The 57671-nt window shown below is 36.6% G+C and carries 63 protein-coding genes and 1 other annotated feature (2 of these 64 cut by a window edge); of the genes, 37 read left to right on the top strand and 26 right to left on the bottom strand.

The window, feature by feature from the left end:
* A protein-coding gene (locus B5P40_RS07380; protein WP_002125914.1) for a YitT family protein crosses the window boundary here: on the top strand, positions 1 to 146 show its 3' portion. 712 nt of this gene lie to the left of the window's left edge; 146 of the gene's 858 nt are visible here — the last part of the coding sequence; its start codon lies beyond the left edge, outside the window; it ends in the stop codon at positions 144 to 146.
* A 26-nt stretch (positions 147 to 172) separates the two neighbouring features.
* Here the strand turns inward: B5P40_RS07380 and B5P40_RS07375 are convergent, their stop codons facing one another.
* The 3 genes from B5P40_RS07375 to B5P40_RS07365 all read right to left on the bottom strand — a co-directional run bounded on the left by B5P40_RS07375 (position 173) and on the right by B5P40_RS07365 (position 1426).
* Positions 173 to 370: a DUF3813 domain-containing protein gene (locus tag B5P40_RS07375; protein ID WP_002011309.1), complete on the bottom strand. Its 198-nt coding sequence runs from the start codon at positions 368 to 370 to the stop codon at positions 173 to 175.
* Positions 371 to 511 carry a hypothetical protein gene (locus tag B5P40_RS07370; RefSeq protein ID WP_000516816.1) on the bottom strand — a complete coding sequence of 47 codons (141 nt, stop codon included), beginning with the start codon at positions 509 to 511 and terminating at the stop codon, positions 371 to 373.
* 105 nt (positions 512 to 616) lie between these two features.
* On the bottom strand, positions 617 to 1426 hold the full coding sequence (locus B5P40_RS07365) for a Cof-type HAD-IIB family hydrolase (RefSeq protein ID WP_113709033.1): 810 nt from the start codon (positions 1424 to 1426) through the stop codon (positions 617 to 619).
* 490 nt (positions 1427 to 1916) lie between these two features.
* Between B5P40_RS07365 and B5P40_RS07360 the strand changes: the two genes are divergently transcribed.
* Positions 1917 to 2096, top strand: coding sequence for a YjzC family protein (locus B5P40_RS07360; RefSeq protein ID WP_002086997.1), 180 nt, complete (start codon positions 1917 to 1919; stop codon positions 2094 to 2096).
* A 173-nt stretch (positions 2097 to 2269) separates the two neighbouring features.
* Positions 2270 to 4870 (top strand): ATP-dependent chaperone ClpB, encoded by a 2601-nt coding sequence (gene clpB, locus B5P40_RS07355; protein WP_113709032.1) that lies wholly within the window; start codon positions 2270 to 2272, stop codon positions 4868 to 4870.
* Positions 4871 to 4903: 33 nt separating this feature from the next.
* Here the strand turns inward: clpB and B5P40_RS07350 are convergent, their stop codons facing one another.
* Entirely contained in the window at positions 4904 to 5086 is a 183-nt protein-coding gene (locus B5P40_RS07350) for a YjzD family protein (RefSeq protein ID WP_001211111.1), read from the bottom strand.
* A gap of 155 nt (positions 5087 to 5241) precedes the next feature.
* Here B5P40_RS07350 and B5P40_RS07345 point away from each other — a divergent pair, with 155 nt between their 5' ends.
* The 7 genes from B5P40_RS07345 (at position 5242) to B5P40_RS07315 (ending at position 11538) form a co-directional block, all read left to right on the top strand.
* Positions 5242 to 5976: a lipase family protein gene (locus tag B5P40_RS07345; protein WP_113709031.1), complete on the top strand. Its 735-nt coding sequence runs from the start codon at positions 5242 to 5244 to the stop codon at positions 5974 to 5976.
* Between the two features lie 29 nt (positions 5977 to 6005).
* Positions 6006 to 6878: an NAD-dependent epimerase/dehydratase family protein gene (locus B5P40_RS07340; protein ID WP_002086991.1), complete on the top strand. Its 873-nt coding sequence runs from the start codon at positions 6006 to 6008 to the stop codon at positions 6876 to 6878.
* Positions 6879 to 6942: 64 nt separating this feature from the next.
* A complete protein-coding gene (locus tag B5P40_RS07335; RefSeq protein WP_002011319.1) occupies positions 6943 to 7119 on the top strand; it encodes a ComZ family protein in 177 nt (58 codons plus the stop codon).
* 421 nt (positions 7120 to 7540) lie between these two features.
* Complete coding sequence (fabH, locus tag B5P40_RS07330; RefSeq protein ID WP_001100550.1) at positions 7541 to 8473, top strand: beta-ketoacyl-ACP synthase III; 933 nt, start codon at positions 7541 to 7543, stop codon at positions 8471 to 8473.
* 31 nt (positions 8474 to 8504) lie between these two features.
* Positions 8505 to 9743: a beta-ketoacyl-ACP synthase II gene (fabF, locus tag B5P40_RS07325; RefSeq protein ID WP_002030364.1), complete on the top strand. Its 1239-nt coding sequence runs from the start codon at positions 8505 to 8507 to the stop codon at positions 9741 to 9743.
* Between the two features lie 115 nt (positions 9744 to 9858).
* Positions 9859 to 10650 (top strand): DUF2268 domain-containing putative Zn-dependent protease, encoded by a 792-nt coding sequence (locus tag B5P40_RS07320; protein WP_002030365.1) that lies wholly within the window; start codon positions 9859 to 9861, stop codon positions 10648 to 10650.
* A gap of 141 nt (positions 10651 to 10791) precedes the next feature.
* Positions 10792 to 11538, top strand: coding sequence for a YjbA family protein (locus B5P40_RS07315; protein ID WP_002030367.1), 747 nt, complete (start codon positions 10792 to 10794; stop codon positions 11536 to 11538).
* A gap of 142 nt (positions 11539 to 11680) precedes the next feature.
* Here B5P40_RS07315 and trpS read toward each other — a convergent pair whose 3' ends face one another.
* Both trpS and B5P40_RS07305 read right to left on the bottom strand, forming a co-directional pair.
* Positions 11681 to 12670: a tryptophan--tRNA ligase gene (gene trpS, locus B5P40_RS07310; RefSeq protein WP_002011330.1), complete on the bottom strand. Its 990-nt coding sequence runs from the start codon at positions 12668 to 12670 to the stop codon at positions 11681 to 11683.
* Between the two features lie 75 nt (positions 12671 to 12745).
* Positions 12746 to 12962, bottom strand: a binding site (T-box leader).
* A 105-nt stretch (positions 12963 to 13067) separates the two neighbouring features.
* Complete coding sequence (locus B5P40_RS07305; RefSeq protein ID WP_033708890.1) at positions 13068 to 13448, bottom strand: DUF3899 domain-containing protein; 381 nt, start codon at positions 13446 to 13448, stop codon at positions 13068 to 13070.
* 319 nt (positions 13449 to 13767) lie between these two features.
* On the opposite strand from B5P40_RS07305, the gene B5P40_RS07295 reads away from it, so the two are divergent.
* The 5 genes from B5P40_RS07295 (at position 13768) to B5P40_RS07275 (ending at position 19462) form a co-directional block, all read left to right on the top strand.
* Complete coding sequence (locus B5P40_RS07295) at positions 13768 to 15402, top strand: peptide ABC transporter substrate-binding protein (RefSeq protein WP_098167265.1); 1635 nt, start codon at positions 13768 to 13770, stop codon at positions 15400 to 15402.
* 127 nt (positions 15403 to 15529) lie between these two features.
* Entirely contained in the window at positions 15530 to 16459 is a 930-nt protein-coding gene (gene opp3b / locus B5P40_RS07290) for an oligopeptide ABC transporter permease (protein WP_000534165.1), read from the top strand.
* Complete coding sequence (gene opp3C, locus B5P40_RS07285) at positions 16456 to 17472, top strand: oligopeptide ABC transporter permease (RefSeq protein WP_002086981.1); 1017 nt, start codon at positions 16456 to 16458, stop codon at positions 17470 to 17472. Before opp3b ends, opp3C begins: the two co-directional genes overlap by 4 nt.
* Positions 17473 to 17490: 18 nt before the next feature.
* A complete protein-coding gene (locus tag B5P40_RS07280) occupies positions 17491 to 18534 on the top strand; it encodes an ABC transporter ATP-binding protein (RefSeq protein WP_002011337.1) in 1044 nt (347 codons plus the stop codon).
* The gene (locus B5P40_RS07275; protein ID WP_002086978.1) at positions 18527 to 19462 is read left to right on the top strand and encodes an ABC transporter ATP-binding protein; all 936 of its coding nucleotides are present in this window, start codon (positions 18527 to 18529) and stop codon (positions 19460 to 19462) included. The genes B5P40_RS07280 and B5P40_RS07275 overlap by 8 nt, the downstream gene beginning before the upstream one ends.
* Positions 19463 to 19653: 191 nt before the next feature.
* On the opposite strand, the gene B5P40_RS07270 is transcribed toward B5P40_RS07275, so the two are convergent.
* A complete protein-coding gene (locus B5P40_RS07270) occupies positions 19654 to 21099 on the bottom strand; it encodes an MATE family efflux transporter (protein ID WP_113709030.1) in 1446 nt (481 codons plus the stop codon).
* A 354-nt stretch (positions 21100 to 21453) separates the two neighbouring features.
* Between B5P40_RS07270 and B5P40_RS07265 the strand changes: the two genes are divergently transcribed.
* Positions 21454 to 23100 carry a peptide ABC transporter substrate-binding protein gene (locus B5P40_RS07265; protein WP_002125935.1) on the top strand — a complete coding sequence of 549 codons (1647 nt, stop codon included), beginning with the start codon at positions 21454 to 21456 and terminating at the stop codon, positions 23098 to 23100.
* 30 nt (positions 23101 to 23130) lie between these two features.
* Here the strand turns inward: B5P40_RS07265 and B5P40_RS07260 are convergent, their stop codons facing one another.
* Positions 23131 to 23334 (bottom strand): hypothetical protein, encoded by a 204-nt coding sequence (locus B5P40_RS07260; protein ID WP_000559981.1) that lies wholly within the window; start codon positions 23332 to 23334, stop codon positions 23131 to 23133.
* A gap of 580 nt (positions 23335 to 23914) precedes the next feature.
* Between B5P40_RS07260 and spx the strand changes: the two genes are divergently transcribed.
* Positions 23915 to 24310 (top strand): transcriptional regulator Spx, encoded by a 396-nt coding sequence (gene spx, locus B5P40_RS07250; RefSeq protein ID WP_002011348.1) that lies wholly within the window; start codon positions 23915 to 23917, stop codon positions 24308 to 24310.
* A 50-nt stretch (positions 24311 to 24360) separates the two neighbouring features.
* On the opposite strand, the gene B5P40_RS07245 is transcribed toward spx, so the two are convergent.
* Complete coding sequence (locus tag B5P40_RS07245; RefSeq protein WP_002030376.1) at positions 24361 to 25035, bottom strand: TerC family protein; 675 nt, start codon at positions 25033 to 25035, stop codon at positions 24361 to 24363.
* A gap of 436 nt (positions 25036 to 25471) precedes the next feature.
* Between B5P40_RS07245 and mecA the strand changes: the two genes are divergently transcribed.
* The 4 genes from mecA to pepF all read left to right on the top strand — a co-directional run bounded on the left by mecA (position 25472) and on the right by pepF (position 30976).
* Positions 25472 to 26155, top strand: coding sequence for an adaptor protein MecA (mecA, locus tag B5P40_RS07240; RefSeq protein WP_002011351.1), 684 nt, complete (start codon positions 25472 to 25474; stop codon positions 26153 to 26155).
* Positions 26156 to 26227: 72 nt separating this feature from the next.
* Positions 26228 to 27772: a cardiolipin synthase gene (locus B5P40_RS07235; protein ID WP_002064255.1), complete on the top strand. Its 1545-nt coding sequence runs from the start codon at positions 26228 to 26230 to the stop codon at positions 27770 to 27772.
* A 91-nt stretch (positions 27773 to 27863) separates the two neighbouring features.
* Positions 27864 to 29099 carry a competence protein CoiA gene (locus B5P40_RS07230; protein WP_078214020.1) on the top strand — a complete coding sequence of 412 codons (1236 nt, stop codon included), beginning with the start codon at positions 27864 to 27866 and terminating at the stop codon, positions 29097 to 29099.
* A gap of 50 nt (positions 29100 to 29149) precedes the next feature.
* The gene (gene pepF, locus B5P40_RS07225; protein WP_113709029.1) at positions 29150 to 30976 is read left to right on the top strand and encodes an oligoendopeptidase F; all 1827 of its coding nucleotides are present in this window, start codon (positions 29150 to 29152) and stop codon (positions 30974 to 30976) included.
* Positions 30977 to 31108: 132 nt separating this feature from the next.
* Here pepF and B5P40_RS32695 read toward each other — a convergent pair whose 3' ends face one another.
* The 4 genes from B5P40_RS32695 to B5P40_RS07210 form a co-directional block, all read right to left on the bottom strand.
* The gene (locus B5P40_RS32695; protein ID WP_000748141.1) at positions 31109 to 31282 is read right to left on the bottom strand and encodes a hypothetical protein; all 174 of its coding nucleotides are present in this window, start codon (positions 31280 to 31282) and stop codon (positions 31109 to 31111) included.
* 229 nt (positions 31283 to 31511) lie between these two features.
* The gene (locus B5P40_RS07220) at positions 31512 to 32405 is read right to left on the bottom strand and encodes a ClpXP adapter SpxH family protein (RefSeq protein ID WP_002125944.1); all 894 of its coding nucleotides are present in this window, start codon (positions 32403 to 32405) and stop codon (positions 31512 to 31514) included.
* A complete protein-coding gene (locus B5P40_RS07215; RefSeq protein ID WP_000043388.1) occupies positions 32405 to 32803 on the bottom strand; it encodes a globin domain-containing protein in 399 nt (132 codons plus the stop codon). The genes B5P40_RS07220 and B5P40_RS07215 overlap by 1 nt, the downstream gene beginning before the upstream one ends.
* Before the next feature lie 185 nt (positions 32804 to 32988).
* The gene (locus B5P40_RS07210) at positions 32989 to 33567 is read right to left on the bottom strand and encodes a CYTH domain-containing protein (RefSeq protein ID WP_002011360.1); all 579 of its coding nucleotides are present in this window, start codon (positions 33565 to 33567) and stop codon (positions 32989 to 32991) included.
* Between the two features lie 144 nt (positions 33568 to 33711).
* On the opposite strand from B5P40_RS07210, the gene B5P40_RS07205 reads away from it, so the two are divergent.
* Genes B5P40_RS07205 through B5P40_RS07190 form a run of 4 tightly spaced genes read left to right on the top strand, consistent with a single transcriptional unit; the run spans position 33712 to position 36477 of the window.
* Complete coding sequence (locus B5P40_RS07205) at positions 33712 to 34083, top strand: UPF0738 family protein (protein WP_002011362.1); 372 nt, start codon at positions 33712 to 33714, stop codon at positions 34081 to 34083.
* A gap of 30 nt (positions 34084 to 34113) precedes the next feature.
* Positions 34114 to 34752 carry a GTP diphosphokinase gene (yjbM, locus tag B5P40_RS07200; protein ID WP_002125951.1) on the top strand — a complete coding sequence of 213 codons (639 nt, stop codon included), beginning with the start codon at positions 34114 to 34116 and terminating at the stop codon, positions 34750 to 34752.
* An 18-nt stretch (positions 34753 to 34770) separates the two neighbouring features.
* Positions 34771 to 35568, top strand: a complete 798-nt coding sequence (locus B5P40_RS07195) for an NAD kinase (RefSeq protein ID WP_002011365.1) — start codon at positions 34771 to 34773, stop codon at positions 35566 to 35568.
* A 15-nt stretch (positions 35569 to 35583) separates the two neighbouring features.
* Positions 35584 to 36477 (top strand): RluA family pseudouridine synthase, encoded by an 894-nt coding sequence (locus B5P40_RS07190; protein ID WP_002125954.1) that lies wholly within the window; start codon positions 35584 to 35586, stop codon positions 36475 to 36477.
* A gap of 45 nt (positions 36478 to 36522) precedes the next feature.
* Here the strand turns inward: B5P40_RS07190 and B5P40_RS07185 are convergent, their stop codons facing one another.
* From B5P40_RS07185 to B5P40_RS07155, 7 genes are all read right to left on the bottom strand, one after another.
* Positions 36523 to 37917 carry a peptidase G2 autoproteolytic cleavage domain-containing protein gene (locus B5P40_RS07185; RefSeq protein WP_113709028.1) on the bottom strand — a complete coding sequence of 465 codons (1395 nt, stop codon included), beginning with the start codon at positions 37915 to 37917 and terminating at the stop codon, positions 36523 to 36525.
* Between the two features lie 223 nt (positions 37918 to 38140).
* Positions 38141 to 38881 (bottom strand): bis(5'-nucleosyl)-tetraphosphatase PrpE, encoded by a 741-nt coding sequence (gene prpE, locus B5P40_RS07180; RefSeq protein ID WP_113709027.1) that lies wholly within the window; start codon positions 38879 to 38881, stop codon positions 38141 to 38143.
* 79 nt (positions 38882 to 38960) lie between these two features.
* Positions 38961 to 40121 carry an FtsW/RodA/SpoVE family cell cycle protein gene (locus B5P40_RS07175; RefSeq protein ID WP_078202959.1) on the bottom strand — a complete coding sequence of 387 codons (1161 nt, stop codon included), beginning with the start codon at positions 40119 to 40121 and terminating at the stop codon, positions 38961 to 38963.
* A gap of 145 nt (positions 40122 to 40266) precedes the next feature.
* Complete coding sequence (locus B5P40_RS07170; protein ID WP_113709026.1) at positions 40267 to 41184, bottom strand: glycosyltransferase family 2 protein; 918 nt, start codon at positions 41182 to 41184, stop codon at positions 40267 to 40269.
* Between the two features lies 1 nt (position 41185).
* Positions 41186 to 41950 (bottom strand): class I SAM-dependent methyltransferase, encoded by a 765-nt coding sequence (locus B5P40_RS07165; RefSeq protein ID WP_078202961.1) that lies wholly within the window; start codon positions 41948 to 41950, stop codon positions 41186 to 41188.
* Positions 41951 to 42170: 220 nt separating this feature from the next.
* Positions 42171 to 43016 carry a TylF/MycF family methyltransferase gene (locus B5P40_RS07160; RefSeq protein ID WP_113709025.1) on the bottom strand — a complete coding sequence of 282 codons (846 nt, stop codon included), beginning with the start codon at positions 43014 to 43016 and terminating at the stop codon, positions 42171 to 42173.
* Positions 43017 to 43139: 123 nt separating this feature from the next.
* Entirely contained in the window at positions 43140 to 44108 is a 969-nt protein-coding gene (locus tag B5P40_RS07155) for a BclA C-terminal domain-containing protein (protein WP_113709024.1), read from the bottom strand.
* Between the two features lie 165 nt (positions 44109 to 44273).
* Between B5P40_RS07155 and B5P40_RS07150 the strand changes: the two genes are divergently transcribed.
* The 10 genes from B5P40_RS07150 (at position 44274) to B5P40_RS07105 (ending at position 52295) form a co-directional block, all read left to right on the top strand.
* Positions 44274 to 45371, top strand: a complete 1098-nt coding sequence (locus tag B5P40_RS07150) for a tetratricopeptide repeat-containing glycosyltransferase family 2 protein (RefSeq protein ID WP_002140850.1) — start codon at positions 44274 to 44276, stop codon at positions 45369 to 45371.
* A 155-nt stretch (positions 45372 to 45526) separates the two neighbouring features.
* The gene (locus tag B5P40_RS07145; protein ID WP_113709023.1) at positions 45527 to 46216 is read left to right on the top strand and encodes a class I SAM-dependent methyltransferase; all 690 of its coding nucleotides are present in this window, start codon (positions 45527 to 45529) and stop codon (positions 46214 to 46216) included.
* Positions 46213 to 46899: a glycosyltransferase family protein gene (locus B5P40_RS07140; protein ID WP_002140852.1), complete on the top strand. Its 687-nt coding sequence runs from the start codon at positions 46213 to 46215 to the stop codon at positions 46897 to 46899. The genes B5P40_RS07145 and B5P40_RS07140 overlap by 4 nt, the downstream gene beginning before the upstream one ends.
* Before the next feature lie 11 nt (positions 46900 to 46910).
* A complete protein-coding gene (locus B5P40_RS07135; protein ID WP_002030417.1) occupies positions 46911 to 47591 on the top strand; it encodes a glycosyltransferase family protein in 681 nt (226 codons plus the stop codon).
* A 14-nt stretch (positions 47592 to 47605) separates the two neighbouring features.
* A complete protein-coding gene (locus B5P40_RS07130; RefSeq protein WP_113709022.1) occupies positions 47606 to 48343 on the top strand; it encodes a sugar phosphate nucleotidyltransferase in 738 nt (245 codons plus the stop codon).
* Between the two features lie 8 nt (positions 48344 to 48351).
* Positions 48352 to 48897, top strand: coding sequence for a dTDP-4-dehydrorhamnose 3,5-epimerase (rfbC, locus tag B5P40_RS07125; RefSeq protein ID WP_002011381.1), 546 nt, complete (start codon positions 48352 to 48354; stop codon positions 48895 to 48897).
* A 15-nt stretch (positions 48898 to 48912) separates the two neighbouring features.
* The gene (rfbB, locus tag B5P40_RS07120) at positions 48913 to 49884 is read left to right on the top strand and encodes a dTDP-glucose 4,6-dehydratase (RefSeq protein WP_002125972.1); all 972 of its coding nucleotides are present in this window, start codon (positions 48913 to 48915) and stop codon (positions 49882 to 49884) included.
* Between the two features lie 11 nt (positions 49885 to 49895).
* Positions 49896 to 50750 carry a dTDP-4-dehydrorhamnose reductase gene (rfbD, locus tag B5P40_RS07115; RefSeq protein WP_002011383.1) on the top strand — a complete coding sequence of 285 codons (855 nt, stop codon included), beginning with the start codon at positions 49896 to 49898 and terminating at the stop codon, positions 50748 to 50750.
* A gap of 108 nt (positions 50751 to 50858) precedes the next feature.
* Positions 50859 to 51629, top strand: a complete 771-nt coding sequence (fabI, locus tag B5P40_RS07110; RefSeq protein WP_002011384.1) for an enoyl-ACP reductase FabI — start codon at positions 50859 to 50861, stop codon at positions 51627 to 51629.
* A gap of 147 nt (positions 51630 to 51776) precedes the next feature.
* Positions 51777 to 52295, top strand: coding sequence for a CotO family spore coat protein (locus tag B5P40_RS07105; RefSeq protein ID WP_002030408.1), 519 nt, complete (start codon positions 51777 to 51779; stop codon positions 52293 to 52295).
* A gap of 48 nt (positions 52296 to 52343) precedes the next feature.
* Here the strand turns inward: B5P40_RS07105 and exsY are convergent, their stop codons facing one another.
* Positions 52344 to 52808 carry an exosporium assembly protein ExsY gene (gene exsY / locus B5P40_RS07100; RefSeq protein ID WP_002125979.1) on the bottom strand — a complete coding sequence of 155 codons (465 nt, stop codon included), beginning with the start codon at positions 52806 to 52808 and terminating at the stop codon, positions 52344 to 52346.
* Positions 52809 to 52932: 124 nt separating this feature from the next.
* Here exsY and B5P40_RS07095 point away from each other — a divergent pair, with 124 nt between their 5' ends.
* Entirely contained in the window at positions 52933 to 53292 is a 360-nt protein-coding gene (locus B5P40_RS07095) for a DUF1360 domain-containing protein (RefSeq protein ID WP_000899658.1), read from the top strand.
* Positions 53293 to 53456: 164 nt separating this feature from the next.
* Positions 53457 to 53642: a hypothetical protein gene (locus tag B5P40_RS07090; protein WP_033708144.1), complete on the top strand. Its 186-nt coding sequence runs from the start codon at positions 53457 to 53459 to the stop codon at positions 53640 to 53642.
* 76 nt (positions 53643 to 53718) lie between these two features.
* Here the strand turns inward: B5P40_RS07090 and exsF are convergent, their stop codons facing one another.
* The 5 genes from exsF to B5P40_RS07065 form a co-directional block, all read right to left on the bottom strand.
* Entirely contained in the window at positions 53719 to 54222 is a 504-nt protein-coding gene (gene exsF, locus B5P40_RS07085) for an exosporium protein ExsF (RefSeq protein ID WP_002011391.1), read from the bottom strand.
* A 167-nt stretch (positions 54223 to 54389) separates the two neighbouring features.
* The gene (gene cotY, locus B5P40_RS07080; protein ID WP_002011392.1) at positions 54390 to 54860 is read right to left on the bottom strand and encodes a spore coat protein CotY; all 471 of its coding nucleotides are present in this window, start codon (positions 54858 to 54860) and stop codon (positions 54390 to 54392) included.
* A 143-nt stretch (positions 54861 to 55003) separates the two neighbouring features.
* On the bottom strand, positions 55004 to 57070 hold the full coding sequence (locus B5P40_RS07075) for an ATP-dependent helicase (protein WP_113709021.1): 2067 nt from the start codon (positions 57068 to 57070) through the stop codon (positions 55004 to 55006).
* Positions 57071 to 57169: 99 nt separating this feature from the next.
* A complete protein-coding gene (locus B5P40_RS07070) occupies positions 57170 to 57592 on the bottom strand; it encodes a GNAT family N-acetyltransferase (protein WP_002064289.1) in 423 nt (140 codons plus the stop codon).
* Position 57593: 1 nt separating this feature from the next.
* Positions 57594 to 57671 carry the 3' portion of a YjcG family protein gene (locus B5P40_RS07065; RefSeq protein WP_002011397.1) on the bottom strand. Its footprint extends 441 nt past the window's final position, so only the last 78 of its 519 coding nucleotides appear in the window; the start codon falls outside the window, past its right edge; the stop codon is at positions 57594 to 57596.

Here is a 57671-nt window from a genome sequence, read left to right as displayed (position 1 = left end):
CAAATGAAAATAAAGAAATGTTAATGATTGTTATTACTCGTTACGAGTTGTACGAATTAGAGAGGGTTATTAAACAAGTGGACCCAGGTGCATTTACAAATATACTGCAAACGGTCGGTGTGTTTGGATTGTTTAGAAAAGATTAAAGAGGACCAAAGCTGGTCCTCCTTTTTTAATGCGAATTCGTAATGTTTTGCAATTGCTCCTGCATTTCACGTAGCTGAACTTTTTCAGCAGTTGAAGAGTTTGCATAAGCAGAGTGCAAAGAGTTTTTTGCTCTATAAACGAGTTCCTGTTGTTCAGCGCCACTTGAACAAGAAACGGCACTTGAAACAGCGTCTCTAGCTTGTTGGAATAGTAAGTTCCCCATTTAAACCCCTCCAAATGAAGAGTTACTTCTCGCTTTTTCTGCCTCAGCTAATGTACCTCTGTACGGGAATCTTGCATCATGCTTCATAACAGCATCGGCTCCTTGCTGGATAAAACGTTTTGATTTGTTCTTTTTACCCATTCGAAAAACCCCCTTTATTTAGCTGAAAACAATTGACGCGCTGACTTTTGCGTCTAATAATAGTATGAGCGTTTAGCGAGAAACTATAAGCAGGGAATTTTTAGATTACAATCCAAGAACCTCTTCTAAATATAGAGCGATACCATCTTCTTCATTCGTTAATGTCGTATGATTTGCCAGTGATTTTAATTCAGGAATCGCATTACCCATTGCGATTCCATGACCAGCAAATTCGATCATTTCAAAGTCGTTATCCTCATCACCAAAAGCGATAATTCGCTCTTTAGGAATGTTATAATGGCCTGAAATTTTTTGTAATCCGACAGCTTTATTTAATCCGCTTTTTACAATTTCAATAATTGGCCAAGGTGCACCCCATTTTCTATGGTCGATGACTTCAGCATGCATATCTGTTAAATGTTGGCGAATTGCAGCAGAATGCTCGTCATGTGCATCGATTAATAAGCAAGTTGGATGGTCGTTTAAAATATTTAATAAATCTCCTGTGAAAATCCTTGGAGAACCGAATTCAAAAATATGTTTTTTATCTTCATCAATTTCACGGACATACACATCATCGATGACTTCAGCATAGACATTTTTCACGCCGAAATCAAAGCAAGCTCGGACGATTTCTTGCGCTGTTGAAAGTTCAAGAGGAGAGTGATGTGTTCCCCAACTTGAATCAAGAGGGTGATGCACGTAAGCTCCATTAAAGTTTACGATTGGTGTGTTAAGGCTAAGTTCTTTATAATAATCGTAACTAGCGCGGAATGGACGTCCTGTTGAAATAACGACAATATGTTCTTGTTCTTTTGCTTTTGCAATTGTGTTTTTCGTTCTTGGAGAAATTATTTTGTTGTCTGTTAATAAAGTTCCGTCTAAGTCTAATGCGATTAAATGTTGTTTGTTCATAATTTCACCTCTTATAATAAATTTTTTGATTCTATCTGTATTTCCGTTTTTAATATGCAGAAATAAGAGGTTAGACTGGGTGAAACTACTGTAGATGAAAGTTTCACTATATATCCATCTTACGTCGCGAAGCGCTGTGGTGTCTACTATTTCTCGTTGGAAATTAGGAAAAGTCAATATCTTTTTAGAAAGTTCAAACAATGTTTTTTTCATTATGTACAAATTGTGAAAAGGGTTACATTGCTCGTATGATGAGGCTTATAATGAACATGTAATCTTCTCGTATATGTTTGACTCTCCTTTGAAACTGGCCTAAACTTTGGTTGGTTTCTTTTTTTTAACAAATATGCCAATAATTCCCACTTAAGGTTGTGTAATTATATATATGTACATGGGTAAACGGTAGTACTTGTTTCCTAAACATGACAGAAAAGCTTTCTTTTAAAATGGATATACTAATGAGGCAAGACGTCATGGAAGGAGAATGGAAATGGGACAAAATCGCAGGTTTCGTTCAGGGCAAAAAGCGCCAAATGATGGCATTTACGTAGAAATTGGTGAAACGGGAAGTATGGTGAAAAATCCGCAAATGGTACAATTAACTGCCGGTGAAAAGTTTCCAGAGAACGCAAATCATAACCGTCAGTGGACATATAAAAGAAAACCGTAACAGAAGCCGCAATCGTTATTGCGGCTTTTTTGATTAGGAAAATGAATGTTACTTTTTTCTTTTTCCAATAATAAGTTTGAAAATACATAAGCAAAATTATTGTATAAAAAAGTCAGTTGGCGTATAATCAAATCAAAGGTCAAAGAAAGTCAAACATTTGGAGGGCTGTAAAGATGGACTTAAATCAAATGACAACGAAAACACAGGAAGCGATTATGAGTGCTCAATCTTTAGCGGTATCTCATCATCATCAAGAAGTAGATACTGTTCATCTATTGCTTACGTTATTAGAGCAACAAGACGGATTAACGGTACGTATTTTTCAAAAAATGAATGTCGATATAGAAGCGTTAAAGCAAGGCGCCGAAAGTTTAATTAAGAAAAAGCCTTCTGTAACTGGAAGCGGGGCAGAGGCAGGGAAATTATATGTAACAGGTGCTTTGCAACAACTGCTTGTAAGAGCAGGAAAAGAAGCGGAGAAATTGCAAGATGATTACATTTCAGTCGAACATGTATTACTTGCTTTTTCTGAAGAAAAAGGCGATATAAATCAATTATTTACAAAATTTCATATTACGAAAGACAACTTATTACAGTCTTTAATGACAGTTCGGGGGAATCAAAGAGTGACTAGTCAAAATCCAGAAGCAACTTATGAAGCGTTAGAAAAATATGGTCGTGATTTAGTGGCGGAAGTGAGAGCGGGGAAAATTGATCCTGTTATCGGTCGCGATAGTGAAATTCGACGTGTAATCCGCATTCTTTCACGTAAAACGAAAAACAACCCGGTTTTAATTGGTGAACCCGGTGTTGGTAAAACAGCAATCGTTGAAGGATTAGCACAGCGTATTGTGAAGAAGGATGTACCAGAAGGATTAAAAGATAGAACAATCTTCGCATTAGATATGAGTGCGCTTGTGGCCGGAGCAAAATTCCGCGGTGAGTTTGAAGAGCGTCTGCAAGCTGTATTAAATGAAATTAAAAAGAGTGAAGGTCGCATTTTATTATTCATTGATGAACTTCATACAATCGTCGGCGCTGGTAAAACAGAAGGAGCGATGGATGCGGGAAATATGTTAAAACCGATGTTAGCGCGTGGTGAACTGCATTGTATCGGGGCAACGACATTAGATGAATACCGTAAATATATTGAGAAAGATCCAGCGTTAGAAAGACGTTTCCAACAAGTGTTAGCAGAAGAGCCAACTGTTGAGGATACAATTTCCATTTTACGTGGTTTAAAAGAGCGTTTTGAAATTTATCACGGTGTAAATATTCATGACCGCGCGATTGTAGCAGCATCTGTTTTATCAGATCGATACATTTCGGATCGCTTCTTACCTGATAAAGCGATCGATCTAGTTGATGAAGCTTGTGCAACAATTCGAACAGAAATTGATTCTATGCCAACAGAACTAGATGAAGTAACGCGCCGCATTATGCAGCTGGAAATTGAAGAAGCTGCTCTTGGGAAAGAAAAGGACTTAGGTAGTCAAGAGCGCCTAAAAACATTGCAACGTGAATTATCGGATTTAAAAGAAGTTGCAAGTAGTATGAGAGCGAAATGGGAGAAAGAAAAAGAAGACATTCATAAAGTGCGTGACTTACGTGAGCATTTAGAGCGCTTGCGCCGTGAGTTAGAAGAAGCAGAAGGAAATTACGATTTAAATAAAGCAGCTGAACTTCGCCACGGGAAAATTCCAGCTATCGAAAAAGAGTTAAAAGAAGCGGAAGAGATGAGTGCACATAATAAACAAGAGAATCGCTTATTACGCGAGGAAGTAAGTGAAGAAGAAATTGCAGACATTGTTTCAAGGTGGACTGGTATTCCTGTCGCAAAACTCGTTGAAGGTGAACGTGAGAAATTATTACGTCTTGAACAAATTTTATCAGAGCGTGTTATCGGTCAAGAGGAAGCGGTAAGCCTTGTATCAGACGCAGTACTTCGTGCTCGCGCTGGTATTAAAGATCCGAATCGTCCAATTGGTTCATTTATTTTCTTAGGCCCTACAGGTGTTGGTAAAACTGAGCTTGCAAAAACGTTAGCGCAAACATTATTTGACAGTGAAGAGCAAATGATTCGTATCGATATGTCTGAGTATATGGAGAAACACGCAGTGTCACGCTTAATTGGAGCGCCTCCTGGATATGTTGGATATGAAGAAGGTGGTCAATTAACAGAAGCAGTAAGACGTAAACCATATTCTGTTATTTTGTTAGATGAAATCGAAAAAGCACATCCAGAAGTATTCAACATTTTATTACAAATGTTAGACGATGGCCGCATTACAGATTCACAAGGACGTACAGTAGACTTTAAAAATACGGTTATTATTATGACTTCAAATATTGGATCTGCTCACTTATTAGAAGGGCTAGAAGAAGATGGTTCTATTAAAGAAGAGTCAAGAGAACTTGTAATGGGACAATTAAGAGGACATTTCCGACCAGAATTCTTAAACCGTGTCGATGAAATTATTTTATTCAAACCTCTTACAAGGAATGAAATTAAAGGTATTGTTGATAAGATTGTACAAGAATTACAAGGGCGTTTAGCAGATCGCCACATATCATTAGAATTGACGGAATCTGCAAAAGAATTTGTTGTAGAAGCTGGATTCGATCCGCTGTACGGAGCTCGTCCGTTAAAACGATACGTACAGCGTCAAGTTGAGACGAAATTAGCGAGAGAATTAATTGCAGGAGCGATTACTGACAATAGTCACGTAGTGGTTGATGTAGAAAATAACGAATTAGTCGTGCGTGTGAAGTAAAAAAAGAGTTCGGATAAAATCCGGACTCTTTTTTTAGTGTTGTTCTACTGGCTCGTTTGGAATCGCAGCTGCAATCGCTAATACTAATACCGCAAGAACAACTGAGAAAATAGACGCTTGGTTAAAATCGTATGTACCGCCAGTCATAGAGCCGATTACGTAGCTCATCATATGTACAAGTGCGAACGACCAAATTAATGCCCAAATGAAACGCATATTTTACACCTCTATTCGTTCAATCTGTCCTTATTGTAACACAATTGAAAAAAGAATATAGAAAAATATTTGTAGATTTTTCAACGCAAATTTGCATTCTGTTCATACATTATAAAGAGTACTTTTATACGTTTAGAAAATAAGGCGGGGGAAAAATGAGTATTACGGAACGTTTTTTTTACTTAGAAAAAGAACCATGTGTAATTTATTTACCGGAAAAGCCAAATGGATTTTCTGTTATGCTCCTAGGAGATTATAACTATTTTATTGAGAATGGTACAAGTTTATGGACACAGCATGCAGGGAGAGCTTATTTTTTACAGGGCCTTATTGAAAAAGGTTATACGGTCTTTTCATCTAACTTATACGGAAGGCATTGGGGGAACGATCGAGCTGTTCGTCTTGCAAAACGTTTGTATGATGTCGTTCTAAGAAAAGAGACATTGAATGCGAAAATGCACATTATGGCAGATGGTATGGGAGCGCTTGTAGCACTGGAGATGATGAACAAATACCCTGAATGTATACGTTCTGTCGTTATGTTAAATCCGTATTTAGATTTACCAGAATATGTGGATTTTGAGAAAGAGCATAAGTTTTTTTACAAAAGATTAGTGAAGGAATTAAGTTTGGCGTATGATTCCAAAGAAGAAGAATTAGAATCAAAAATAAATAAGAAATCATTTGCGCTTCTGCCGTCTTGTGTACCTGTTAAAATTTTTGTCTCAACACAGGAAAAAAGAGGAAGAAAACAATTGTTACGTAAATACGAGAAAATGAGGCAATTCAATCAATGCGATACTTCTGTTTTATTCCATCTGCAAGATGTGAAATATAAAATGGTTAGACAAACGACTGATTTCTTTAAAAAATATGAAGAAGAATTGTGAAGCTCCCATATACATAAATGAGGAGCTATTTGTTTCAAGGGGAAAGGGTTGGTGGTATGAAACGCGTGCTGATTATAGGTGCACTTACGTTTGTAGGTTATCACCTTGTGAATAAAATGATTGCAGAAGAAGTAGAAGTATATGGTCTTGATTTTGATGAATTTGATAGTATGACAAAAATTAATGAAGAGAAATTATTGTTGATTGGGCGGAATGCGTTATTTACGTACTATTCTATAAGGGATGAAGACGGATGGCGATCGGTAGAGGAAGAGAGTTTCGATACAGTTTATTTTTGCTTGTATGAGCCGAATCAGCAAAGTGGATTTCGGAATGAAAGGGTCATATTACAATATTTAAAACGAATCGTAAGGATGTGTGAAAAAAATAAAGTAAAGTTAAATCTAATTTCTTCTATTGAAATAGGAAGCACTGAAGAATCCGAAAACAAACATCTATTTTCGAAAGTGGAAGAAGGGTTGAAAAAAGGCGAATTACAATATAGTGCATATCGAGTTCCTACATTATATGGGCCATGGCAACCGTCGTTTATGATGTATCATCAGCTTATTTTATCAGAACTTGATGAAAAAGAGTGCCGTTGTATAAATGGAGAAAAAGGAAGTGATTTACTTTACGTTGAAGATGTATGTGAATATTTATGGGAAAATGGAATGAATGTAAAACACCTCGGTATATATAATTTACTTAGTGGAAAAGAAGAGTTATGGGAAAAGGGTATGAGTCTTTTACATGCAGATGATAAAGTAAATAACAAAAATGTGGAAGTAAGAGATGAAGCTGTAGAGGTTATTTCTATTCAAAAAAATACACCAGTAGAATTCGGTTTAAATAAACAATTGGCACATATGAAAAAATATAAAGAGTTATACGAAGGGTAGCATGCGTGTTACACTATTGTATGGATAATTGATTGAAAAGCTTTAATGGAGAGGAAGAGATTACATGAACGAAAAAAGTATGCAATTTTTACAAATCGCAATGAAGCATTTACCAGAAGCAAAGGCAATTTTAGATTCTAATGGAATTGCACTTGATATGGAGAAAGCACAGCCGGTGTTAGAGCTATTGATGAAAGTAATGGGCGAAGCATATGAGCTTGGGAAAGCAGATAAAGAATAAAACCAAACCCTTCTTTTTTGATGGAAGAGAGGCTCGAGCCGTGGATAGAAGCGGTTGGGGCCTTTTTTTGTTTCGAGTGGAGTGAAACCTGAGGGATGATGAGGCTAAAGGGGAAGGTCTTAGTTTTGAAGGGAAAGCAGATAAAGAATAAAACCAAACCCTTCTTTTTTGATGGGAGAGAGGCTCGAGCTGTGGATAGAAGCGGAAAGGGCTTTTTTTGTTTCGAGCGGAGTAAGGTCAAAAGTATTGGGAAGTTTATCTTTTGAAAGGATAGGAATTTTTCTGTTTCTTTTAATGAAAAATAAAGTTAGTAATATGCTGTCTTATTTTTTTAGCTGAAATATATTCTAGACAAAAGTACATTTATGTTTTAAAATTAGTACCAAGTCATAATAATTGATATAAAACGGAGGGCTGCGATGTGAACGTGGGCATTTTAGGGATCGGAAGATATGTGCCAGAAAAAGTAGTCACAAATCACGATTTAGAGAAAATCGTAGATACATCTGATGAATGGATTCGTACGAGAACGGGAATTGCAGAAAGACGCATTGCCGATGATACAATAGATACTTCATATATGGCGGTAGAGGCTTCTAAAAAAGCACTTGAAGATGCCGGGATTAGCGGAGAGGATATCGATCTTATTTTAGTGGCAACAGTAACGCCAGATCGCGCATTCCCAGCAGTAGCTTGTGTAATCCAAGAAGCAATTGGCGCAAAACACGCAGCCGCAATGGATTTAAGTGCAGCGTGTGCTGGCTTTATGTACGGAATGATTACAGCGCAGCAATTTATTCAAACGGGAACTTATAAAAATGTATTAGTAGTTGGTAGTGACAAACTATCTAAAATTGTAGACTGGAACGATCGAAATACAGCAGTACTATTTGGGGACGGAGCAGGTGCTATCGTAATGGGAGCTGTTTCGGAAGGAAAAGGTGTACTTTCTTTTGAATTAGGAGCGGACGGAAGTGGCGGTAAGCATCTTTATCAAGACGAGTATGTTATGATGAACGGCAGAGAAGTCTTTAAATTTGCTGTTCGCCAACTTGGTGATTCCTGTCTTCGCGTGTTAGAAAAAGCGGGACTTACGAAAGAGGATGTGGACTTCTTAGTACCACATCAAGCGAATATTCGTATTATGGAATCTGCAAGAGAAAGATTAAATTTACCGAAAGAAAAAATGAGTATGACAATTGAAAAGTTCGGTAATACATCGGCTTCTTCAATTCCAATTGCAATGGTAGAGGAATTGCAAAATGGACGTATTCAAGATGGTGATTTAATTATACTAGTCGGTTTTGGCGGCGGGTTAACATGGGGAGCAGTAGCTCTTCGTTGGGGTAAATAAGGACTGAGAGAAAAAAAGGAGTGTATTTTGTATGGAAAAAAAGAGGGTCGTAATTACAGGGCTAGGAGCTGTTACACCGATCGGAACAGATGTTGAAACAGCTTGGGAAAACATTAAAAACGGTGTATCCGGAATCGGACGACTTACAAGAATAGATTCAGAACAAATTCCTGCAAAAGTAGCAGCAGAAATTAACGACTTTGAAGTCGAAAAATATATAGATAAAAAAGAAGCGCGCCGTATGGACCGCTTTACGCAATATGCAGTAGCAGCAGCGAAAATGGCAGTTGCGGATGCGAAGCTTGAAATTACAGAAGAAAATGCACCACGCATTGGTGTATGGGTTGGTTCTGGTATTGGTGGTATGGAAACATACGAAGAACAATTTAAGATTTTTACTGAAAAAGGTCCGCGCCGCGTGAGCCCATTCTTCGTACCAATGATGATTCCAGATATGGCAGCAGGTCAAGTGTCAATCGCTACAGGAGCGAAAGGAATTAATACTTGCTCTGTAACAGCTTGTGCATCTGGAGCAAACTCAATTGGTGATGCGTTTAAAGTAATCCAGCGCGGTGATGCTGATGCGATGATAACAGGCGGAGCAGAAGCGCCATTAACAAGTATGGCATTCGCTGGGTTTAGCTCAGCGAAAGCATTAACATTCAATGAAGATCCAGCAACGGCTTGCCGCCCATTCGATAAAAATCGTAGCGGTTTCGTAATGGGTGAAGGATCAGGAATTCTTATTCTTGAAGAATTAGAGCACGCATTAGCACGTGGTGCTCACATTTATGCGGAAATTGCTGGTTATGGTGCAACTGGTGATGCGTTCCATATTACAATGCCTGCTCCTGGCGGTGAAGGCGGAGTTCGTGCGATGCGTCAAGCTTTAGCTGATGCAGGTCTAGAGCCAAAAGATATTGATTACATTAATGCACATGGTACAAGTACAGATGCAAATGAAAAGTATGAAACGATGGCAATTAAAGAAACTTTCGGTGAGCATGCATATAAAGTAGCGATTAGCTCAACGAAATCAATGACAGGTCATTTATTAGGAGCAGCTGGTGCTGTTGAAGCGATCTTCTCTATTAAATCAATTACAGACGGAGTAATTCCTCCGACGATTAACTATGAAACACCAGATCCAGAATGTGATTTAGATTACGTACCAAATACAGCGAGGCATCAAGAAGTGCGAGCTGTATTAAGTAATTCATTAGGATTCGGTGGTCATAACGCAGTATTAGTATTTAAAGCATATAAATAATATGTACAATAAGGTGTCTTTTCGTAAAGTATTACGAAAAGACACCTTATTTATTTTTTATCACCTTTACGTTCCTTTCTTTTTTGCATATACATAAGAAAAGGAGGGATGAAGGTTGGGGGTTGTTGAAACGGCAGAATGGTTACATCTGTATTATGGACGTCCAGAGAAGCTTTGTGAGAAATTTACAAAGTATATTCCATTGCCAAAAGAGAGACTGTATCGCTTTTTAATCTCTAAAGGTATGTATCGCCCAGTAATGCGGGGGGAGCAGGAAATTAAAGAGTTAGAGAAGAAAGAAATTTGGAAAGAACTTAGCATGGAGTATGAAAAATTGAAAGGTTGGCTAAAAGGTCCAGATGTCCCTATCTTTATTTTATTATCAGATTCATACAATCGAACTGTACAAGAGGAATATAACGGGAAGGCTGGCTTATCTATGCGTCACGTTATTTTCTTATTCGTATGTGGACGTAATTCAGTAGAGGAACTAAAAGCTTTATTAACGCATGAATACCATCATATATGTAGGTTACATCAAATTGAGACGAAAGAAACAGAGTATACATTACTTGATACGATGATTATGGAAGGGTTAGCTGAGCAAGCTGTGTATGAAAGGTATACAGAAAAAAGATGTGCACCGTGGACTACTTACATTTCAAAAGAAGATGCTATTTATTATTGGAGGAATTCAATACAAGAACGAATAGGCGTAAAGAGAGGTACGAGGGAGCATGATGTTTTATTAAATGGACTGCACTCGTATCCGAAAATGCTTGGCTATGCACTTGGATTTCATATTGTGAAAGATTGTGTAGCATTTGAAGGAGAAAATACACTTTCTTTATTATCTATAGATGCGAAAGAAATATTGAATAAAGCAAATACATTTCATGTTTCATGAAAAACAGGGGAGCTATCTCCTGTTTTTTTAATATTATAGAAGAAAAAATAATAATTAGAATATATTTCCTCAAGTGGAATAAAGTTAAGCGAAACTGAACATAATGATTGGTACAAACAGTAGTGAAGTGAGGGGTAGTGAATGTTATATCTACATGATGTATGGGTAAATTGGTTTGAAGGTGAAGAGAATGGGTATAACGTTTGTCATTTTTACGAATGGCGGAAAGATGATACGATTGAGCTATTAGATCAAGTGCCATTATTAAAAGTAGATGCCACATTATATCATTACATCGAGAACGAATTATTAGAGCTTCCGCAAAAATTATTGGAAGACGTATATCATAAGGCTTATATTCGTAAAAATCACGAACGTTTGCAACAAGAATATTGTTTTGTAGTTACAGATGGAAAAGGAATTATTGCGATTGATTCAATCGGCTATAATGTGCCAATTAGAAAAAGTAGGCTTATACCGCGTCAAGAACAGATGGTATATGAGATGGTAGAGAATGTGCAAGCAGAAAAGTATGAGTTCCAAGTGGAAGAGATTGAAAAAGAACATCATATTTTATCGCCGTCGCCTTTCATTATGAACGGCCTAACTCGTAAAGAAAGACAGTTAAAACAATTATTATTTATGGCATTAGATCAATTACATACAACGAAAAATCCAGCTGAAATTCGCTATTGGTTCACAGAGTGGGATCCATCAGCGTACGGAATGGTCCAACATATGGAGTTTGAAGATGTTTGGGCTAAACTTTATGATGAAGCGAAAACTGGATGGTCTGAGAAGCACGAGCAATTATGTGAGCGCCTTGTAAAAGGACAGCCGTTTTTTGAAAAGTTATGGGAAATGGAAAATGAGCAGAAGGTAAATTAAAAAAACCGCCAATTGGCGGTTTTTTTTATGGAGGTGACAAGAATGTTCGGTGGCTTCGCGCCTTCCTGCGAGGCAAAACCCGCCTCTACGTCAGGAGCTCCATCCCCCTCACATTCTGAACGAGCCGCTTCCGCTTTATATATTACCTACGCTTTCTACTTAATCCCATTGCGTTTTCTACTTTGCGTAGTTGTTTGAATGCAACGTGGTTCGCTTTTTCGGCACCTTTGTCTAGAATTTCGTCTAGTTCTGGTGAGTTGATTAGTTCGTTATATTTGTCTTGGATTGGACGAATTGCTTCTACGACTACTTGTGCTAGGTCGCCTTTGAAGTCTCCGTATCCTTTTCCTTCGTACATTGCTTCTATTTCTTCAACTGTCTTTCCAGAGAATGAAGAGTAGATTGTTAATAAGTTAGAGATTCCAGGTTTGTTTTCTTTATCAAATTTCACGATACCTTCAGAATCAGTTACAGCACTTTTAATTTTCTTTTCAATTGTTTTTGGTTCATCAAGCATACTGATCATTGCTTTTGGATTCGGATCAGATTTACTCATTTTTTTCGTAGGTTCTGTTAATGACATAACGCGAGCTCCTACTTTTGGAATACGAATTTCAGGAACAGTGAACACTTCACGGAAGCGTTTGTTGAAACGCTCTGCTAGGTCGCGTGTTAATTCCATATGTTGTTTTTGATCATCACCAACAGGTACGATTTCAGTGTTGTAAAGTAAAATATCAGCGGCCATTAATGGTGGATACGTTAGTAATCCAGCTGGAACTGAATCTCTACCAGAAGATTTATCTTTATATTGCGTCATACGCTCTAATTCTCCAACGTAAGCAACTGATTGCATAATCCATCCTAGTTGAGCGTGTGCTGGTACTTCTGATTGTACAAATAAAGTAGCTTTTTCAGGATCGATGCCGCATGCTACATAAAGTGCAGCAAGACTGCGAATGTTTTTACGAAGTTGTACGGGATCTTGAGGTACTGTAATCGCATGTTGGTTTACAATACAGAAATAACAGTCGTGTTCGTTTTGAAGCTCTGTAAATTGCTTCATAGCTCCTAAATAGTTTCCAAGTGTAATCGTTCCGCTTGGCTGAATACCAGAAAAGATAACTGACATAAGTAATTCCTCCTAAAATTGAATGTGCGATGGGGAAGAGAAGGCAAACAAAAAAGCCCATTCATCCCAAAAAACTATAGGGACGAATGGACCGCGGTACCACCCTAATTATTTCACTACTGTGAAATCTCTCTAATCCATAATAACGTTTGGATATAACGCCAAAGCCTACTACTTTCGGTTCGGTTTGGTGCTCAAAAGCCCATTCCATACTGCGCAATTACTTGTTCACACCAGCCACAAGCTCTCTGAAATTGCCTCAATATGTACTCTTCTTTATCATCGCATACATATAAATTTATTTATTGTTACCTAAGCTCTTTTAATATGAAAGAACTAAAGTTTTATAACAAAATGTTTTGCTGATTATTATATCATATGGGATAGTGTTTGCAAACTACATCAAAATAGTAAAGCTAATGAGGATCGAGAACAACCCAAGTACGATACCGGTAATACAAATCGGATACGTCCATTTGAATGAATATGTTTTATAAATACGTTCTTTCTTATCGATAGGTTCCTCTGCTTCTTCAATTAAAGAGTCAATTTTTTTATTCGTACCAAATACTCTTTGGAATGCGTAAATTGTTACGTTAAAAAATCCGTTTTGAAATATGAATAAAAAACCACCTATAAGAATAAAAACCAATGCAATATAGAATGAGATGTTGACAAAATTCAACAAAAAATGAGATGAAACGAGGAATGCGCCCACACTAGAAGCGATTATCGCAACCAAAAATAGTATACAAGTATGAAAAAAAACTTTATTCAAAATATTCCCCTCCGTCAAAATATTACTAGAATTATTATACTATAAAAGTTATAATAAGTAATATAAATAATTTTTTGAAAATTATACGCAATTGAGGTTCTAATTTCAAGATGATGGTAGCAATGTTAACGTATCCCTTTACAAAAAATTAAAAATATAAACATTTTATTAAAAATTTTAACAAAAAAACAAAAAACTATATTCACAATCGTCATATTATATGTATAATGAAAATTGTAGAAACTTGGAGATTATTCTTTCAATTCTGTTTTTCTACAAGTGAGGGTACAGGAAGTGCAATTAGGGGAGGCAACACAGCATGAAGAAAAAGATACCGCTATTGCTTGCATCGACGTTGACAGTAAGTGTGCTAGGAGCCTGTAGTTATCAAAAAGATGATAATAAGGCAAGCGCGAAAGGATCCAGTACTTCAAATAAGCAAGTATTGAATCTAACAGAAACTGCTGAAATACCAACAATGGATACGACGCTATCAACGGATGCAGCATCTTCTAACATCATGAATAACACAATGGAAGGGTTGTATCGTCTGGGGAAAGACGATAAACTCGCTCCAGGAGTCGCTAAATCTTATGAGAAATCAGAAGATGGTAAAAAGTATGTATTTAAATTACGTGAAGATGCGAAATGGTCGAATGGTGAACCTGTAACAGCGAAAGACTTCGTTTATTCTTGGAGAAGAGCTGTTGATTCAAATACGGGTGCCAAATTTGCTTACATACTATTTGATGTGAAAAATGCAGAGAAAATTAATAAAAAAGAATTACCAGTTGAGGAACTTGGTGTAAAAGCAATTGATGATCACACACTTGAAGTGGAATTAGATAATCCTGTTCCTTATTTTGTAAGTCTAACAGTCTATCCAACATTTTATCCTTTGAATGAGAAGTTTGTAAAAGAACAAGGAACAAAATTTGGATTAGAATCCAATACGACACTTTATAATGGCCCATTCGTTTTAAATGAATGGAAACATGAACAAAGTTTCCACCTTAAGAAAAATCCAACGTATTGGGAAAATAAAGAAGTGAAGCTTGAGGAGATAAACTTCAATATTGTTAAGGATCGTTCAACTGCTATAAACTTATATGAAACGAAAGCGATTGATCGTGTAGTATTAACATCAGAATTTGTAGATAAATACAAATCAGATGCTGATTTTAAAACAATTAAGAGACCATCTACACAATTCATTCGTTTAAATGAAAAAAATAAATTTTTAGCAAATAAAAATATCCGAAAAGCAATTGCGATGTCCTTTGAACGTGAAAATATCGGGAAAGTTATCTTAAACGATGGTTCAGAAGGAATGTATGGTTTTGTTCCGAAAGGTTTGGCAAAAGGACCTAACGGAAAAGACTTCCGTGAAGAGAACGGAAAGCTTATAAAAGAGGATGTTAAAGAAGCTCAAAAATATTGGGAAGCTGGTAAAAGAGAACTTGGTGTAGACAAAGTAGAGTTAGAGTTATTAAACTTTGATACTGATGATGCCAAAAAAATCGGAGAGTATTTAAAGGGACAATTCGAAAAGAACTTACCAGGTTTAACAGTTTCAACAAAAATGCAGCCATTTGCACAAAAGTTAAAACTTGAAGCAAGTGGAGATTATGCGATGTCATATGCGGGATGGAGTCCAGATTATATGGATCCAATGTCATTCCTTGAAATGTATACAACAGGTAATTCGCAAAATAAAGTGAATTACGCAAACCCAGCTTATGATGAACTAATTAAGAAAGCCAAAACAGAAGTAGATGTACAAGCTCGTTGGGATGCTCTATTAAAAGCAGAACAACAACTGCTTGAAGATGCAGCGATTGCTCCAGTATATCAACCTGGAAAGGCATATTTACAACGTAGTTCAATTACAGGCCTATTAGAACATAAATACGGCGGAGAATTTAGCTATAAGTGGGTTGAACTCAAAAACTAAAAATGGTTTCCATCATGAATAAGGGTATATGCCTATGATGGGCATATGCTCTTATTTTAAAAAAATAAAAGTAAGAATATTTTAAACTATCTTATTGCTTTTGAGAAAAACGGGGAGGTGCTTGACTATGGGACGTTATGTATTAAAACGTTTCGTGTACATGGCTTTGACATTATTTTTAATTACTACACTGACTTTCTTTTTGATGAAATTACTACCGGGTTCTCCGCTTAAAAACCAGGAGAAGCTATCACCGGCACAAAAAGAAATCATTCTTGAAAAATATGGATTAAATGATCCAGTACCAGTTCAATATGCACGTTACTTAGGTAACTTAGCAAAAGGTGATTTAGGGGTATCATTCCAATATGATAACCGCCCAGTAACAGATATGATTGTGGATCGTATTGGACCATCAGCACAACTTGGTTTACAAGCGATTATATTAGGAACATTTATCGGTTTAATTTTAGGAATCGTTGCGGCGCTTCGTAACAATACGTGGGTCGATTATGGGGCGACAATTATTTCCGTACTCGGGATGTCGGTACCCTCATTCGTATTCGCCGCATTACTACAATATTTCGTAGGGGTAAAACTTGGTTGGTTCCCAGTAGCATTCTGGAAAGGACCGGAGTTTACAGTAATGCCTACAATTGCCTTATCGATGGCAGTTATCGCAACAATCGCACGTTTCGCTCGTGCAGAGTTAATTGAGGTTATGCAAGCAGACTACATTTTAACAGCGAAAGCGAAAGGAATTAGCCAAGGCGTTATCATTATCAAGCACGCACTGCGTAACGCATTAATTCCAGTTGTAACAATTTTAGGACCAATGGTTGCAGGATTAATTACAGGGACACTAGTTATTGAGCAAATTTACGCTGTACCTGGACTTGGGGAACAATTCGTTAAATCGATTACAGTGAATGACTATACAGTTATTATGGGAACTACAATTTTCTATAGTGCGATCTTCATCTTAGTTATTTTCATTGTCGATATTTTATACGGAATTATTGATCCTCGTATTCGTTTAGCGGGAGGGAAAAAATGATGAAAGATGTACAAAAATTATCTCCAGATTTATTTCAACCAGCCAATCAGAGTAATGTTGATAATGAAGTCATTGCCCGTCCAAGCTTAACGTTTTGGCAAGATGTAAGAAGACGTTTGTTCCAACATAAAGGTGCAATGTTTGGTTTCGTATTATTAATGCTTATTGTACTACTAGCAATTTTAGGACCGATGGTAAGTAAGCATTCTTATAAAGAGCAGGATTTAGGTCGTGCGAAAATGCCACCGAAAATTCCAGTGATTGAAAATGTTCATTGGCTACCATTTGACGGTACAGATCAATATGGTGTTGACCAATATGAAAAACGTGATATTAAAGAGTACTTCTGGTTTGGTACAGATGATCTTGGCCGTGATTTATGGACAAGAACATGGGAAGGTACACGAGTATCATTATATATCGCTCTTTTAGCAGCAGCGATTGACTTAGTAATTGGGGTTGCATATGGAGGTATTTCAGCCTTCTATGGCGGCAGAGTAGATAATATTATGCAACGTATTATGGAGATCATTAACGGTATTCCATACTTAATCATCGTTATTTTAATGGTAATCATTATGGGATCAGGTATTTGGTCAATTACACTTGCGATGGCAATTACAGGTTGGATAGGGATGTCGCGTATCGTTCGTGGTCAGATCCTAAAATTAAAAAACCAAGAATATGTATTAGCATCTCGTACATTAGGGGCAACGAATACACAGTTAATTGTGAAGCACTTAATTCCGAACGTAATGGGACCAATTATCGTAATGACAATGTTTACAATTCCAACAGCGGTATTTGGTGAAGCATTCTTAAGCTTCATCGGACTAGGTATTCAGCCACCATTCGCATCACTTGGTTCTCTTGTAAATGATGGTTATAAATCAATTCAAACGTATCCACATATGATGTTCATCCCAGCGGTTGTCATCAGTATGTTAATCTTAGCATTCAACTTAATTGCAGACGGATTACGCGACGCGTTAGATCCAAAAATGCGTAAGTAAAAGAGGGGAGAAGTAAAAATGAAAACATTGCTAGAGGTAAAAGATTTGCAAGTCTCCTTTGATACACATGCAGGTGAAGTACAAGCTGTACGCGGTGTTACTTTTGATTTGAAAAAAGGAGAAACATTAGCGATTGTAGGAGAATCTGGTTCTGGTAAATCAGTTACTTCTAAAGCGTTAATGGGATTAATTCCGAATCCTCCAGGGCGTATTAAAAACGGTGAAATCGTATTTGAAGGTCGTGACTTAACGAAACTAACAGAAAAAGAAATGCAACAAGTACGCGGTAAAGATATTGCGATGATTTTCCAAGATCCAATGACATCATTAAACCCAACGATGACAATTGGAAATCAAATTATGGAAGGCCTTATTAAACACCAAGGGATGAGTAAAGCAGATGCACGTAAAGTTGCGTTAGAATTAATCGACCTTGTAGGTATTCCGAATCCAGAAGCGCGCTTAAAACAATATCCTCACCAATTCTCAGGTGGTATGAGACAGCGTGTAGTTATTGCGATGGCGTTAGCTTGTAACCCGAAATTATTAATTGCCGATGAGCCGACAACAGCGCTAGACGTTACAATTCAGGCGCAAATTTTAGAACTTATGAAGGACATTCAGCAAAAAACAGAAGCAGCAATCATTTTCATTACGCATGACTTAGGTGTAGTGGCAAACGTTGCAGACCGAGTTGCGGTTATGTACGCTGGTAAAGTTGTTGAAATTGGAACTGTTGATGAAATTTTCTACAATCCAAAACATCCATACACATGGGGCTTAATCGCATCTATGCCAAGCTTAGATGGTGCAGAGGACGAGCTATATGCGATTCCAGGAACGCCTCCAGACTTATTAAAACCGCCAAAGGGTGATGCTTTTGCACCACGTAACCCGCAGGCATTGAAAATTGATTTTGAAATGGACCCACCTTTATTTAAAGTAAGTGATACACACTATGCGGCAACTTGGTTACTTCACGAGCAAGCTCCAGAAGTAAAACCACCGGCAGTCGTTGAAAAACGCATTCTTCAAATGAAAGCAGGTGAACAACATGACTAAACAACGTGAGAAATTAATTGAAGTAAAAAATGTAAAGCAGCACTTCGACGTGAGTGGTGGTGTTGTCAAAGCGGTTAATGATATTTCATTTGATATTTACCGCGGAGAAACATTTGGTCTTGTAGGAGAATCAGGTTGTGGTAAATCGACAACTGGAAGAACGATTATTCGTTTATATGATGCAACTGCTGGTGAAGTGTTGTTCGATGGTGAAAATGTACATGGTAAAAAATCACGTGCAGAGCTGAAGAAGTTCAACCGTAAAATGCAAATGATTTTCCAAGATCCATATGCATCATTAAATCCTCGTATGACAGTAGGGGATATTATCGCAGAAGGTATTGATATTCACGGACTAGCAAAAGGCAAAAAAGAGCGTATGGACCGTGTTCATGAATTATTAAATACAGTTGGTTTAAATAAAGAGCACGCGAACCGTTTCCCGCATGAATTCTCAGGCGGACAACGTCAACGTATCGGTATCGCTCGTGCGCTAGCTGTAGAACCTGAATTTATCATTGCTGATGAACCAATCTCAGCACTTGACGTATCGATTCAGGCGCAAGTTGTAAACTTACTGAAACAGTTACAAAGAGAAAAAGGTTTAACATACTTATTCATCGCCCATGATTTATCAATGGTAAAATACATTAGTGATCGCATTGGTGTAATGTACCGTGGTCAAATCGTTGAGTTGACAACAAGTGAAGAGTTATATGCGAATCCAATGCATCCATATACAAAATCACTACTATCTGCAATTCCGCTTCCAGATCCAGATTATGAGCGCAATCGTAAACGTATCGTATACGATCCATCTCAACATCAATATGGTGAGGAAGCACCAACAATGCGTGAAATTCGCCCAGGACATTTTGTATTATGTTCTGAAGCAGAGTATAAGAAATATAAAGAAATCTATCAATAATAAAGTAGAGCCATTCTTCTATTACAGAAGGATGGCTCTATTTTTTTATACTAATTAAACTTAATTTAGTATAAAGAGATTTTATCCAAGTTCTTTTTCTGTTTAAAGACAGCAAATTAAGAGTTTCCAAGAATGAAGAAAAGGCGACTGAAATCCAGCCGCCTTTTTCTTCATTTAGAAACACTTTTATTTTACTGCGCCTGAACAGAAACACTCTCATCTTGCTCATTTGGTTTAACAAGTGCATAATTTTCCCACGATCTACTTCTCCAGCGGAAGAACATAATAATTGCTCGCGTCCATTCGTCGATAGCAATCGCTAGCCAAATACCAACGAGCCCCATGTCTAAATGGAAGGCGAAAAAGTAACCGAGTGGTAAGCTCATTAACACCATGGAGAATGCGCCGATTAAAACAGGGTATTTTGCATCGCCAGCTGCACGAAGTGAATTAATGATGACGATGTTCATCGTCCGTCCTGTTTCAAGTAGTACACTTAGTAAAAGAACGCTTGCCCCTAGAGCGATAATATGAGGATTATCCGTAAATAGTCCCATTAATTGTGTGCGGAATGTAACAACGAGCATGACCATAAATAAAGTTACACCAATCGCCCATTGTACACTTTTCCATACGCGTGTGTAAGCTTCATCCTTTTCATTTCCGCCAACTAGGCGTCCAACGATAATAGCTGTTCCCATACCGATAGCAATGGCGAATAAATAAGTGAACATGGAAATGTTAGTAGCGTATTGTCTTGCAGCTAACGCTTCCGTACCTAAGTATGTTGCGTAATATAAGAAGACAATTTGACAAGCTTGATACATGACTTGTTCGAATGCAGATGGAATGCCGATCTTCAAAATTTTTCCAACATATTCTTTTGATAAAGTGAAGTAATATTGTAATTTCACACGGTATTCCATAACGCGGTACAGTAACCAGAAGAAAATGATAAGTGCGATTAACCGGCTGACAGCGGAAGAAATCGCGGCTCCTTGCACACCAAGTTCAGGGAAACCGAATTTCCCGAAAATAAGTACGTAGTTTCCGGCGATATGAATAATATTCATTCCAAGCGAAACAAACATTGCTTGCTTTGTAAAGCCGTGAACGCGGATAATTGCGGCTAATGAGTTAATAATAGCTTGAAGGAAAATAGCTCCTCCGACGATGGATAGATAGCTTTGTGCATACGTTAGTACATCGCCTTGTAAATTCATTGCCATCATCATATGTTTTGAAAATAAAAGAAAACCAGCGCTTATAATGAGTCCGACCACTAAATTTAATGTGACGGCTAATGCTGATATTTTTGATGCTTCCATAAAGCGTTTAGAACCGAGGTATTGGGATACAACGATAGCTGCACCATTCCCTATGACTTCTAGTACTAAAATCGCGATATGAAGGTATTGATTCGCTGCACCAACCCCAGATACAGCATCGTCTGATAATGCACTTAACATGAAAGTATCAGCGATCCCCATCAGCATAAAAAGAAAAACTTCTAGAAAAATAGGCCATGTTAATAAGAATAAACTTAATTTCTCTGTTGGCCCGTTTTTTGAGCGAATTGCTGTCATGTCCGTCCCCTCTTTACCGATATCTATTTTTAGCAAAGTGTATCGTAACACACTTTCATATCCTTTGCACTTATTTTAGCCTACATATTTTCAATATGAATAAACCTTCATTTTATGACAAAAAAGGAGGAATAATTATGCATAAGATATTATAGAATATAAAATTTATTTTTCTCTGATAATTTAGAAAAGTATAAAAATGGTCATTTTTAACACTTTAGTTCAATAAAAACGCAATGTGAAACGTTTACAAATGCACGTGGTGTTAACAGAAAATTTTAATAAAATAGAAATATAAATATACAAAGAATATATTTGTGTGTATAATACGAATTGTTAGAACATATATATATTTCTTTCTGTTTGAAAATGAAAGGGCTAACATTTTTTTGGGAGGGTGGAAGTATGAAAAAAAAGATACCAGTTTTTGTAGCATCAACAGTAGCAATGAGCATGATTTTAGGGGCATGTGGCTACCAAAAAGATGAACCGCAAGCGAACGCAAAAGGGGATAGCGGGAAAAGCGGTGCGAAGCAAGTTATTAACTTAATTGAAACACAAGAAATTCCAACGATGGACCCAGCGTTATCAGCTGATGCAGTTTCTTCAAAAGTAATGAACAATACGATGGAAGGCCTATACCGCCTTGGGAAAGACGATAAATTAGTTCCAGGTGTAGCGAAGGAATTCCAAAAGTCAGAAGACGGTAAAAAGTATACATTTAAATTACGTGAAGATGCAAAATGGTCAAATGGTGAACCTGTAACGGCGAAAGATTTCGTGTATGCATGGCAAAGAGCAATTAATCCAGATACAGCTGCGAAATCGGCTTACATTATGTACGATATAAAAAATGCTGAGAAAATTAATAAAAAAGAGATGAGTCCAGACCAATTAGGTGTAAAAGCGATTGATGATCATACACTAGAAGTAGAATTAGATAATTCTATTCCATATCTTGTTGATTTAATGGTCTATCCGATCTTCTATCCTGTTAATGAAAAGTATGTGAAAGAGCAAGGGGCGAAGTTTGGTTTAGAAGCAAATACAACACTTTATAACGGACCATTTACATTAAGTGATTGGCAACATGAACGTAGCTTCAAAATGACAAAGAGCTCATCATATTGGGACAATAAAGAAGTGAAGCTTGAGGAAGTAAACTTTAATATTGTAAAAGATACGTCTACGCCAATTAATTTATATGAAACAAACGCAGTCGATCGAGCGACGTTATTAGCAGAGTTCATCGATAAATATAAAGGAAAACCAGATTTCAAAACGGTAGAAGATACTTCTGTATTCTTCCTTCGCTTAAATCAAAAAGATCCAGCTTTAGCAAATAAAAATATTCGTAAAGCAATTTCCCTTGGTTTTGACCGTAAACCATTCGTTGATACATTATTAAATAACGGTTCTAAGCCAGCGACGGGATTAATTCCTGACAATTTCATTAAAGGACCGGATAAAAAAGATTTCCGTGTTGAAAATGGAGATATTGTAAAACCAAATGTAAAAGAAGCGAAAAAGTATTGGGAAGCTGGTAAAAAAGAGCTTGGTAAAAACGAAATTGAATTAGAGCTATTAAATGAAGACGTTGAATTATCGAAGAAAACTGGTGAATATTTAAAAGGTGAGTTAGAAAAGAATTTACCAGGTTTAACAGTGAAAATTAAACAACAACCATTCGCGCAAAAACTAAAATTAGAAGATGCGGGCGACTTTGTAATGTCATTCTCTGGATGGAGTGCAGACTTCCCAGATCCAGTTACATATCTTGATATGTTCGTAACTGATGGGGCACAAAATAAAATGAAGTATTCTAATCCGAAGTACGATGAGATTATTATGAAAGCGAAGAAAGATGGAAGCGACGTAAATGCTCGTTGGAAAAACTTACTTGAAGCAGAAAAAATGTTACTTGATGACGCTGCGATTGTTCCAGTATATCAACGTGGTAGAGCATATTTACAAAGAGAAACAATTAAAGATATGTACAACCATAAGTATGGTGGCGAAGTAAGCTTCAAATGGGCATCAGTAGGAAAATAACAAAAAAAAGCAGGTAATTACCTGCTTTTTTTAGTACGTACGTTTTTTATAAATGCCTTTTCCGCCAACTTGGTTCCAGCCAGATTGTACATCTAAACTTTTGTTAACAAACTTCATTTTTTCTTTCCCACCAAAGAGTTTTTCACCGATGCTATTTGTAATGACACCAATCAATGCTGTTATTCCGATGATGAGGGTAGCAACAATGATAAAATCAGTAAAAAAAGCGATCATATGCAAATTCCCCCTTTGTCTGTCTGTATTTTTATTGTATGAGATAAATGGTAAAAAAGAAAGAAATGTCAGAAAAATATTCGATTTACTTTAGAAAGCATATAGACATGAGCGGAGAGATTTGTTAAAATAAGAACAAATGTTCCTTTTTGTTTCTAACCTTTAGAGTCTTACATTTCTCAATTGTTTTGTTGGGAAAAGGTAAGAAAACGCTCTCTTTTTAATGGGGAAGATTATGAAACTGTAATTGTATATCAAGTGAAGATTATTGTAGAAAGTAAGTATCAAAAGGGTTGAAGACCGTTGTTAAAGGACAGTTTTACTGAGTATAATCATGTTGCATAGCAGTGGAGTACACGGAGAAATTTTCTCAACTAGCAGTAAATTCACTGTATATTTCTTGCAAAAACTATTGTATAATGATTATAGAAGTTACTTATTAAAAGTAATTATTGTTGCTTACATGAATTGCGATTTTTTACTTTGCTATAAGACAAGTTATCGCGAAAAATTGCGGAAGTTAGAAATTTAAACTGTAATTAGTACAGAATTTGTACTCTTTAAGGAGAGTGAGCTTTGTATGGTAACATTATATAGTTCTCCAAGCTGTACGTCTTGTAGAAAGGCGAAATTATGGCTAGAGGAAAATCATATTCCTTATACAGAACGTAATATTTTCTCAGATCCATTAACGATTGATGAGATTAAAGAGATTTTACGTATGACAGAAAGCGGAACGGATGAGATTATTTCTACTCGTTCAAAAGTTTTCCAAGAATTGAATGTGAACTTAGAGTCTTTACCACTTCAAGATTTATATAAGATGATTCGTGACTATCCAGGTATTTTACGTCGTCCAATTATGATTGACGAAAAACGCCTTCAAGTAGGTTACAACGAAGATGAAATCCGTCGTTTCTTACCACGTACAGTAAGAACGTTCCAATTACGTGAAGCACAGCGTCTTGTAAATTAATTATAATAATATGAAAACCTTCTACCTATTATAGAGTAGAAGGTTTTTTTTTACTGTTTAACATTACGTAATCGCACTTGTTGAACGATAAAGCCTATGCATAAAATGGTGAAAATGAACAAATAAGGGATACTTGTGGCAAAACTAGGATTATGATGAAAAAACGTTGCAAGTCTGTCTTCATGTGTAATCATTTTTCCTGCTGTATAGGCGAGAACTGCTGCTCCGCAATAAATGAGAAATGGAAAGCGTTCCATGAGTATTAAAATAAGTTTGCTTCCCCAAATGATAATCGGGATAGAAATGAATAAACCGATAATTACGAGTGAAAGTCTTCCGTGAGCTGCTCCTGCAATGGCAATAACATTGTCAAACCCCATAACGAGATCCGCGAATACAATTGTACGCACAGCTTGGAATAAAGTCGTTTTTCCTTTGATAGAAGAAAGATCGTTGTTATTATCAGTGAGTAAATTGACCGCAATTAATGTAAGTAAAATTCCGCCGGTGAGTTGTAAAAATGGGATATCAAGTAAATAGACAGCTAGTATCGTGAGGAGAATTCGTAGCACAATTGCTAACATAGTACCAATCAAAATGGCTTTATTTCGTTTTGCTTCAGGTAAATTTCGGCTAGCTAGTGCGATGACAATTGCGTTATCGCCACCTAGTACAACATCGATACCGACAATCAGTAGTACAGATGTTAAAAACTCTAAGTCCATTCGTCTGCCTCCATTTATGATGTTTTAATAAGCGAAATATATGTATGTGGTGAAGAAAGTTTGTCTAGTTTTGATCCCGCGCTCCCAGGGACAAAATAATCACCTCTAATAGAAGTTTCACTTTATTACAGTGTACGAGGGAATATGGGAATGTATGTCCAAATTTTTTGCGAGCAGTGAATTAGTATAATGGTATATTTATTCCGATTGGTGCGAGCTAATAATCAGTGGAGGATGAAAAAAATACTGATTATTGTTTCACTTTATGTAAAAAGTCGAATACAGATAGGTATATAACTATTTTTGTAAAATAAATCGATTTTATTTCCCTTCTGGAGAATCTTATCATAAAATGAGAGTACAAGAATCTATTGTTTTGTCATATGAGTGGGGAATCCCTTCATAACAATTCTAAGCAGGAAGGGAGCGTTGTATTTTGGATATTGAAAGAATTAATGACCATACGATGAAATTTTTTATTACGTACATTGATATAGAGGATAGAGGGTTTAATCGTGAAGAAATTTGGTATGATCGCGAACGAAGTGAAGAGCTCTTTTGGGAGATGATGGACGAAGCTCGTGATCATGATGATTTCTTTATCGATGGGCCGTTATGGATCCAAGTGCAAGCAGTCGATAAAGGGATTGAAGTACTTGTAACGAAAGCGGAGCTTTCAAAGGATGGACAAAAGCTGGAACTACCAATAGGTGTAGACAAAATTATAGACATTCCTCTAGATGAAGGCATCGAATCATTATTCCAGCAAGAATTAGTGGAAGAGGTAGAAGAACAAGTAGGAACAAACTTTAATGAAGATGGTACGTTTGGCTTTTTAATTAAGTTTAATGATTTTGAAGATGTTATTTCATTAAGTCATCGTCTTATCTTTGAAGATATAAAAGATGAATTACATTCATTTGAGGACCGATATTATGTATATGTGGAATTCGATGAAGTGCTACATGATGAAGAAGAAATTGATCGTATTTTAAGTATTGTTTTAGAATATGGAGAAGAATCTACTTTAACGATTCACCGTGTAAGTGAGTATGGGAAACAGGTTGTGAAAGAGCGTGCGCTTGAGACAATTCGCAACAATTTCCCTCCTAAAATGTAGGCCGATTTCTATAGTATGAAATCGGCTTTTTTTATGAAGAATAGGAAGGCTTTCTTAGTAAGGAGGTAAGAGATGAAAAACACGTTAAAACTACTTTTCTTTTTTCTACTATTGTTCGCATTATTTGTTTCATTACGCATGTTTATTGATGTAGCATTTTATTCGGATGTCATTGGGATAAAGGATGTTTCTATTTTAGGTATTATTAGTATTTTATTTACGGTTTCCGCATTTTTAATTGGATGTGTTATTTTCTTAGAAAACCGCCATCCGTCTAAAACACTTACGTGGTTAATCGTACTAGGTATTTTTCCGGTGTTCGGTTTCTTTGCTTATCTTTTATTTGGACAAAATTTTCGTAGAAAAAGAATGTTCCAAAAGAAGGCATTACTCGATGAACAGGCGTTTTTACAATATAAGGGACACGAAGATTACGAAGAACGGATTTTACGAAATCATAAGCATCAAGAATTGTTATTTCGTTTAGCAGATCGACTAGGTGCTTTAAATATTTCATTTCAAACTGAAACGAGGACATTAACAAATGGAGACGAAACGTTTCAGGCAATTTTAGATGGGTTAAATCGAGCGAAACACCACATTCATATGGAGTATTACATTGTGCGTGATGACAAGCTCGGTACAGAAATTAAAGATATTTTAATAAAAAAATCAAAAGAAGGCGTTGTCGTTCGTTTTTTATACGACGCGGTTGGAAGCTTTAAATTATCAAATTCGTATATTGAAGAATTGAATGATGCAGGAGTAGAAATGATTCCATTTTTCCCTGTGCGCTTTCCAATTTTAAACGATAAAATTAATTATCGAAACCACCGAAAAATCGTTATTATAGATGGAAATGAAGGGTTTGTAGGTGGATTAAATATTGGTGATGAGTATTTAGGGAAGGATAAATATTTCGGTTTTTGGCGAGACACGCATTTATATTTACGCGGTGAAGCAGTTCAAAGTTTACAGCTAATTTTCCTTCAAGACTGGTTTTATATGACTGGTGAGGCGGTATTAGCACCTGAATATTTACAAGCGGAAGCAGTTGAGGGTGATCATTGGGGCGGAGTCCAACTTGTTGGAGGTGGACCGGATAATAAATGGGAAACAATTAAACATTTATATTTTGCAATGATTGCTTCAGCTAGGAAATCGATTTGGATTGCAACACCATACTTTATCCCAGATGATGATATTTTATCTGCATTAAAAGTAGCTGCACTTGCTGGTATTGATGTTCGTTTGTTAATGCCAAGTAAGCCAGATAAGCGGACTGTCTTTTATGCATCAAGATCGTACTTTCCGGAGTTATTAGATGCAGGAGTAAAAATATATGAATATGAAAAAGGTTTTCTTCATAGTAAAGTTGTCATCGTGGATTCTGATCTCGCATCAATTGGGACAGCTAATATGGATATGAGAAGTTTTCATTTAAACTTTGAAGTAAATGCCTTTTTATATGATACAGGTAGCATTCGAAAGCTCGTTCAAGATTTTAAAGACGATTTAGAAGAATCCAGTGAAATTCATGTTGACCGATTTCATAAGAGACGTCTTCATAGGCGGATTGTTGAATCGACGTATCGGTTATTATCACCTTTATTATAGAAAGAGATGTCCTAATTTAGGACATCTCTTTTTTTGAGAGGAATTTGTAGTAAATTGTAGAATACAAGAAGTTGAAAGGGTGTGATGGTGGATGTTTATTGCAAGGAGAGAAAACGGAGAGAAAATTCATCTATTATATAACCGGGATGAAGAACGTTTACGCGAAATGCGTAAACGAGAAAAATTCTTTTGTACAGCTTGCGGAAAAGAAGTGCAAATGAAATTAGGAACACAAAAGAGCTGGCATTTTGCTCATAAGAAAGTGGATTCATGTCTTACCTTTTATGAAGCAGAATCTATGTATCATATGCACGGTAAAGAATTGTTATATAGATGGTTAAAACATCAAGATTTTCATGTCGATATAGAGCATTATCTGCCAGTAATCAAGCAACGGCCAGATATTTACGTAGAGAGAGCGGATCGAAAAATTGCGATTGAATATCAATGTGCAAATCTCTCCGTAGAGCAGCTTTCTAAACGAACATACTCGTATTGGCAAGCTGGTATACAGGTCATCTGGATCATTGGTGGAAATCAATTAAAAAAGCAATCTGCATATTGGATGAAATTTTCCTCACTTCTGGCTTTCTCCTTACAATCTTATCCTCAGCCATTTCTTATTTTCTTCTGTCCGAAACAAAAATCGTTTATGAAATGCGCATTTATCACTCCGTTTTCTACAAATGTCTCTTTCTCACATACTATTTATTTACCAACTGATACGACTACTGTTGACATGCTCTTTTCCTCTGTTCCTTTCCAAAAAGAGGTATTAGGACAAGAATGGAAGAGAAAAAAGAACCATTTTCGGCAAAACGCTCTATCTATCTGGAATTATAATCATAAGTCACTACTACGCCTCTTATATCAATATAAATGTACCCCAGCGAGCTTTCCTTCTGAAATCGGTGTTCCGCTCCCATCCGCGTTTGCTTTTCAAACAAATCCATTTACATGGCAAGCTTCTCTTTATTTGAAGTGTATAGGTATGCTTAAGGTAGGGGAGTATATTTCTCTGCAATACGTATGTAACTATGTAGCAAAATATACGAAGAGGCGTCTACTTCCGTATTTTGCACAACATATATGGAAAGTAGCGGTTACTGAATATATGACTTTTTTATGTTTTGTAGGCGTGTTGCATAAAGTAGGGACTTATACGTACCGAAAAATGAGGAATATAGTTATGTTACAGGCGGAGGAGGAAGTTAGGAAATATGATGAGATTTGCCTAACTTATGCGCTATCTCTATTTGAGACAAAGTTCAACATGAGAGAAGAAAAAGGGGATATAATAAAGAATGAACGTGAAGGAATTACATAAGAAAAACAGAATTGTACTTAAGTAGAGATATTTAAAGGAGGGCTTACAGAATGTCTGAACAAAATAAAGCAAAAACATTACCAGATCGCAATGAGATTGAAGAAGCAAGCACATGGCGATTAGAAGATATTTTCCAAACAGATGCAGAATGGGAAAAAGAATTCCAAGCTATTAAAGAGCTATTGCCAAAGTTAACTGAATTTAAAGGGAAGCTTGGCGACTCTGCAGACAATTTGCTTGAGGCATTGCAATATGAAGATGAAATTTCAATGCGATTAGGTAAGCTATATACATATGCACATATGCGTTACGATCAAGATACAACAAACTCTGTGTATCAAGCACTGAATGATCGCGCAACAAATTTATACTCACAAGTATCTAGTAGCACAGCGTATATCGTACCTGAAATTTTATCTATTTCAGAAGATACATTGCAAACATTTTTACAAGAAAATCGAGAACTAAGTGTATATGAGCATGCATTAGAAGAAATTACACGTCAACGCCCGCACGTATTATCTGAGGCAGAGGAAGCGTTATTAGCAGAAGCATCTGAAGTGATGAGTGCATCAAGTAATACATTCGGTATGTTGAATAATGCGGATTTGAAATTCCCATCTATTAAAGGTGAGGATGGAGAAGAGGTAGAAATAACACATGGCCGTTACATTCAGTTTTTAGAAAGTGATGATCGTCGTGTTCGCGAAGATGCATTCAAAGCTGTATTTGAAACGTATGGGAAATTTAAGAACACATTTGCAAGTACGTTAAGCGGGGCAGTGAAACGTAATAATTTCAATGCACGTATTCGTAAATATGACTCTGCTCGCCAAGCAGCATTAAGCAATAATAATATTCCTGAAGCAGTATACGATCAACTCGTTGAAACGGTAAATGACAACTTACATTTATTACACCGTTACATTGATATTCGTAAGCGTGCACTAGGACTTGATGAGCTTCATATGTACGATTTATATACACCACTTGTACAAGAAGTGAAAATGAATGTGAAGTATGAAGAAGCGCAAGACCTGTTATTAAAATCTTTAAACGTACTTGGTGATGAATATGTTGAAATTTTAAAAGAAGCATATGAAAATCGCTGGGTAGATGTGTACGAGAATAAAGGCAAACGAAGCGGAGCATATTCATCTGGTGCATACGGAACAAATCCGTATATTTTAATGAACTGGCATGATAATGTAAATAATTTATATACACTTGCTCATGAGTTTGGTCATTCGGTGCATAGTTATTACACAAGAAAGACACAGCCACACGTATACGGTGATTATTCAATCTTCGTTGCAGAGGTAGCATCAACTTGTAATGAAGCGCTTCTAAATGATTATTTATTAAAAACGACAGAAGATAAAAAAGAGCGTCTATATTTATTAAATCATTATTTAGAAGGATTCCGTGGTACTGTATTCCGTCAAACAATGTTTGGAGAGTTCGAGCATATCATTCATAAAAAAGTACAAGAAGGACATGCGGTTACGCCAGATATGTTAACGGAGATCTACTACGATTTAAATAAGAAATATTTCGGGGATGCTTTAGTAATCGATAAAGAAATCGGTTTAGAATGGTCTCGTATTCCGCACTTCTATTACAACTATTACGTATATCAATACGCAACAGGATTTAGTGCAGCGACTGCGTTATCTAAACAAATTTTAGAAGAAGGGCAACCAGCAGTAGAACGTTACATTAACGAATTCTTAAAAGCGGGAAGCTCCGATTATCCAATTGAAGTGTTGAAAAAAGCAGGAGTTGATATGGCATCTCCTGAACCAGTGAAAGAGGCACTTCAAGTATTTGAAGAGAAATTAAATGAATTAGAAGCGTTATTATTTGAAGAAAAGTAATGAGAAAAGACGAGGGATTTTATCCTCGTCTTTTTTGTTTGAAAATGTTTTTGTCGATATTTGTCGATAAAATAAGGAGGATTTCCTTACTTTTTCTAAATTAGAAGGCAGTTTTACAGTTGATTTTTGTAATTAAAATCCTTTAAATCGTTTTCTATAGTTGAAATAAGAGACAGCGATGACGATAACTCCGAATAAAAGAGGAAAGGCAATAATTTTAGGGAAAGCTTGTAATAGAGAGAGGATATACAAGAAAAAAGAAACAATAACACATAGAAAGATAAGAAAAATATGAGATTTTTTCATAAGGAAACCTCCTAAATTGCTTTTTTTATAGCTTATTCAAGAATGAAAACGTTTAGAATGTGACAAAAATGTGAAATTAGACAAAAGGGGTTGTCATCTGACGTCGAATCTTGTAATATAATAAGCGTGAACGAATTCACATACAAACATATACCCCTTTGTTTGAACGTGAAAATTTCTCCCATCCCCTTTAATATTTTTATAAGCCGTAAAGAAAAAGACCTGGTGTTTACACCAGGTCTTTTTCTGTTGCTATCCATTTCCAATAACGCTCGCACTTCACTTCAATCATTTGTACTTTTCGTTTTAGTTGTAATTTTTTTAGTTCACGCTCTATTTCTTGCTGAGGGCAGTCATATATAAAAGAGATTTCCTTTGAAGAAATAAATTGTGTTGCTTCTAGTAATGCTTCTAAAGGAGGTAATGGTTCTGGCTCAATTTCGCATTTTACCAGTTCTTTTAATAGCTGTACGTATACATCATAGGAATAAATCCCTGTGATTTTAATACCTTCCTCATCTGAATTTGCATGAAAAAATAGGAGGGAAGGTATTTCTGTAATATGCATCTCATTTGTGAATTTTAGGTCGCATTGGAAAGCTTTTTTTGCGCTAACTGAGTGTAGGTCTTTTTTAAATTCCTCTACATCAATGCCACTATCTTTAGCACATGTAAGCAATAATTCACAGTCAGGGTTTGATACATTTTCAAGAAAAATGTATTCTTGGAGTTTTCGCAAAAACTTCGAACCTGCTTTTCGGCCTTGCAACTCCGCCGCCTTAATTGCCATCGAAACTAAATACGGTGTTGACGACGCCTCTTGCATATGTACTTTTCCATCACATGAAAAACCTTGTAAACTTGTTGTCTTTTCCCACACAAATCGAATATTAGCAGGTTTATTCCATTTGTGTGAGGAAGCGTTTGCCCCGTCCACTTTTCCTGTTACTATATGACGAATAGAGAAGTATTTCCCATACTCAAGCCATAGTTTAATAATAAATGGCTCGATATCCCAGCAATCTTTACAAAGTGGATCAATAAATAAATATGCTTCTACAGATTTATGCTCGCATGTGGAAGGAGAAGGCATATTTATATGCTTTGCTTCCTGCTTATCCATTACACTTCACCTGTTTCATTTGGAGTATTGACCATATGTTGAGCAGTTAATGCTAAACGTTCAAAAACAAACTCTCTTATATGACCGTGCACTCCTGTATCATCCATTGCTTGCTCCATACATGACAGCCAAGCTTCTGCGCGTTTTGGAGTAATCTCAAACGGAAGATGGCGTGCTCTTAGCATAGGATGCCCATGTTCTTCAGTGTATAAATTAGGACCACCTAAATATTGTGTTAAAAATTGTTTCTGCTTCCTAGCAGTTTCTGTTAAATCATCCGGGAAGATCGGAGATAAGTCAGGGTGTTCACTGACATAGGAATAAAATGTATCCACTAATGTTGCAATGCATTGTTCACCGCCGATTGCTTCAAATGGTGTCATCGGTTGCTTGCTCATCCTTTATAAACCCCTTTTTCCATGAAATGTATATCTATTGTAGCAATGGAATGTTATGAAGAGCAACTAAACAGCCTTCATAACATTCTTTACTTATTCTATATGTTGCTAATAAATCTTTTGCTTTTCAAAAAGGTGAAATGTAGCCGTAAGTACAGCTCTTCTTCACTGATGGAAATTTTACTTTAGCGCTCTTCGTTTTGTTTGGCAAGGAAAAAGCGTTTTACTTTGTTGTTTGTATGACGAACTGGTACGTTATGTTGCTTTAATAACCTTATAAATGCTGCTTTACCGGTCTTTTCATCTTGCACTTCGTATTCAATTTCATAATCATCGTGATTGTAATAGAAACTATGATCAAAGACAAGCGTTCCGCCTTCAAATAATATTTCAGCTCTTTCTGTTGTTAAACTACCCATATAAGTTAAAGAGGAAACGGGAATTTGTAATTGGTGTAGCTGACCCATTACAGTTCCTTGAATGATTGTGTTTGTTTCCATCATAAGTTGTGCTTCTTTTTCTGTTATAGACTGATGAGTTTCTAATAAACCAATTTCAGCAGGTTGTTTTAATGTTAATGTATAAGTTCCATCTTTATGACGAATACGAAGTGCAGAGCCTGCATCTTTTAAAGAGAAGTGAGGCGTTTCAAAGTAGTGATTTACTTGTTTTGTAAATGCTTCAATAGAAAAAGATTTGCATAATGTTTGGAATTCTTCCTCTGTAACCATATTTTTAAATTCAATTTCAATTTCTTGTGTCATTGTATGCGCTCCTTTTGAAAAATAATTCTTTCCACATTATCGCTTTTTCGCAAATTTGGTTCAATGTTTTATTTGTTTGCGTCCATGTTATGATACAATAATACTGTTAAGTAAGACAGGAAGTTGAGATGGAGGAGTTCGAGTATGCAAAATAAAATTCAAGTTAAGAGCGTAGAAACGAGAGAGAATGCGCTTATTTTTTGTGCGGAAAATACTGAAATAGAGGTAAAGGAGTTAAGTGCGCGTAATCACGTACTTGTAGACTCAGACAATTTATCATTTTTATATATCTTAGAAAATGAATCATCTTTCATTTATGTAAGTATTCCGCATACATGCTGGGAAGCAATGCATGAAGCGATGAATAAAGATACAGCGATGTTTATTCGCGTGAATGATGTTGAAATAGAATTAGAAGGATTAAAAGAAGAAGTAGAATATTTAGTTGAAAATATTGAAGGTAATGCAAATTACGGAGAAGAACTAGTAACTGCTGTAGAAAAAGTGTTTCTATAAGCAAATGGATTGATTTTGGTGGTGGTTGAAATGAATCGTAATTGGGAAGAATTTTTAGCACCGTATCACCAAGCGGTGGCGGAGCTGAAAGTGAAACTAAAAGGAATGCGTACTCAATTTGCAATGTTAACGGAGCATTCTCCAATTGAGTTTGTAACAGGAAGGGTAAAGTCGGTTGCAAGTATTATTGATAAAGCGGAGAAGAGAAATGTACCGCTAGACCGAATTAGAGAAGATATGCAGGACATCGCGGGCCTTCGAATGATGTGTCAATTCGTAGATGAGATTAAGCCTGTTGTAGAATATCTTCGAAAACGAAATGATTTTGACATTGTAGAAGAACGTGATTATGTAACGCAAAAGAAAGATAGCGGCTATCGCTCTTACCACGTTGTCATTAGTTATCCTGTTCAAACGATACAGGGGGAGAAAAAAGTGTTAGTTGAAATTCAAATTCGCACGTTAGCAATGAATTTTTGGGCAACGATTGAGCATTCTTTAAATTACAAATATAGTGGACGTTTTCCTGAAGATATTAAAATACGCTTACAACGTGCAGCGGAAGCGGCGTTTTTATTAGATGAAGAAATGTCTTCCATTCGTCTTGAAATTCAAGAAGCGCAAAAGGTCTTTTCACGAAAGCAGGAAACGAAAGATTCTGAATCATAAACTAAAGGGTGTTGGGCGATGAAATTTACAATTATGTCAAAGGGAGATCAATCATCAGATACACTAGCAAGTACGATGAAAGAATACTTGTTAGATTTTGGGTTTACAATGGATGAAAAGGAACCTGATATTGTAATTTCTGTTGGGGGAGATGGAACGCTTTTATATGCATTCCATCGTTACTATAATCGATTAGATGAAACCGCATTTGTTGGTGTACATACAGGGCATTTAGGTTTCTATGCAGATTGGTTACCGACGGAAGTAGAGAAGTTGGTGATTGCAATCGCTAAAACACCGTTCCAAGTGGTTGAATATCCACTTTTAGAAGTGATTATTCGCTATGTGAATGGTAGTAAAGAGTCGCAGTATTTGGCGATGAATGAAGCGACTGTAAAAAGTGCAGAAGGTACATTAGTAACAGAAGTGGAAATACGCGGAGAGTATTTCGAAACGTTTCGCGGAGATGGTCTTTGTATTTCTACTCCTTCAGGAAGTACCGCGTATAATAAGGCGCTTGGCGGAGCAATTATTCACCCTTCTATTGAAGCGATTCAAATTGCAGAAATGGCATCTATCAACAATCGTGTATTTCGTACGGTAGGTTCGCCGCTCGTACTGCCGAAGCATCATACATGCGTTTTAAAGCCGGCTGCAGGAATGAACATGCAAATTACCGTGGATCATTTGACGATGGTTCATCAAGATGTGAAATCAATTCAGTATCGCGTTGCAAACGAGAAAGTACGATTTGTTCGTTTCCGTCCGTTCCCATTCTGGAAACGTGTTCGTGACTCGTTTGTTGCAGATAAATAGAGAGGGTTTATATATTTGAACAGATTTACATTGAAATGGGATATAGGGCTGGCTGAAGAGGGAACTTTAGTTAGAGAATTTTTGAAAACAAAAGGGATTTCGAAAGCTGCTTTAACGGATATAAAGTTCCGCGGGGGAGCAATTGAAGTAAACGGTCAACACACAAGTGTTCGTCACAAGTTACAAGCTGGTGAAGAGTTACAAATCTTTTTTCCAGTGGAGGAAAGAAGTGAAGGGATGGAAGTGGAAGATATCCCTTTATGTATCGTATATGAAGATGATGCGGTTCTTGTTATAAATAAAGAAGCAAATATGTCGACGATTCCGTCTAGGGAGCACCCGTCAGGAAGTATTGCAAACGCTCTTTTATATCATTATGATAAACAAAATCTTGCAAGTACGGTGCACATTGTGACGAGGTTAGACCGTGATACTTCAGGGCTTATGTTAATTGCGAAAAATAGATTCGTTCACCACCTTTTATCGAAGCAGCATCAACAAAAAGGGGTGAAACGAACGTATGAGGCAATCGTTCATGGGACTATTTTAGAAGAAGTAGGAACGATTGACGCGCCAATCGGACGAAAAGCGGATAGTATTATCGAGCGAACTGTCTGTGAAGATGGTCAAAGAGCTGTTACTCATTTTAGAGTGATGGAGAGTTCTTCCGATAAGACGCATGTAGCGCTTGAGCTCGAGACGGGAAGAACACATCAAATTCGTGTACATATGGCATATATAGGAAATCCGCTACTTGGGGATGATCTATACGGTGGCCGAAGAGATGTGATAAAACGTCAAGCGCTGCATAGTACATCTTTGACGTTTTATCATCCTATTTTAGAAAAGGGAATGACTTTTACCGTAAGTATCCCAGAGGATATGCAATACGCTTTACATAACAATTAAAAGGGAACAAAATTCTTATCATAAAAAGAATTTTGTTCCCTTTTTTTAGCGAAATAATATTAAAATTTGATTTTCACCAGTACGTTTTATAACGAAAAAGCCACTTTCAGCTTTCGTGGCAATGCCGTCATCATTCGGACGACAATATCCGTGTGTTTCGCAAGTGCCGTCATCACGTACTAACATTTGTCCAATTAATCCGACAGGAAGCCACTCAGTACGGTCTCTTCTTGATATATACTTACAAGCTGGATCCCATTCTGTATTTAAAAGAGGTCGTATTTCTTGCGTATCCGTACGCGTATATTGACGTTTTCCGAAGCTATCTGTTTTATAGCGTTTTTGCCAACTTAAAGCACCACTATTTCCTATGAGAGCAGGAGTAGCGCTGGATATGCCTAATATGAATGTATCATTTGAAGTAGCTTTTCGAATTTTTTCTTCGCTACTAAATGTAATGAAATAGCCGATATCAATAGGGCTATGATCTGCTGCCTCAAACATTTGTGCAAAATCAGTACCAGCTGCATTGTAAGAAGCACCATCGATATACATTTCTCCGTTATGGGCAAGCCATTTGGCACCTATATTATAATCAGTGTCATTTGTCCCATTTGCGATAAACCAGGAATAAGCTTCTTCTGCTGTACCAAATTTCCCCATAATATGGCTGCCTGCAAAATTAGCTGTTGATGTATGATTTCCTTCCGCATGAGATGAGAATCCGTTAGCGATAGTTGCGGTTCCTTCTGCATGTGCTGCTTCGCCCAAAGCAATTGCATGTTTTCCTTCTGCATGAGAATAAGAGCCGCCTGCTGTCGTTTCACTTCCTTCGCTATGCGAACTATGTCCAGTTGCCTTTGTTTTTGTCCCTTCTGCATGAGAAAAGGGACCCGTTGCATGTGTAAGAAGCCCTTCTGCATGTGAAGCGATTCCATCAGCTTTAGAGTGAAGTCCTTCTTTATATGCGTGACGAGCTCCTTTGTTATTTTCTTTTTTTATAGGTGTAGGTACAGGAGCCTGAATAGGGGCGGATCTTTCTATTTGTACATCGTTGCCCGAGATTAATGCTTCTTTTATTTTTTTTACTTGATTTATAATAGTAGCTGGAATTTCTGGTTGTACTTTTTCCTTTATTGCTGCAGGAATGTTTTCTTCTATATTTTCTTGTATCTTTTCCGAATTAAGCACAGGTTCATCATTATTAGAAGCGAGCTTCTTTTTTTGTTTTGCTTTTATTTTCCTGCTATCTATAATTCGCCTCATAACAGCATTTTCTAAAGAGATATATTTTTCTCTCGGTTTGCTTTTTTTTGATGACTCTTGTTCTTCTATTTCTTCTATAGCTGCCGCTCGAATACTGCACCAGTTGTTAATTCCATACATGGGATGGTATAAAGGGTGGAATTTTCTTTTTTGTTTAGAAGATTTTTTCTTCATTCCGTCACCTCCTGCGACAGTATATGCCGTGCAATTAAAAAAAGATGCACTTTATTGCATCTTTTTTTAATTGCTTTATCTAGTTTTAGTGTGGAATATGTCTAGAAAACACCATGATCCTCTGCAAATCGTGAATTGTATTAAGTAGAGGTATTTATCCCGATTGGTGCGGGCTAATAATCAGTGGGGGATGAACAAAACCCCCACTGATTAAAGTTTCACTTTATGAAATTGGGCGGAACTTTTCAGGGACAAAAGGTAGGGAAGAAGGGACAGAAACGGTCTCCAACTCAGGGTAACGTAGTCCAGTTAGTTTACCACCAAATACAGCACCAGTATCAATATTGACTGTATGATTCACAAAGCGAGGTTCATTGACAGGTGTATGTCCATAAACAATCCATGTTTCACCCTTATACTCTTTCGCCCAATCTTGGCGGACAGGTGAGCCGTCAGGGTGTTTTTCGCCTGTAATATCACCATATAATACAAAGGTTTCTACTTTTTTATCTTGTCTTCCTATGTAATCTTGCCGAATACCAGCGTGACAGACGATTAATTTTTTTTCATCCAGTATGTGATATAGCGGTGATTGTTCGTAAAGAGTAATGAATTTTTCTTTTATTATTTGTTGCTTATTAGAAGGCAATGCTTCATATTCTGCAACAGTTGTTTCGAGCCCATGAGCGATTGTAACATTACGTCCAAGGAAGAAACGATACAGTTTATTACAGTGATTCCCTGGAGCATAATAAGCATCTTTTCTATTTATTACGAGCTCCCATACAATTTCAATCATCCGTAATGAATGAGGACCTCGGTCTGTAATATCACCAACGAATGCAAGCCTTCGTTTTGCGTTATGAATTGGGATACCACTATCCCAGCTATACCCTAGTTTCGTTGTTAAATCTTGAAACTCTTGGAAGCATCCGTGAATATCACCTATAATGTCATATTTCATATTTAAACCTCCAGCTCATTTTTTCATTAGTATATCTAAAATGGACATAGAAAAAAACCATACCGTTTTTCGATATGGTTCATTTAAACATAAAGATTTTAGTTCTTGAGCGTACGTTTAAAATAAATCCAATAGCAACCATATATGTGAGCAGTGAACTCCCGCCGTAGCTCATAAGCGGTAACGTTATTCCTGTAATAGGGAGTAAACCAATTGTCATCCCAATATTTTGGAATACTTGGAACGTAAACATTCCAATTGTACCAGCGCAAATATAACTACCGAAAGGTTCATTGCTTTCTAAAGCGATATGGATCATTCGGTAAATGAGTAAGAAAAAAAATGAAATAATAACACTTGCTCCTAAAAAACCGAATTGTTCAGCGATATTTGTAAAAATAAAATCTGTATGTGGCTCTGGAAAATATACTTGTCTATTCTCCCATCCTTTTCCTTGCATCTCTCCTGATCCAGTAGCTAAAAATGCTTGTCTTAATTGGTATCCTTGCGCGTCATATTCATAAGGTGCAAGCCAACCATAGAAGCGATTTAATTGATATTCTTTTAGAATGTGCTCTTTAAAGAACTCTGTATGCGTGAAATAAATATATGTTAAGGTAGAGCCTATGGCGAAAATACCGGAGGTTAATCCAAGGATAAAGCGCCAACGTATACCAGAAACTAAAACCATTGTTACAAGCATCGCTGAAATGACCATTGTGTTTCCTAAATCAGGTTCTTTTGCGATTAGAAGTAGTGGAGGTAAACTGGCTACAAATATTTTAAAAAGTAAAATGAAATCTTCACGACTTGTCCGAAAAAGGTATTTTTCATTATGATTCACTATAATTCGTCCAACGACGATAATCAAAAATAATTTCATAATTTCAGAAGGCTGAAAGTTTCCGATTCCTGGAAGTCTGTACCACGCGGTAGCCCCTTTAATTGTAACGGCGCCAGGAACTTGAAGTTCTAGGCCAATTAGAAGTATGAGTGCAAAGCTATATAAATACCAAGCAATTTGTTTATAGCGATCGAAATCAATAACCATAATAACACCAATGGCGATAAATCCAATGGCATACCATTGGATTTGTTTTAATACAAAATTTACGTTTTGTAAAAATGGTGGTAAAGAAGCTTGTGCACTTGCGATAGCAAAGCAACTAACAATCCCAATGGCAAATAAAATGAATATTAATATGTAGTCTATTTGATATTGAGTGTTCGGATCTTTCACTGTATGAATTCCTTTCTATCTCCTAATAAGTATGGTGATGACCTGATTGTAAAAATAATATGTAAGCAGACTGTTCATACATTTATTCCACTATTTGTGGGAAGTCATACATAACAGGGAGGAATAGCTCCTCCCTTATGCTGGGCTATTGTGTATTTAGCTTTTTTATAATTATATTCAAGCAATGTGAAAGACGAACATGTGCATCTGGAATGAGATTAGGGTATTGTTTGTAAAATTCTAAAGAGCCTATACACCATTCATATGCTTTTAATAAACTTGTTCTATAATCGACTTCATCTTGTAAAAAACCGTACTCTTTTGCTGTTAAAACGAGGTGGAGAAAATCTTCACTTCCTTCAAGTAGCTTATGATGTACTTGTTGACCAGTATGAAATCGAAATGAGCTTAAAGGTGATGCAATATACATTGCGTCACCTTTTGAAAGTAAGGCAATCCAAGAGGCCATATCAACACTGCAATTATAATTTCTGCCATTTAAGGTGCCGAAAGATTCCGTTAATAATTCTTTTCGAAATAGTACGGTGGTAGGCTCTCCGATAATGTTTTGCCCAGAAATAAGCATACGATTTCCGAAATCTTTCCCATTTACAATTGTGTCTTCTTTATATAACTCTTTTATCGAAGCATTGCTTTCAGTCGGGTTTCCATGATCATCAATCCAGTTGCGATATGAAGTTACTAGCGCAAGTTTTTTATTTAAATCTTGTTGGAAATAGGTCATCATTCTTTCAATTTTATTGCTATAAAATAAATCATCATCCATTAAGAAATTTATGTACTCTCCACCAGAGTGTTTTAAGAGCATAAGATCATTATGGAATTGTCCTAAAGTGGTACTATTCCGTATGTATTTTATATTAGAATAGTTTGGCAAGTACTGTTCATGGATTAATCTTTCTGTTTTATCGTTTGTACTATCGTCTCCTATAATGATTTCCATATTTGGGTACGTTTGCTTAAGAGCACTTTCTAAAGCAATCTGTAAATAGTGTGGGCGATTAAAGGTTGGAATAAGTATTGACACGAGAGAAGAATTCACGTTATCCCTCCTTTTTTGTTTGTTTTTTTAGGAGAACAATATCTTGATAACTCGTAGAATCCGTTCTGCCACACCATGAACCATAATGAGGTTGATTTGTTAATTCCAAATCATACTTATTTAAAAGAGTGTGAACATTTTTTTCGGCATAGGCGACAGCGAAATTAGGAATATCTTTATTGGCAACATAACAATTCTCAATTTGATGGTGAAATGCTAAAGTGCTTAGACCAGAATTTAAGTAATAAGATGATTCTGGATTGATTAAAAAGAAGGTAATAAAGCAGCGACCATCTTTTTTTAGAACCCGTACGATTTCTGATACATAATGTTCTAATTCTTTTGGGAGTAGGTGTGTAAATACCGAAGTTAAGAAAATAAAATCAAATGATTCATCCTCATATGGAAAACGATATTGGGCAGCATCTTCTTTTCCGTTTGGGTTGTAGAATTGGTTGTATATGTCGATATGTTCAAAGTGAAAATTGTTACGGATGGTTGAAATATTATTTTTGCACCATGTGATACCCTCTTTAAACAAATCAAATCCATAATAGGCACCATCTTCGTTTAAATAATTCATTAATGGAACAGCCATTCGTCCGACACCGCAGCCTACATCTAATACTTTTTCATTTGATTGTAAAGCGCCAATTTGAATAAAATGCTGCAGAAACTCTTTTCCAACTTTTTTGAAATCGCCACCTACATATTGGACGAGTTCGGGAGGGGGAAGTAAAGTCAGTTCTTTTTCAAGTTCGCTCATAAGTACACTCCTTTCTTATGATGGAAAATTAAGTGAACAGTATTTGTTTTATCAAGTTATTTGTTGTCTCTCTATTAATTGAAATTTCATTTTGTAGTGAGAGAATAATAAGCAAATGATTGTTATATGTAAGGAGATTCCTAAAACGACCACTTTATTGTGTTAGAAGTGAGAGAGGATAATGAGTGTAAATGGAACCTCCTGTCGATTGCAATTTCTCTTATTCTTTTCTCCAATAAACACCAAATACATCAATTTTAGTAATAGGAGCTTTTAAGTTTCTATGATTTCTAAAGTCTGTCACGGCCTCTGCGCAAGCTGGTAGTCCATAGTCATCGATAATAATATAGCCACCCTTAGAAACTTTATCGTATAAGTTCACGAGACCATCCATTGTGGATTCGTACATATCACCGTCAAGGCGTGCAATTGCAATTTTTTCTATTGGTGCTGTTGGTAAAGTATCTTTAAACCAGCCTTTTAAAAATTTTACTTGATCATTTAATAAATCATATTTTCTAAAATTCTCTTGTACTTGTTCTAAAGAAACGCGTAAGTAATCGAAAGAGTGTAAATAATCTCCGTAATCTTTCGGATAGTGTTCTAAATTCGGTGTTGGCAAACCTTCAAATGAATCTGCAACCCACACATTACGATCAGTAATGTTATTTGCCTGTAAAAAACCATTCATAAAAATGCACGATCCCCCGCGCCACACACCTGTTTCAATAAAATCACCTTCTATATTTTCACGGACAACTGTTTCTAGTGCTTCATGTAATTGATTCATTCGTTCCCGGCCGATCATACTGTGTGCTGCTCTGGGCCAATCCATCCCATCTTGACGTTCACTTTTTAAAACATCTGGTTTCACAATTTTCAAGTTATGGTTTTCAGCATATTGCTTAATGAATAAAGGAAGTGGTACGGTAACTGGTTCATATGGAAGTTCCTTAGAAATATGTAATGAAGCAGGTAAATATGGCTCATACTCTAGCCATATTTCAAATAAAATTGTTTTCTTTAACAACTCGAGATACAGCTGAACAGCAAATTTATTTTCCATATTTGTGCCTCCTGCAAAATGTCATACAACAATATGATTATGTAGATAGTGAAAGTTTCATGCTTGAATTCATAATTGAAAAAGCAGTAAAACTGATATCAGTTTTACTGCTAAGTAAAAAAATTAAGCGATTTTTTCAATAATAATGGATGCACTTGTACCAAGAGCTAATGATAATCCAATTCCAGTAACAATTGCTTCAACCATTGATGGAGTTATTGTAATTTGTGTAATTGCTTGGATAACGATAGGTGCTCCAAGTGAGATTAAGCTTGTGCCTGCACCTGGTACATTAACTCCATTAACTTGAATTGCAAGGCTACCTAATAAACTTACTGCTGCAGTATATGCGATAACAGTAATTTTATAGAATCCAGTTTCACTTATGATGAAAGTATCAGCGTCTAATTGAGAAATTGCTGTACCAAACTGAGATCCAACCGTGTTAAACGGTACAGGATCATTAATTCCAAGAGCTAAAGAAACTGTAGCAGAGTTAAATGCATACAATCCTGCTGGAAGTCCTAATCCAGATGGCCCAGTAGGCCCAGTCGGTCCAGTCGGTCCAGTCGCACCAGTTGCACCAGTGTCTCCAGTAGGCCCAGTCGGTCCAGTCGGTCCAGTCGCACCAGTTGCACCAGTGTCTCCAGTCGGCCCAGTCGGTCCAGTTGCGCCAGTGTCTCCAGTCGGCCCGGTAGGTCCAGTTGCGCCAGTGTCTCCAGTCGGCCCAGTAGGTCCAGTTGCACCAGTGTCTCCAGTCGGCCCAGTAGGTCCAGTTGCGCCAGTGTCTCCAGTCGCGCCAGTTGTACCAGTGTCTCCAGTCGGCCCAGTAGGCCCAGTAGGCCCAGTAGGCCCAGTAGGTCCAGTAGGCCCAGTCGGTCCAGTAGGCCCAGTAGGTCCAGTCGGCCCAGTCGGTCCAGTAGGCCCAGTAGGTACGGTAGGTCCAGTAGGCCCAGTAGGTCCAGTAGGCCCGGTTGGAAGTGTAAACGGTGGTATTGGTGGTAAAGTTGGACCTACAAGATTAGGATCAAATGCACTAGCTGATAAGAATTCATCAGGATTTAAGCCATCTGAATAATTATTATTTGACATAAATTCACCTCCATAAAGCTTTCATTATATAGTAGATGCAAAATCACAAGAAAATGACACGGACATTTGAATTATTAAAAAGAAATCTTAAATAGCTTGAACAAGTTAAAAAAATGGAAAGTTTATTGTATGTATAACATATGATTGAGTTGGAAGAGGGTGATTATGTTGAACAAGCAAGGAATTACAATTAGTCTATGTATGATTGTTCGCGATGAGGAAAATACAATAGATCGATGTTTGGACGCGGTAGAAAAAATTGTTGATGAAATTATTGTAGTTGATACAGGATCCACTGATCGAACGAAGGAAATTGTAGCAAAATACACTTCTAACATACACGATTTTCCGTGGATTGATGACTTTGCGGCAGCTAGAAATTTTGCGTTTTCAAAAGCAACGCAAGAATATATATTATGGTTAGATGCTGATGATGTGTTATTAGAGGAAGCTCAAGAATCACTGAAAACATTAAAACGAGAGTTAGATGGTAAAGTTGACGCTGTTTCTATGCCTTATTATCTTGTAATGGATTCTAATGGGAAACCTTTATATTGCACAAGAAGATATCGACTTGTAAAGCGTGAAAAACAATTTCAATGGTTTGGAAAGGTGCATGAGTATTTAGCTGTTTCAGGTGAGATTTACAATAGTAATGTCGCCATTACACATAAGAAAGAAAAAGAAATAACGAATCGTAATTTGAAAATTTTTCAAAATGCTGTAGCAGCTGGAGAAGAATTAAGCCCGAGAGATTTATTTTATTACGGTAATGAATCTATGGATAATCAAAAATACGACGATGCGGTTCTTCTGTATGAAACATTTCTTAATCAAGAGGAAGGATGGCATGAAGAGAAAATTTATGCATGTGGTAAGTTAGGAGATTGTTATGCGAAGTTAGGAGACTGGGAGAAGGCAGTTGAAACTTGTACGAAGTCGTTTCGTTATGGTATTCCTAGAGGAGAGAATTGTACAAGAATAGGATATATATATATGGAACAACAAAAGTATAATGAAGCGATATTTTGGTTTAAGCTAGCAACTGAAGTGCCGCTAGCAGAGGATAGTCCTTTTCACAGTCCGGCTAGTTATACGTGGATTCCATATTTACAAATGTGTATTTGTTATAGCAGATTAGGAGATCAAGATAAAGCTTATTATTATAATGAATTGGCAGCTTCTTATGTTCCGAATAATGCTGCGATTGAATATAACCGTAAATATTTTAGAGGCATCTATGATAAACAATATAAAATGTAATTTGTTCTATTTTTAGGAAATGACTTGTCGCTATTCTAATGATAGTAGAATGGCTATATATTAGATTATCGGTAATGCAACCAATAGAGATGGCATCCTTTGTAGAATATCTTTTGTTTATATTTCAAATTCAATTTGCATAAGGAGTGTGTGAAATGAATCGGGAGAAAAGTTCTTTATACGAAGAAAAATCTGAACATTATTATAATGCGATAAACCCTAATTTATTCAAGCATATAAAAAAGGAATGGCAAGAAGTTCTTGATATTGGTTGCTCGAGCGGTGCATTAGGAGCGGCTATAAAAGAAAATGGAGCACGTGTATCAGGAATTGAGGCGTTCCCAGAGGCTGCCGAAAAAGCGAAAGAAAAACTAGATCATGTTATTTTAGGTGATATAGAAACAATAGATCTTCCTTATGAGAAGGAACAATTTGATTGTGTCATATTCGGGGATGTATTAGAGCATTTATTTGATCCGTGGGCTGTCATAAAGAAAGTAAAGCCATATATAAAAGAAAATGGTGTGATTTTAGCTAGCATACCAAACGTTGCGCACATTTCAGTATTAGCTCCCTTACTCGCTGGAAATTGGACGTATACAGAATATGGATTATTAGATAAAACGCATATTCGTTTCTTTACTTTTAATGAAATGCTAAGAATGTTTTTAAAAGCAGGATATTCTATTAGTAAAGTAGATCGTGTATATGTTGATCATAAAATATATGAGCCACTTATTGAAGAGTTATATGGAATTTGTAAAAAGTATCGTCTTGGAAGTGGCTTCATGGCTGAGACAGTTGTATTTCAATATATTATTGAAGCAGAAAAATCACAATTATGAGTGCTGCAGAAAAAACAATACTATTTGTTACATGTATAAATGATCGGAAATTGTATGCACAATGTGCGCGACATATATTGAAATTGGCAGTACCTCCTGGGTATACTATACAATTTATGCCGATTCGAAATGCAAAAAGTATGACGAGCGGATACAATCAAGCCATTTCACATCCAGCGAAGTATAAAGTGTATTTACACCAAGATGTCTTTATTATAAATGGAGCCTTTCTATACGGATTAATTCAATTATTTGAGGAGCATGAACATCTTGGAATGATTGGGATGGTTGGATCTCAATATGTTCCTCCAAATGGTGTATGGAACGAAGGGCGTGGGATTGTCGGGAAAGTCATTGGTTATATGAACGATTTGTTTTATATGGCAAGTTTAGAGCAACCATTTCATGAATCGAAAACATTTATTCCTGTGGAATGTATTGACGGTTTATTGATGGCGACACAATATGATATTCCGTGGCGAGAGGACTTATTTGATGGGTTTGATTTTTATGATGTATCCCAATCTTTTGAATTTAAAAAAGCTGGGTATACAGTCGGTGTCCCTGTGCAGCGTGATGCTTGGTGTATTCATTATCATTTCGATGTAAATATGACGAACTATGAAAAGTATAGAAAAGTATTTGTAGAGAACTATATGTCAGATGTGAATAAGGAAGAATAGAGGGCTACAAAATGAAAGATCATACAATATTAGTCGTTGTTTGTGTAAATAATGAAGAGCTTTTCGAGCAATGCGAAAGGCAAATAAGAAACATTGTTGTTCCCCCTGGCTATGTAGTGCAAATTTTTCCGATACGAGATGCGAAAAGTATGGCAAGTGCGTACAATCGAGCACTTTCATATCCGGCGAAATATAAAGTATATATACATCAAGATACTTACCTTATTAATCGTGATATGTTTTGTACCCTCATTTCGCTTTTTAAAGAAAATGAAAAGCTTGGTTTAATTGGAGTAGCTGGTGCTCAGTTTTTACCGAGTAACGGGATATGGTGGGAAGGAAAAAATTTAGTCGGGAAAGTGATTGAGTACAGAAGACAGAATTATCAATTATTAAATTTGGATCAGGGGTTTTATGGAAATCAATCTTTTATGTCAGTGCAAGCAATCGATGGTTTACTCATGGCAACGCAGTATGATATTCCGTGGCGAGAGGATTTGTTTCAAGGATTCCATTTCTATGATGTGTCACAGTCTTTAGAATTTCAAAAGGCTGGATATTTAATTGGTATCCCTAATCAAGCAAATCTATGGTGTATTCATTACAACGGAGATGAGTTTGATGCGGATACATATGAGAAATACCGGGGAATTTTTGTGGAACATTATAAAGAGGTGCTATCTCCATCATAAGGGAGAGATGAAGGATGAAAGGGATTATTTTAGCAGGCGGGACAGGATCGAGATTATATCCAATAACGAAAGTAACGAATAAACATTTACTTCCCGTTGGGCGGTATCCGATGATTTATCATGCGGTATATAAGCTGAAGCGATGTGAAATTACAGATATTATGATTATTACCGGTAAAGAGCATATGGGAGATGTTGTGAGCTTTCTAGGAAGTGGTCAAGAGTTTGGTGTATCCTTTACGTATCGTGTGCAGGATAAGGCGGGTGGGATTGCGCAGGCGCTAGGACTTTGTGAAGATTTCGTAGGAAATGATCGGATGGTAGTTATATTAGGAGATAATATCTTTTCAGATGATATTTGCCCGTATGTTAAAGAGTTTGCAAGTCAAAAAGAAGGGGCTAAAGTGCTGCTTCAATCTGTAGAAGATCCCGAGCGATTTGGTGTAGCGCATATTCAAGGCCGAAAAATAATTGGAATTGAAGAAAAGCCGAATGAGCCGAAAAGTTCTTATGCTGTTACGGGAATTTATTTGTATGATTCGAAAGTCTTTTCTTATATAAAAGAATTAAAACCTTCCGCAAGAGGGGAACTTGAAATTACAGATATAAATAATTGGTATTTAAAACGAGGAGTACTTACTTATAATGAAATGAGCGGCTGGTGGACTGATGCGGGAACGCATGCTTCTCTTCAAAGAGCGAATACGTTAGCGCGGGATATAAACTTTGGGAAACAGTTTAATGGAGAATAGGTGAAAATATGAAAGTTGTAGAAACAAATTTTACCGATGCGAAATTGTTAGAACCGAGATTGTTTGAAGACGAGCGAGGTTTTTTTACTGAAAGTTATAATAAGAAGATGCTAGAATCGTTAGGGATTACGCATTCATTTCTGCAAGATAACGTATCTTATTCAGCGCATTCGGGGACGATTCGAGGGCTACACTTTCAAAAAAATCCGAAAGCACAAACGAAACTCATTCAAGTTATGCAAGGTGCAATATATGATGTTATCGTTGATTTGCGAAAAGATTCACCTACATTTAAAAAGTGGAGAGGTTATATTTTAAGTGCGGATAATCATAGGCAATTATTAGTGCCGAAAGGATTTGCTCATGGTTTTTGTACACTTGTACCTCATACAATTGTTATGTATAAAGTAGATGAGTATTATAGTGCTGATCACGATTCCGGTTTGCTTTGGGAAGATAAAGAATTATCAATTCCATGGCCGGTAACAAATCCTATCTTGTCCGATAAGGATCGAATATTACCATTACTTCAGGAATATGAAGATAGTTTTTAAGTAGGAGAGTTGTTTATGAATATATTAGTTACAGGTGGAGCTGGATTTATTGGAAGTAATTTCATTCACTATATGTTAAAAAACTATGAAACATATAAAATCATTAATTACGATGCATTAACATATAGCGGGAATTTAAATAATGTAAAGTCTATTCAAGAAAATCCTAACTACTCATTTGTAAAAGGGAAAATCCAAAATGGAGAGCTGCTGGAACATGTTGTTAAGGAACGTGACGTGCAAGTAATTGTAAATTTCGCAGCTGAATCACATGTGGATCGTAGTATTGAAAACCCAATTCCTTTTTATGATACGAATGTAATAGGTACAGTCACGCTGTTGGAGTTAGTGAAAAAATATTCACATATTAAACTCGTGCAAGTATCAACAGATGAAGTATACGGTTCTTTAGGGAAAACAGGAAAGTTTACCGAGGAAACCCCGCTAGCTCCTAATAGTCCATATTCTTCAAGTAAAGCGAGTAGCGACATGATAGCCTTATCTTATTATGAAACGTATCAATTACCGGTTATTATAACGCGTTGTTCTAATAACTACGGACCGTACCAATATCCTGAGAAATTAATTCCGTTAATGGTTACGAATGCGCTTGAAGGAAAGAAACTACCATTATATGGTGATGGATTGAATGTAAGGGATTGGCTGCATGTAACGGATCATTGTAGTGCAATTGACACCGTTTTGCATAAGGGATGTGTAGGAGAGGTGTATAATATCGGCGGAAATAACGAAAAAACAAATGTAGATGTTGTGGAACAAATTATAAAACTTTTAGGAAAAACGAAAAAAGATATTGAATTTGTAACAGACCGTTTAGGTCACGACCGTCGTTATGCGATTGATGCACAAAAAATGAAGAATGAGTTTGAATGGGAACCGAAGTATACGTTCGAACAAGGATTAAAAGAAACGGTGGAATGGTATAAAAACAATGTAGACTGGTGGAAACCACTAAAAGAAAAGTAAGGGGCATGTAGATGAAAGAACGGATTATCATAACGGGAGCGAACGGTCAGCTAGGGAAGCAACTACAAGAAGAGTTGAATTCTGAGGAATATGACATATATCCATTTGATAAAAAGTTATTAGATGTAACAAATATATCCCGAATTAAGCAAGTGGTACAAGAAATAAAGCCACATACAATTGTTCATTGTGCAGCGTATACGAAGGTAGATGGTGCTGAGAAAGAACAGGATCTTGCTTACTTAATAAATGCGATTGGAGCTCGAAATGTAGCGGTTGCTTCACAATTAGTAGGGGCTAAGTTAGTGTATGTCAGTACCGATTATGTATTTCCAGGTGACAAACCGGATGGCTATCATGAATTTCATAATCCAGCACCGATAAATATATATGGAGCTTCTAAATTTGCAGGAGAGCAGTTCGTAAAAGAGTTACATAATAAATATTTTATAGTTCGTACATCGTGGTTGTATGGTAAGTATGGAAATAATTTTGTGAAAACGATGCTACGATTAGGAAAAGAGAGAGAAAACATATCTGTTGTAGCGGATCAAATTGGCTCTCCTACGTACGTGGCAGATTTAAATATGATGATTAATAAGCTCATTCACACTTCTTTATACGGTACGTATCACGTATCCAATAGAGGATCATGTTCTTGGTTTGAATTTGCCCAAAAAATATTTTCGTATGCAAATATGAAAGTGAATGTATTACCTGTTTCAACTGAAGAATTCGGATCGGCGGCTGCGAGACCAAAATATTCTATCTTTCAACATAACATGCTACGATTAAATGGTTTTTTACAAATGCCTACTTGGGAAGAAGGATTAGAAAGGTTTTTTATAGAAACAAAAAGTCATTAACAAATTTATGTTAGTGACTTTTTTGTTTGCCTTTAAGAGGTTTTATGGTACTATAATTATAGTATCAGGTACTAATAACAAGTATAAGTATTTCTGGGAGGATATATCATGGAACTATTACAAGGGAAAACATTTGTTGTTATGGGCGTTGCGAACCAAAGAAGTATTGCATGGGGAATTGCTCGCTCTTTGCATAATGCAGGTGCAAAATTAATATTCACATATGCAGGAGAGCGTTTAGAAAGAAACGTTCGTGAACTAGCGGAAACATTAGAAGGACAAGAATCACTTGTATTACCTTGTGATGTAACGAATGATGAAGAACTTACAGCTTGCTTTGAAACTATTAAGCAAGAAGTTGGTACAATTCACGGTGTTGCACACTGTATTGCTTTTGCAAATCGTGATGATTTAAAAGGCGAATTTGTAGATACTTCTCGCGATGGATTTTTACTTGCACAAAATATTAGTGCATTCTCTTTAACAGCTGTAGCAAGAGAAGCGAAGAAAGTGATGACAGAAGGCGGAAATATTTTAACTTTAACATACCTTGGCGGCGAGCGCGTTGTGAAAAACTATAACGTTATGGGTGTTGCGAAAGCTTCGTTAGAAGCTAGCGTGAAATATTTAGCGAACGATTTAGGACAACATGGCATTCGCGTTAACGCTATTTCTGCAGGACCAATTCGTACGTTATCTGCGAAAGGTGTAGGCGACTTTAACTCAATCTTAAAAGAAATTGAGGAACGCGCACCACTTCGTCGTGCGACGACTCCAGAAGAAGTTGGAGATACAGCAGTATTCTTATTCAGTGATTTAGCACGCGGAGTAACAGGTGAAAACATTCATGTTGATTCAGGATATCATATTTTAGGATAAATATAATAGGAATTAAAGTTTAAAAAGGACAGTCTCTAAACGTTGAGACTGTCCTTTTTAATTGTTCCCAGAAAGAACGATTTTTAACGAAAGTTCTAGCCACGTTATGAATATAACTATAATAGTACACGATTTATCCAGCTACGTATGGAAGTGGGAGGGACGAGTGTGAAGAATAAAAATAAAAGTTCAACAGTTGGAAAACCGTTGTTATATATTGCACAAGTAAATTTAGAACTCGCTGCACCGAAAATAAAAAGAATTATTTTAACGAATTTCGAAGATGAGGATCAAAAAGAGCAAAGTAATAGAAATGAAAGTATTGTAAGTAGTGCTGTGGAAGAAGTGGTAGAACAAGAGAAACAAGAACCACGAGAGGAGCCTCAAGTGGAGGTGGAAGAAAAAGTAGAGGAAGAGCAAGTGAGAACGGTCCCTTACAATAAATCCTTTAAGGATATGAATAATGAAGAAAAAATTCATTTTTTATTAAATCGTCCTCATTACATTCCAAAAATAAGATGTAGAATAAGAACGACGACCGTCTCATATATAGGATCGATTATATCTTACCGTAATGGCATTGTATCCATTATGCCACCAAATAGTATGAGAGATATTCGATTATCTATAGAAGACATCAAATCGATTGATATGGCCGGCTTTTAAATATGTAAAGGTGGTAGAAAGCTTCTACCACCCCAATAGTTTTTTAGTTTACTTAACTATAGAAACGTCGCGTAAGCACTGAATAGCACAGAAGCAGCTTAAATCAACAGTAATGCAAGTAGATGTCGAGATTAATCTTGCATTTGGTATAGCTAAAAACGTACAAATTGGATCGTCGCCAGGTGGTACAGGAGACCCATCACCTAATACTACAGTTAACACACGTAGGACAGCACAGCTATCATCATCTACGCTTTCTACACGGAAAATTGGAGATTGGCAGCTAGTAAGGCTTGAAGATGGTGCAAATGCTTCAAATGGCGTTCCAGCTTTTGTGTATAAAATAAAAGGGCGTGTATTTGCTACTGCTGCTGTATTGTGTGCTCCTAAAAATGGAATTTCACAACCAGAACCACATGTTGAACTAGAGCAATCTTGTAGTTCATTGATGAATTTTACGACGTCAACTACGCAGTGAGAAGAGCTATGGTGTTTATTTTCGTTACAACTCATTAATGTCACTCCTTATCTTCTTGTTTGTATTTACATTAATAAGATATTGGAGTGGGGGAGATTTGGTCACAATCTTAAGACCTTTTTTTTTAAATAGGCTAAAGAGGATAGGGAAGGTGGAATTATGTTATTTACAAGCTGGCTTTTATTTTTTATTTTTGCGCTAGCTGCATTTAGGTTAACTCGTCTTATTGTTTATGATAAAATTACAGCTTTTTTGCGAAGACCGTTTATTGATGAGTTAGAGATTACAGAGCCTGATGGAAGTGTATCGACTTTTACAAAGGTGAAAGGGAAAGGATTAAGAAAGTGGATTGGAGAATTATTAAGCTGCTATTGGTGTACAGGTGTGTGGGTTAGTGCTTTTTTATTAGTTTTATATAAATGGATTCCTATTGTTGCAGAGCCTGTACTAGCATTATTAGCCATTGCAGGTGCAGCAGCGATCATTGAAACAATTACAGGATATTTTATGGGAGAATAATAAAGTGAAAGTTTAATCAGTGTGGGGCATCCCTCGCTAATTATCAGCCCGCACCAATCGGGATAAATCTTCATGATGTTAGAAAAAGCGGAGTTTAAGAGGATGCGGGAACGGAAATAAAGAGTTGTTCATATAGTAAATAGACAGAATTGACAGTAGAGGAGATGTTTGCTGTGAGCAATAATCCAAGGCAAAATTCATATGATCTACAGCAGTGGTATAACATACAGCAACAGCAACAAGCACACCAACAGGCATATCAAGAACAGTTACAGCAACAAGGGTTTGTGAAAAAAAAGGGATGCAACTGTGGGAAAAAGAAGAATACAATAAAACAATATGAAGAATGAAACACTCATGTTACGGTGAGTGTTTTTTATTGTAAAAATAAAAAGCGGTATTTCAATTAAGAAATACCGCTTTTTACTAGCTAATTTGTGCAACTGTTAATGCTGCAGCACGGATGTCTACAGTTCCAAGCAGTTCAACTGGTACAATTTGAATTAAGTCACCAGGGTTTAAGTTAATAAGAATAACACCACTGGATACGTCTACTTCACCAGTACCAATAACGTTAGAGCGAACCGCTGTACCTGATCCAGGAATAATGTTAGCTGGTGTACCTAATGATAAGAAGAAACGACCAGCTTCTGGTGCAGTAGGAACGTTATCAAGACTGATCGTTAATGTATAACTGATTTGATAAATACCAGCTACTTGAATTCGAATACCGTCTCCGACACTTACTGTATTATTTATTACAGGAACAGTAATATTTGGGTTTGGACTTACGCTAGGTAATAGTAGTGGTGTGAATAGTGAAGCGAACTGAGGTGCAGAAGCGTTGAAAGCAAAACCGAAGGCAGGTAGTGTACTAGCTGGTTTCGCCTCACAATCAATGTTATTAAATTCGCAATCAGAAGAGAACATGTTTTTCACTCCTTTATCTGTTTCTACTTTTAGTTAATGAAAAGGACAGGTTCTATGTTCTAGACAAGTTCCCAATTTTATAAAAAATACATAATAATACCTTTTAAGCATGGATTGGGTGGCAGAATCATCTGCCACCCAATCCATGCTTAAATTAGTATTCAGTTTTATATAGAAACATCGCGTAAGCATTGAATAGCGCAGAAGCAACTTAAATCAACAGTAATACAAGAGGAGGTTGATACTAATCTTGCATTTGGTACAGCTAAAAATGTACAGATTGGATCGTCACCAGGTGGTACAGAGGTACCATCACCTAAAACTACAGTTAATACACGCAATACAGCACAGTCATCATCATCTATACTCTCTACACGGAAAATTGGAGATTGGCAGCTAGTAAGGCTTGCAGATGGTGCAAATGCTTCAAAAGGTGTTCCAGCTTTTGTGTATAAAATAAAAGGACGTGTATTCGCTACTGATGCAGTGTTATGTGCTCCTAAAAATGGAACTTCGCAACCAGATCCACATGTTGTGGTTGCACATTCTTGTAGTTCATGTATAAAACGAACGACATTAGATACACAGTTGAAATCACAATCATGGTGTTGATGATCTTCATTACAATTGCAGCTCATTATGTTCACTCCTTATCGTGAGTTCTGACATACACTATTACAATATGAACGGGATATGGTTGATATTACGTTAATTCTCAGGATAGAAACAGGGAATTTATATAGAGGGGATGTACATATCGTGATATGGAAAAAGACACCCATTATTTAATGGATGTCTTTTCAGGTAAATCTTTTTGCGTAGTATATAGAAAACGAGATATATCTAGTTTCTTTCCTCTGAAAAATTGCGGGGAGGAAATGTAAAGTTCTTCTTTTGCGCGTGTAATGGCGACATAGAGTAATCGTCGTTCTTCTTCTAATGCTTCAGAAGTCTCCGTCACGCGGTCATTTGCATCTTTTAAAGAAGAAGTATGCGGCAATATACCATCGCTTGCTCCGAGTAAAAAGACGCATGGAAACTCAAGGCCTTTCGCGTTATGAATTGACATAAGCGATACAGCATCTTTTTGCGGCATTGTTTTTAATGCTTCCATTTCTTTTTGACCTTGAATGGCCTCGTTAATAAATTGTAAGTAAGCTGGAATATCCGTAAAGCGAGTTGCTGATTCCATTAATTCTTCTAACATTTCTTCTTGTATGTCCTTATGCATCGTAAAGGAAGAACGGTCATTACTTTGTAAGTACTCTAAATACTTTCCTTTACCATGAATAATTTCTTTCAATGCTTTTTTCGGTTCAAGTTCTTTTATAAACTTAATAAAATCGATTCGCTCATTTACTTTTTTAACTTGAAAAGGTTTCAAGCTTGGGTTTAGTAATAGAAAATGAAGAAGAGAAGGGAAACGGCCCTCACCATATTTCCATTGTTCACGTTCAATAAATGAAATGCACTCATCACGGCCAATATACATTGTTGGTAATATATTTGAAAGTGATTCGAGGCGGAACGGTTCGAGCACGAGTCGTAAGTGATCTAATACGGGCCTAATTAAAGAATGTTCGTAGAACGATTGGCTCGCTCCATGTTTAATAAATGGAATCTTATGAATTGTAAGCTGATCAAGTAAAGAACGGCTTACAGAATGTGTACGATATAATAAACAAAAATCTTTATAATTTCGTTCACCACTATCTACTTTTTCCTGAATGAGTTGCAAAATTTGATTTGCTTCATCAAGAGTTGTCGCAGGTCGTGCATAAAACGGCTGTATGCCATCGTTACGAACAGAATATAGCTCTTTATCAAAACGTTCTTGATTGAGCTTAATAACTTCATTTCCAAGTCCTACGATAAATGGATTAGATCGATAATTCGTATTAAGTGCGATAATCGTAGTATTATCAAATTCCTTTGGAAAAGATAAAATAATTTGGTGACTTGCCCCTCGCCAGCCGTAAATCGCTTGATCGTCATCACCTGCGATAAATAAATTATTTCTCGGCGTGGCTAACAATTTTACAATTTCATATTGTGCATACGACGTATCTTGAAACTCATCTACTTCAATGTAATGAAAACGCTCTTGTAATTGAGTAAGCAGGGGAGCGTTATTTTCTAACATATAATACATTTCTAATAAGATGTCGTCAAAATCGATATAATTGTGTCGTTGTTTTACCTTTTCGAAACGTTCGTATACTTCTTTGAACTCTTGTTCAACCGGTGTTTTCGCTTTTACATCTTTCGGACGATTCAATTTGTTTTTCTCAAGTGAAATCATAGCGAGTATCGTTTCGGCATCATAATCGTCTTTTAAGCGCAATTCTTTCAAAATTTTCTTTATCATAATTTGTTTATGTTTTTCATTTGCTAAAATTTGCTGATTATATCCTTGACTACGAAGCAATTTTAAAAAGACAGAGTGGAATGTACCAGCAACGACATAGCTACTTGCGGCATGATTCATACCAGGTAAATTCGCTACACGGCTTCGAATTTCTTCAGCTGCTTTTTGTGTAAACGTCAGCAGCAAAATATTTCGCGGATGGACATGTTTTACATTAACTAAATAACCAACGCGAGTTGTTAAAACAGATGTTTTACCACTTCCAGCACCAGCTAGTGTAAGGACAGGTCCTTCTGTCGTTTGCACTGCTTCTAACTGTTTTTCATTTAAATAAACACCTTGCTGTTCTAAAGCGCGGAAATACGCCGCATCTGCATCTTCTTCCATAATTAAATGGGTAGATGTTTTCGGAATATGATACGCCGCTTGCGGAATGCCAGCGTGTGTTAACGGTTTTTGTGAAAATTTTTCTTGTGTCATATATTCACCTTCAAAACTATAGCATCAACATTTAACTTTAGCGGAAGAAAAAGAAAATAGCAATGTAAAAAACAGGAGGGGCTACCTCCTGCTACAAAATTATAATTCTTTTATCATTACGACGTGTGGGATATTTGCTTCCATAAACACATCAGAAGCCGTCACGTATCCTAGCTTTTTATAGAAAAATTCAGCATGTGTTTGAGCATGGAGTTTCAATTTCGGTAGAGACTCTTCCTTCGCATACGCTTCAAGTGCATCCATAATGATTTTACCAATGCCTTTTTTACGATGTGAAGCTAGTACGCAAATGCGCTCCATTTTTCCTATTCCATCAACGATGCGGAAGCGACCAGCACCAACTGGAACATCATTATCATATATAACAACGTGTGTTGAAATCTCTTCAAACTCATCATACTCTTCTTCTGCAGAAACACGTTGCTCATTTACAAATACTTGCTTACGTACAGAGAATGCATCTCTTAGTTGTTCGTCCGTTTGTACGATTTGTGCGTGCAAATTAGTTGTTCTCCTTTCCAAGGTGGAATGTTTCATGTACAGTCCACGTTCCATTTTCTAATTGGTATAGAAGGTGGAA

Origin of the sequence: Bacillus sp. SRB_8 (assembly GCF_003264205.1) — a bacterium.
Classification (GTDB): domain Bacteria; phylum Bacillota; class Bacilli; order Bacillales; family Bacillaceae_G; genus Bacillus_A; species Bacillus_A mycoides.
Note: the sequence above shows the minus strand (reverse complement) of the source record. Positions and strands in the feature narration are given on the sequence as shown.

Coding starts and splice junctions, on each gene's coding strand:
- B5P40_RS07375 (WP_002011309.1), bottom strand. CDS start 370: ATGGGGAACTTACTATTCCAACAAGCTAGAGACGCTGTTTCAAGTGCC.
- B5P40_RS07370 (WP_000516816.1), bottom strand. CDS start 511: ATGGGTAAAAAGAACAAATCAAAACGTTTTATCCAGCAAGGAGCCGAT.
- B5P40_RS07365 (WP_113709033.1), bottom strand. CDS start 1,426: ATGAACAAACAACATTTAATCGCATTAGACTTAGACGGAACTTTATTA.
- B5P40_RS07360 (WP_002086997.1), top strand. CDS start 1,917: ATGGGACAAAATCGCAGGTTTCGTTCAGGGCAAAAAGCGCCAAATGAT.
- clpB (WP_113709032.1), top strand. CDS start 2,270: ATGGACTTAAATCAAATGACAACGAAAACACAGGAAGCGATTATGAGT.
- B5P40_RS07350 (WP_001211111.1), bottom strand. CDS start 5,086: ATGCGTTTCATTTGGGCATTAATTTGGTCGTTCGCACTTGTACATATG.
- B5P40_RS07345 (WP_113709031.1), top strand. CDS start 5,242: ATGAGTATTACGGAACGTTTTTTTTACTTAGAAAAAGAACCATGTGTA.
- B5P40_RS07335 (WP_002011319.1), top strand. CDS start 6,943: ATGAACGAAAAAAGTATGCAATTTTTACAAATCGCAATGAAGCATTTA.
- fabF (WP_002030364.1), top strand. CDS start 8,505: ATGGAAAAAAAGAGGGTCGTAATTACAGGGCTAGGAGCTGTTACACCG.
- B5P40_RS07315 (WP_002030367.1), top strand. CDS start 10,792: ATGTTATATCTACATGATGTATGGGTAAATTGGTTTGAAGGTGAAGAG.
- trpS (WP_002011330.1), bottom strand. CDS start 12,670: ATGTCAGTTATCTTTTCTGGTATTCAGCCAAGCGGAACGATTACACTT.
- B5P40_RS07295 (WP_098167265.1), top strand. CDS start 13,768: ATGAAGAAAAAGATACCGCTATTGCTTGCATCGACGTTGACAGTAAGT.
- opp3b (WP_000534165.1), top strand. CDS start 15,530: ATGGGACGTTATGTATTAAAACGTTTCGTGTACATGGCTTTGACATTA.
- opp3C (WP_002086981.1), top strand. CDS start 16,456: ATGATGAAAGATGTACAAAAATTATCTCCAGATTTATTTCAACCAGCC.
- B5P40_RS07280 (WP_002011337.1), top strand. CDS start 17,491: ATGAAAACATTGCTAGAGGTAAAAGATTTGCAAGTCTCCTTTGATACA.
- B5P40_RS07275 (WP_002086978.1), top strand. CDS start 18,527: ATGACTAAACAACGTGAGAAATTAATTGAAGTAAAAAATGTAAAGCAG.
- B5P40_RS07265 (WP_002125935.1), top strand. CDS start 21,454: ATGAAAAAAAAGATACCAGTTTTTGTAGCATCAACAGTAGCAATGAGC.
- B5P40_RS07260 (WP_000559981.1), bottom strand. CDS start 23,334: ATGATCGCTTTTTTTACTGATTTTATCATTGTTGCTACCCTCATCATC.
- spx (WP_002011348.1), top strand. CDS start 23,915: ATGGTAACATTATATAGTTCTCCAAGCTGTACGTCTTGTAGAAAGGCG.
- B5P40_RS07245 (WP_002030376.1), bottom strand. CDS start 25,035: ATGGACTTAGAGTTTTTAACATCTGTACTACTGATTGTCGGTATCGAT.
- B5P40_RS07235 (WP_002064255.1), top strand. CDS start 26,228: ATGAAAAACACGTTAAAACTACTTTTCTTTTTTCTACTATTGTTCGCA.
- B5P40_RS07230 (WP_078214020.1), top strand. CDS start 27,864: ATGTTTATTGCAAGGAGAGAAAACGGAGAGAAAATTCATCTATTATAT.
- pepF (WP_113709029.1), top strand. CDS start 29,150: ATGTCTGAACAAAATAAAGCAAAAACATTACCAGATCGCAATGAGATT.
- B5P40_RS32695 (WP_000748141.1), bottom strand. CDS start 31,282: ATGAAAAAATCTCATATTTTTCTTATCTTTCTATGTGTTATTGTTTCT.
- B5P40_RS07220 (WP_002125944.1), bottom strand. CDS start 32,405: ATGGATAAGCAGGAAGCAAAGCATATAAATATGCCTTCTCCTTCCACA.
- B5P40_RS07215 (WP_000043388.1), bottom strand. CDS start 32,803: ATGAGCAAGCAACCGATGACACCATTTGAAGCAATCGGCGGTGAACAA.
- B5P40_RS07210 (WP_002011360.1), bottom strand. CDS start 33,567: ATGACACAAGAAATTGAAATTGAATTTAAAAATATGGTTACAGAGGAA.
- B5P40_RS07205 (WP_002011362.1), top strand. CDS start 33,712: ATGCAAAATAAAATTCAAGTTAAGAGCGTAGAAACGAGAGAGAATGCG.
- yjbM (WP_002125951.1), top strand. CDS start 34,114: ATGAATCGTAATTGGGAAGAATTTTTAGCACCGTATCACCAAGCGGTG.
- B5P40_RS07195 (WP_002011365.1), top strand. CDS start 34,771: ATGAAATTTACAATTATGTCAAAGGGAGATCAATCATCAGATACACTA.
- B5P40_RS07185 (WP_113709028.1), bottom strand. CDS start 37,917: ATGAAGAAAAAATCTTCTAAACAAAAAAGAAAATTCCACCCTTTATAC.
- prpE (WP_113709027.1), bottom strand. CDS start 38,881: ATGAAATATGACATTATAGGTGATATTCACGGATGCTTCCAAGAGTTT.
- B5P40_RS07165 (WP_078202961.1), bottom strand. CDS start 41,950: ATGAGCGAACTTGAAAAAGAACTGACTTTACTTCCCCCTCCCGAACTC.
- B5P40_RS07160 (WP_113709025.1), bottom strand. CDS start 43,016: ATGGAAAATAAATTTGCTGTTCAGCTGTATCTCGAGTTGTTAAAGAAA.
- B5P40_RS07155 (WP_113709024.1), bottom strand. CDS start 44,108: ATGTCAAATAATAATTATTCAGATGGCTTAAATCCTGATGAATTCTTA.
- B5P40_RS07150 (WP_002140850.1), top strand. CDS start 44,274: ATGTTGAACAAGCAAGGAATTACAATTAGTCTATGTATGATTGTTCGC.
- B5P40_RS07145 (WP_113709023.1), top strand. CDS start 45,527: ATGAATCGGGAGAAAAGTTCTTTATACGAAGAAAAATCTGAACATTAT.
- B5P40_RS07140 (WP_002140852.1), top strand. CDS start 46,213: ATGAGTGCTGCAGAAAAAACAATACTATTTGTTACATGTATAAATGAT.
- B5P40_RS07135 (WP_002030417.1), top strand. CDS start 46,911: ATGAAAGATCATACAATATTAGTCGTTGTTTGTGTAAATAATGAAGAG.
- B5P40_RS07130 (WP_113709022.1), top strand. CDS start 47,606: ATGAAAGGGATTATTTTAGCAGGCGGGACAGGATCGAGATTATATCCA.
- rfbC (WP_002011381.1), top strand. CDS start 48,352: ATGAAAGTTGTAGAAACAAATTTTACCGATGCGAAATTGTTAGAACCG.
- rfbB (WP_002125972.1), top strand. CDS start 48,913: ATGAATATATTAGTTACAGGTGGAGCTGGATTTATTGGAAGTAATTTC.
- rfbD (WP_002011383.1), top strand. CDS start 49,896: ATGAAAGAACGGATTATCATAACGGGAGCGAACGGTCAGCTAGGGAAG.
- fabI (WP_002011384.1), top strand. CDS start 50,859: ATGGAACTATTACAAGGGAAAACATTTGTTGTTATGGGCGTTGCGAAC.
- B5P40_RS07105 (WP_002030408.1), top strand. CDS start 51,777: ATGGAAGTGGGAGGGACGAGTGTGAAGAATAAAAATAAAAGTTCAACA.
- exsY (WP_002125979.1), bottom strand. CDS start 52,808: ATGAGTTGTAACGAAAATAAACACCATAGCTCTTCTCACTGCGTAGTT.
- B5P40_RS07095 (WP_000899658.1), top strand. CDS start 52,933: ATGTTATTTACAAGCTGGCTTTTATTTTTTATTTTTGCGCTAGCTGCA.
- B5P40_RS07090 (WP_033708144.1), top strand. CDS start 53,457: ATGTTTGCTGTGAGCAATAATCCAAGGCAAAATTCATATGATCTACAG.
- exsF (WP_002011391.1), bottom strand. CDS start 54,222: ATGTTCTCTTCTGATTGCGAATTTAATAACATTGATTGTGAGGCGAAA.
- cotY (WP_002011392.1), bottom strand. CDS start 54,860: ATGAGCTGCAATTGTAATGAAGATCATCAACACCATGATTGTGATTTC.
- B5P40_RS07075 (WP_113709021.1), bottom strand. CDS start 57,070: ATGACACAAGAAAAATTTTCACAAAAACCGTTAACACACGCTGGCATT.